Annotated in this window: 67 protein-coding genes (1 of these 67 cut by a window edge); 3 read left to right on the forward strand and 64 right to left on the reverse strand. The window is 45.6% G+C overall.

Annotated elements, in window-relative coordinates; genetic code table 11:
* Window positions 1-29 carry the 3' end of an NAD(P)-dependent oxidoreductase gene (locus tag HEQ50_RS03425; RefSeq protein ID WP_168899133.1) on the forward strand. 919 nt of this gene lie to the left of the window's left edge, so only the last 29 of its 948 coding nucleotides appear in the window; its start codon lies beyond the left edge, outside the window; the stop codon is at window positions 27-29.
* A 121-nt stretch (window positions 30-150) separates the two neighbouring features.
* Here the strand turns inward: HEQ50_RS03425 and HEQ50_RS03430 are convergent, their stop codons facing one another.
* The gene (locus HEQ50_RS03430) at window positions 151-1137 is read right to left on the reverse strand and encodes a type II TA system antitoxin MqsA family protein (RefSeq protein WP_168899134.1); all 987 of its coding nucleotides are present in this window, start codon (window positions 1135-1137) and stop codon (window positions 151-153) included.
* Window positions 1138-1152: 15 nt separating this feature from the next.
* Window positions 1153-1476 (reverse strand): type II toxin-antitoxin system MqsR family toxin, encoded by a 324-nt coding sequence (locus tag HEQ50_RS03435; RefSeq protein WP_168899135.1) that lies wholly within the window; start codon window positions 1474-1476, stop codon window positions 1153-1155.
* Window positions 1477-1933: 457 nt separating this feature from the next.
* Between HEQ50_RS03435 and HEQ50_RS03440 the strand changes: the two genes are divergently transcribed.
* On the forward strand, window positions 1934-3499 hold the full coding sequence (locus HEQ50_RS03440) for a tyrosine-protein phosphatase (RefSeq protein ID WP_168899136.1): 1566 nt from the start codon (window positions 1934-1936) through the stop codon (window positions 3497-3499).
* Between the two features lie 167 nt (window positions 3500-3666).
* Here the strand turns inward: HEQ50_RS03440 and HEQ50_RS03445 are convergent, their stop codons facing one another.
* The 20 genes from HEQ50_RS03445 to HEQ50_RS03540 form a co-directional block, all read right to left on the reverse strand.
* Complete coding sequence (locus HEQ50_RS03445; protein ID WP_168899137.1) at window positions 3667-4713, reverse strand: LCP family protein; 1047 nt, start codon at window positions 4711-4713, stop codon at window positions 3667-3669.
* 80 nt (window positions 4714-4793) lie between these two features.
* A complete protein-coding gene (gene rfbD, locus HEQ50_RS03450; protein ID WP_168899138.1) occupies window positions 4794-5633 on the reverse strand; it encodes a dTDP-4-dehydrorhamnose reductase in 840 nt (279 codons plus the stop codon).
* Between the two features lie 21 nt (window positions 5634-5654).
* Window positions 5655-6683: a dTDP-glucose 4,6-dehydratase gene (gene rfbB / locus HEQ50_RS03455; protein WP_168899139.1), complete on the reverse strand. Its 1029-nt coding sequence runs from the start codon at window positions 6681-6683 to the stop codon at window positions 5655-5657.
* A gap of 11 nt (window positions 6684-6694) precedes the next feature.
* Window positions 6695-7276 (reverse strand): dTDP-4-dehydrorhamnose 3,5-epimerase, encoded by a 582-nt coding sequence (gene rfbC, locus HEQ50_RS03460; protein ID WP_168899140.1) that lies wholly within the window; start codon window positions 7274-7276, stop codon window positions 6695-6697.
* A gap of 2 nt (window positions 7277-7278) precedes the next feature.
* Window positions 7279-8148 (reverse strand): glucose-1-phosphate thymidylyltransferase RfbA, encoded by an 870-nt coding sequence (gene rfbA, locus HEQ50_RS03465; protein ID WP_168899141.1) that lies wholly within the window; start codon window positions 8146-8148, stop codon window positions 7279-7281.
* A 12-nt stretch (window positions 8149-8160) separates the two neighbouring features.
* On the reverse strand, window positions 8161-9699 hold the full coding sequence (locus tag HEQ50_RS03470) for a lipopolysaccharide biosynthesis protein (protein ID WP_168899142.1): 1539 nt from the start codon (window positions 9697-9699) through the stop codon (window positions 8161-8163).
* A 1-nt stretch (window position 9700) separates the two neighbouring features.
* Entirely contained in the window at window positions 9701-10771 is a 1071-nt protein-coding gene (locus HEQ50_RS03475) for a glycosyltransferase family 4 protein (RefSeq protein ID WP_168899143.1), read from the reverse strand.
* A gap of 18 nt (window positions 10772-10789) precedes the next feature.
* Window positions 10790-11734, reverse strand: a complete 945-nt coding sequence (locus HEQ50_RS03480) for a glycosyltransferase family 2 protein (protein ID WP_168899144.1) — start codon at window positions 11732-11734, stop codon at window positions 10790-10792.
* A gap of 368 nt (window positions 11735-12102) precedes the next feature.
* Window positions 12103-13206 (reverse strand): EpsG family protein, encoded by a 1104-nt coding sequence (locus tag HEQ50_RS03485; RefSeq protein WP_168899145.1) that lies wholly within the window; start codon window positions 13204-13206, stop codon window positions 12103-12105.
* Window positions 13207-13351: 145 nt separating this feature from the next.
* A complete protein-coding gene (locus HEQ50_RS03490; protein ID WP_168899146.1) occupies window positions 13352-14266 on the reverse strand; it encodes a glycosyltransferase in 915 nt (304 codons plus the stop codon).
* Between the two features lie 12 nt (window positions 14267-14278).
* Complete coding sequence (locus tag HEQ50_RS03495) at window positions 14279-15322, reverse strand: NAD(P)-dependent oxidoreductase (protein WP_168899147.1); 1044 nt, start codon at window positions 15320-15322, stop codon at window positions 14279-14281.
* A 5-nt stretch (window positions 15323-15327) separates the two neighbouring features.
* Window positions 15328-16056, reverse strand: coding sequence for a 2-C-methyl-D-erythritol 4-phosphate cytidylyltransferase (locus HEQ50_RS03500; protein ID WP_168899148.1), 729 nt, complete (start codon window positions 16054-16056; stop codon window positions 15328-15330).
* Between the two features lie 10 nt (window positions 16057-16066).
* Window positions 16067-16954 carry a LicD family protein gene (locus HEQ50_RS03505; RefSeq protein ID WP_168899149.1) on the reverse strand — a complete coding sequence of 296 codons (888 nt, stop codon included), beginning with the start codon at window positions 16952-16954 and terminating at the stop codon, window positions 16067-16069.
* A gap of 15 nt (window positions 16955-16969) precedes the next feature.
* Entirely contained in the window at window positions 16970-17602 is a 633-nt protein-coding gene (locus HEQ50_RS03510) for a sugar transferase (RefSeq protein WP_168899150.1), read from the reverse strand.
* Window positions 17603-17615: 13 nt separating this feature from the next.
* Entirely contained in the window at window positions 17616-18545 is a 930-nt protein-coding gene (locus HEQ50_RS03515) for an NAD-dependent epimerase/dehydratase family protein (RefSeq protein ID WP_168899151.1), read from the reverse strand.
* 249 nt (window positions 18546-18794) lie between these two features.
* A complete protein-coding gene (locus HEQ50_RS03520; RefSeq protein ID WP_168899152.1) occupies window positions 18795-19577 on the reverse strand; it encodes a tyrosine-protein phosphatase in 783 nt (260 codons plus the stop codon).
* Window positions 19577-20332 carry a CpsD/CapB family tyrosine-protein kinase gene (locus tag HEQ50_RS03525; RefSeq protein ID WP_168899185.1) on the reverse strand — a complete coding sequence of 252 codons (756 nt, stop codon included), beginning with the start codon at window positions 20330-20332 and terminating at the stop codon, window positions 19577-19579. Before HEQ50_RS03525 ends, HEQ50_RS03520 begins: the two co-directional genes overlap by 1 nt.
* 10 nt (window positions 20333-20342) lie before the next feature.
* Window positions 20343-21140: a YveK family protein gene (locus HEQ50_RS03530; RefSeq protein ID WP_168899153.1), complete on the reverse strand. Its 798-nt coding sequence runs from the start codon at window positions 21138-21140 to the stop codon at window positions 20343-20345.
* A 334-nt stretch (window positions 21141-21474) separates the two neighbouring features.
* Window positions 21475-22551 (reverse strand): LCP family protein, encoded by a 1077-nt coding sequence (locus tag HEQ50_RS03535; RefSeq protein WP_232842663.1) that lies wholly within the window; start codon window positions 22549-22551, stop codon window positions 21475-21477.
* A gap of 195 nt (window positions 22552-22746) precedes the next feature.
* Window positions 22747-24159, reverse strand: coding sequence for an amino acid permease (locus HEQ50_RS03540; RefSeq protein WP_168899154.1), 1413 nt, complete (start codon window positions 24157-24159; stop codon window positions 22747-22749).
* 660 nt (window positions 24160-24819) lie between these two features.
* Between HEQ50_RS03540 and asnA the strand changes: the two genes are divergently transcribed.
* Window positions 24820-25827 carry an aspartate--ammonia ligase gene (gene asnA, locus HEQ50_RS03545; protein ID WP_168899155.1) on the forward strand — a complete coding sequence of 336 codons (1008 nt, stop codon included), beginning with the start codon at window positions 24820-24822 and terminating at the stop codon, window positions 25825-25827.
* 95 nt (window positions 25828-25922) lie between these two features.
* On the opposite strand, the gene HEQ50_RS03550 is transcribed toward asnA, so the two are convergent.
* The 42 genes from HEQ50_RS03550 to HEQ50_RS03755 all read right to left on the reverse strand — a co-directional run bounded on the left by HEQ50_RS03550 (window position 25923) and on the right by HEQ50_RS03755 (window position 52266).
* Window positions 25923-26399, reverse strand: a complete 477-nt coding sequence (locus HEQ50_RS03550) for a Cro/Cl family transcriptional regulator (protein ID WP_168899156.1) — start codon at window positions 26397-26399, stop codon at window positions 25923-25925.
* A 177-nt stretch (window positions 26400-26576) separates the two neighbouring features.
* Entirely contained in the window at window positions 26577-27095 is a 519-nt protein-coding gene (locus HEQ50_RS03555) for a type II toxin-antitoxin system antitoxin SocA domain-containing protein (RefSeq protein WP_168899157.1), read from the reverse strand.
* Window positions 27096-27616: 521 nt separating this feature from the next.
* Window positions 27617-28279 carry a TrkA family potassium uptake protein gene (locus tag HEQ50_RS03560; protein ID WP_168899158.1) on the reverse strand — a complete coding sequence of 221 codons (663 nt, stop codon included), beginning with the start codon at window positions 28277-28279 and terminating at the stop codon, window positions 27617-27619.
* A 12-nt stretch (window positions 28280-28291) separates the two neighbouring features.
* The gene (locus HEQ50_RS03565; RefSeq protein ID WP_168899159.1) at window positions 28292-29656 is read right to left on the reverse strand and encodes a TrkH family potassium uptake protein; all 1365 of its coding nucleotides are present in this window, start codon (window positions 29654-29656) and stop codon (window positions 28292-28294) included.
* Window positions 29657-29838: 182 nt separating this feature from the next.
* The gene (locus HEQ50_RS03570) at window positions 29839-30579 is read right to left on the reverse strand and encodes an SDR family NAD(P)-dependent oxidoreductase (protein WP_168899160.1); all 741 of its coding nucleotides are present in this window, start codon (window positions 30577-30579) and stop codon (window positions 29839-29841) included.
* Window positions 30580-30794: 215 nt separating this feature from the next.
* Window positions 30795-31148 (reverse strand): hypothetical protein, encoded by a 354-nt coding sequence (locus HEQ50_RS03575; RefSeq protein WP_168899161.1) that lies wholly within the window; start codon window positions 31146-31148, stop codon window positions 30795-30797.
* A gap of 734 nt (window positions 31149-31882) precedes the next feature.
* A complete protein-coding gene (rpsI, locus tag HEQ50_RS03580; protein WP_020090117.1) occupies window positions 31883-32275 on the reverse strand; it encodes a 30S ribosomal protein S9 in 393 nt (130 codons plus the stop codon).
* A gap of 13 nt (window positions 32276-32288) precedes the next feature.
* On the reverse strand, window positions 32289-32732 hold the full coding sequence (gene rplM / locus HEQ50_RS03585; RefSeq protein WP_168899162.1) for a 50S ribosomal protein L13: 444 nt from the start codon (window positions 32730-32732) through the stop codon (window positions 32289-32291).
* 137 nt (window positions 32733-32869) lie between these two features.
* Entirely contained in the window at window positions 32870-33667 is a 798-nt protein-coding gene (truA, locus tag HEQ50_RS03590; RefSeq protein WP_168899163.1) for a tRNA pseudouridine(38-40) synthase TruA, read from the reverse strand.
* A gap of 8 nt (window positions 33668-33675) precedes the next feature.
* Complete coding sequence (locus tag HEQ50_RS03595) at window positions 33676-34476, reverse strand: energy-coupling factor transporter transmembrane protein EcfT (protein WP_168899164.1); 801 nt, start codon at window positions 34474-34476, stop codon at window positions 33676-33678.
* Window positions 34469-35341, reverse strand: coding sequence for an energy-coupling factor ABC transporter ATP-binding protein (locus HEQ50_RS03600; protein ID WP_168899165.1), 873 nt, complete (start codon window positions 35339-35341; stop codon window positions 34469-34471). The genes HEQ50_RS03595 and HEQ50_RS03600 overlap by 8 nt, the downstream gene beginning before the upstream one ends.
* Window positions 35317-36156, reverse strand: a complete 840-nt coding sequence (locus HEQ50_RS03605; RefSeq protein ID WP_168899166.1) for an energy-coupling factor ABC transporter ATP-binding protein — start codon at window positions 36154-36156, stop codon at window positions 35317-35319. Before HEQ50_RS03605 ends, HEQ50_RS03600 begins: the two co-directional genes overlap by 25 nt.
* Before the next feature lie 299 nt (window positions 36157-36455).
* On the reverse strand, window positions 36456-36839 hold the full coding sequence (gene rplQ, locus HEQ50_RS03610; protein ID WP_168848749.1) for a 50S ribosomal protein L17: 384 nt from the start codon (window positions 36837-36839) through the stop codon (window positions 36456-36458).
* A gap of 30 nt (window positions 36840-36869) precedes the next feature.
* The gene (locus HEQ50_RS03615; protein WP_168899167.1) at window positions 36870-37820 is read right to left on the reverse strand and encodes a DNA-directed RNA polymerase subunit alpha; all 951 of its coding nucleotides are present in this window, start codon (window positions 37818-37820) and stop codon (window positions 36870-36872) included.
* Between the two features lie 87 nt (window positions 37821-37907).
* Window positions 37908-38297, reverse strand: a complete 390-nt coding sequence (gene rpsK, locus HEQ50_RS03620; RefSeq protein ID WP_125574870.1) for a 30S ribosomal protein S11 — start codon at window positions 38295-38297, stop codon at window positions 37908-37910.
* A 17-nt stretch (window positions 38298-38314) separates the two neighbouring features.
* Window positions 38315-38680, reverse strand: a complete 366-nt coding sequence (gene rpsM, locus HEQ50_RS03625) for a 30S ribosomal protein S13 (RefSeq protein ID WP_057734531.1) — start codon at window positions 38678-38680, stop codon at window positions 38315-38317.
* A 26-nt stretch (window positions 38681-38706) separates the two neighbouring features.
* Window positions 38707-38826: a 50S ribosomal protein L36 gene (gene rpmJ, locus HEQ50_RS03630; RefSeq protein ID WP_011668476.1), complete on the reverse strand. Its 120-nt coding sequence runs from the start codon at window positions 38824-38826 to the stop codon at window positions 38707-38709.
* A gap of 29 nt (window positions 38827-38855) precedes the next feature.
* Window positions 38856-39074 (reverse strand): translation initiation factor IF-1, encoded by a 219-nt coding sequence (gene infA / locus HEQ50_RS03635; RefSeq protein ID WP_011668477.1) that lies wholly within the window; start codon window positions 39072-39074, stop codon window positions 38856-38858.
* Window positions 39075-39238: 164 nt separating this feature from the next.
* Window positions 39239-39889, reverse strand: a complete 651-nt coding sequence (locus tag HEQ50_RS03640) for an adenylate kinase (protein WP_305066824.1) — start codon at window positions 39887-39889, stop codon at window positions 39239-39241.
* 93 nt (window positions 39890-39982) lie between these two features.
* The gene (secY, locus tag HEQ50_RS03645) at window positions 39983-41314 is read right to left on the reverse strand and encodes a preprotein translocase subunit SecY (protein WP_168899169.1); all 1332 of its coding nucleotides are present in this window, start codon (window positions 41312-41314) and stop codon (window positions 39983-39985) included.
* Entirely contained in the window at window positions 41314-41748 is a 435-nt protein-coding gene (gene rplO, locus HEQ50_RS03650; protein WP_020090129.1) for a 50S ribosomal protein L15, read from the reverse strand. Before rplO ends, secY begins: the two co-directional genes overlap by 1 nt.
* Window positions 41749-41783: 35 nt before the next feature.
* Window positions 41784-41966: a 50S ribosomal protein L30 gene (gene rpmD, locus HEQ50_RS03655; protein WP_168899170.1), complete on the reverse strand. Its 183-nt coding sequence runs from the start codon at window positions 41964-41966 to the stop codon at window positions 41784-41786.
* A gap of 14 nt (window positions 41967-41980) precedes the next feature.
* Window positions 41981-42484: a 30S ribosomal protein S5 gene (gene rpsE / locus HEQ50_RS03660; RefSeq protein ID WP_020090131.1), complete on the reverse strand. Its 504-nt coding sequence runs from the start codon at window positions 42482-42484 to the stop codon at window positions 41981-41983.
* Between the two features lie 22 nt (window positions 42485-42506).
* Window positions 42507-42872: a 50S ribosomal protein L18 gene (gene rplR / locus HEQ50_RS03665; protein ID WP_334427444.1), complete on the reverse strand. Its 366-nt coding sequence runs from the start codon at window positions 42870-42872 to the stop codon at window positions 42507-42509.
* Window positions 42873-42910: 38 nt separating this feature from the next.
* Window positions 42911-43447, reverse strand: coding sequence for a 50S ribosomal protein L6 (gene rplF, locus HEQ50_RS03670; RefSeq protein ID WP_168899172.1), 537 nt, complete (start codon window positions 43445-43447; stop codon window positions 42911-42913).
* Window positions 43448-43477: 30 nt separating this feature from the next.
* A complete protein-coding gene (gene rpsH, locus HEQ50_RS03675) occupies window positions 43478-43876 on the reverse strand; it encodes a 30S ribosomal protein S8 (protein WP_011668485.1) in 399 nt (132 codons plus the stop codon).
* 33 nt (window positions 43877-43909) lie between these two features.
* Window positions 43910-44095 carry a type Z 30S ribosomal protein S14 gene (locus tag HEQ50_RS03680; RefSeq protein ID WP_081624603.1) on the reverse strand — a complete coding sequence of 62 codons (186 nt, stop codon included), beginning with the start codon at window positions 44093-44095 and terminating at the stop codon, window positions 43910-43912.
* A 19-nt stretch (window positions 44096-44114) separates the two neighbouring features.
* Window positions 44115-44657, reverse strand: coding sequence for a 50S ribosomal protein L5 (gene rplE, locus HEQ50_RS03685; protein ID WP_168899173.1), 543 nt, complete (start codon window positions 44655-44657; stop codon window positions 44115-44117).
* 25 nt (window positions 44658-44682) lie between these two features.
* Window positions 44683-44994, reverse strand: a complete 312-nt coding sequence (gene rplX, locus HEQ50_RS03690; RefSeq protein ID WP_168899174.1) for a 50S ribosomal protein L24 — start codon at window positions 44992-44994, stop codon at window positions 44683-44685.
* Between the two features lie 36 nt (window positions 44995-45030).
* Window positions 45031-45399 carry a 50S ribosomal protein L14 gene (rplN, locus tag HEQ50_RS03695; protein ID WP_168848738.1) on the reverse strand — a complete coding sequence of 123 codons (369 nt, stop codon included), beginning with the start codon at window positions 45397-45399 and terminating at the stop codon, window positions 45031-45033.
* 50 nt (window positions 45400-45449) lie between these two features.
* A complete protein-coding gene (gene rpsQ, locus HEQ50_RS03700) occupies window positions 45450-45716 on the reverse strand; it encodes a 30S ribosomal protein S17 (protein ID WP_168899175.1) in 267 nt (88 codons plus the stop codon).
* A gap of 28 nt (window positions 45717-45744) precedes the next feature.
* Complete coding sequence (gene rpmC, locus HEQ50_RS03705; protein ID WP_020090139.1) at window positions 45745-45939, reverse strand: 50S ribosomal protein L29; 195 nt, start codon at window positions 45937-45939, stop codon at window positions 45745-45747.
* Window positions 45929-46363, reverse strand: coding sequence for a 50S ribosomal protein L16 (gene rplP, locus HEQ50_RS03710; protein ID WP_125688341.1), 435 nt, complete (start codon window positions 46361-46363; stop codon window positions 45929-45931). The genes rpmC and rplP overlap by 11 nt, the downstream gene beginning before the upstream one ends.
* Before the next feature lies 1 nt (window position 46364).
* Complete coding sequence (gene rpsC / locus HEQ50_RS03715) at window positions 46365-47024, reverse strand: 30S ribosomal protein S3 (RefSeq protein ID WP_020090141.1); 660 nt, start codon at window positions 47022-47024, stop codon at window positions 46365-46367.
* A 3-nt stretch (window positions 47025-47027) separates the two neighbouring features.
* Complete coding sequence (gene rplV, locus HEQ50_RS03720) at window positions 47028-47384, reverse strand: 50S ribosomal protein L22 (RefSeq protein WP_057734512.1); 357 nt, start codon at window positions 47382-47384, stop codon at window positions 47028-47030.
* A 16-nt stretch (window positions 47385-47400) separates the two neighbouring features.
* Window positions 47401-47676, reverse strand: a complete 276-nt coding sequence (gene rpsS, locus HEQ50_RS03725; RefSeq protein WP_168899176.1) for a 30S ribosomal protein S19 — start codon at window positions 47674-47676, stop codon at window positions 47401-47403.
* Window positions 47677-47754: 78 nt separating this feature from the next.
* Window positions 47755-48603, reverse strand: coding sequence for a 50S ribosomal protein L2 (gene rplB, locus HEQ50_RS03730; protein ID WP_168899177.1), 849 nt, complete (start codon window positions 48601-48603; stop codon window positions 47755-47757).
* A gap of 26 nt (window positions 48604-48629) precedes the next feature.
* A complete protein-coding gene (gene rplW, locus HEQ50_RS03735; protein ID WP_020090145.1) occupies window positions 48630-48917 on the reverse strand; it encodes a 50S ribosomal protein L23 in 288 nt (95 codons plus the stop codon).
* Complete coding sequence (gene rplD, locus HEQ50_RS03740) at window positions 48917-49540, reverse strand: 50S ribosomal protein L4 (protein ID WP_168899178.1); 624 nt, start codon at window positions 49538-49540, stop codon at window positions 48917-48919. Before rplD ends, rplW begins: the two co-directional genes overlap by 1 nt.
* A gap of 21 nt (window positions 49541-49561) precedes the next feature.
* A complete protein-coding gene (gene rplC, locus HEQ50_RS03745; protein ID WP_020090147.1) occupies window positions 49562-50212 on the reverse strand; it encodes a 50S ribosomal protein L3 in 651 nt (216 codons plus the stop codon).
* A 39-nt stretch (window positions 50213-50251) separates the two neighbouring features.
* Window positions 50252-50560: a 30S ribosomal protein S10 gene (rpsJ, locus tag HEQ50_RS03750; protein WP_003638059.1), complete on the reverse strand. Its 309-nt coding sequence runs from the start codon at window positions 50558-50560 to the stop codon at window positions 50252-50254.
* Between the two features lie 377 nt (window positions 50561-50937).
* Window positions 50938-52266 (reverse strand): MATE family efflux transporter, encoded by a 1329-nt coding sequence (locus HEQ50_RS03755; protein ID WP_168899179.1) that lies wholly within the window; start codon window positions 52264-52266, stop codon window positions 50938-50940.
* Window positions 52267-52500 lie beyond the last annotated feature (234 nt).

Raw genomic sequence — 52500 nt, forward strand, 5'->3', positions numbered from 1 at the left:
ATTTGACGGATGTGGCGTTGGGGTACTAGCTAACTTGTGAACAAGAAAAGATGCACTAGCTGAAAAAAGCTGGTGCATTTTTACTTTTATAGCCCTCTGAAATCTTGGAACGGCGAATATAAAAACGCCCTCGCAGGAACGAGAGCGCTACTAGCCTTCATTTAAAATAGTGAGTGAATTCGCGTAGTCATACGAGATCAGCTCGGCATTCTCATTATCAATCCAAGCCTCTTCCTTGTGAGAAAAAGCAGCGATTGACTTGGCAGTCATATCCTTAAAGTGTTCCAATGTGTCACGCATAACTGCTAACTCTTCTTTTGAGAACAATGTCGCATTAAAGTCTGCGTTGGGCGCATAGTAGCTCCAATCATATTGACCCGCACTAATTTCCTTCTCAACGATAAGGTCAGCGCTCTCCATGGCGCCATACAACAAACTATATTGATCCGGAACAGGGCCGTGAGGGAGCCGCGCATAAGAAACCCCGCTTATTGAAACCGTGTTACGTGCAAAATGGGTAAAGTCCGCGTAAAACAGTAGTTTATTGAGTTTGGTTTTCGTCAGTTCTGGCACATTAATCACAAAGTATAAAACCATATTGGAAAACTTCTTCAAATCGAAAGCACTATATCCCGAAAATTCAGAGTAATTAATGTCCGTAAACAGTGCATTAATACCTTTTTCAATTAATTTCTTCGATTGTTCTACTCCGGAAGTGCCCACGTTTTCTTCAAACGCTGCCTTACCGCGTTCAGTCATTGCTTCCTTAGAGGTATCATACAACGGTTGTGCCACATCGGGATCTGTCTCTAAAGCCAACAGTATCTTGTTATTCGCTACTGAAGGCAATGAACCCGTTTCATAAGTGGCAATGGTCGTCGCGCTCCACCCTAATAGGGTAGCGAAGTCTCTTTGACTTAAACCAAACGAATGACGCACCCTTTTAATGCGTTCAGGAGAAATGATGCCATGATTTCCCCGATATTTATCGAATGCACTTAAGATTGCTTGATTATCAAGCTTTTCATCGAATACTTGTTCACCACTATCTACGTCAAATCGGGCACTCGTCACAACGTCAACCTTTTCTCCACGGATAGTGTAGGTCTCATCTATCGGCTTTACTTCCGTTCTCATTATTATCGCCCCCTATTAGTCGTAAATCGTTTCATGAAAGGAAATGACCTTGGCATGTCCATTCATGAGTTTTAATTTTATGTATAACCGCTTTTCAGTTTCGCCATTTTTGTAGAAAACCCACAAGTATTCACCGGGTCTGTCCCTATCTCGTTCCGGTCCCTTAACGTAGTCACCAGGCGTCAATTTCATGAGTACAATTTTAATTGATTCGGGCGTCAATTCGGTTACCTGAGCGTATGCCACTCTGCGTTGAACAATTTCCCAGTCACCATGACTGAGGGCCTTTTTAAAGTCTTGCAAGAATCGTCGAATTGTCGCTTCACTAGCTGAACCCATGGCTATCCTCCACACTTATGTCTACGCTTATCATATCATTGCTACAAATTTGTAGCAAGAATGACGAATCAACAAAATGTTTAAGTTTGGTTCCACGCAATTAATAAAAGTCGCGCTCCTAACTGGACGGCACTAAATGTAACTTTTAAAATGCCAGACATTCCTGATAAACCATGGTGTACGGGCAATGCTGGAACTAGCGATTCAATCTCAGTAAAGTTCATCTAAGCTGTTATCCATTTTTTAATCGGCAAGATTCTATTTTGCGTGATCACACTGCTCGCTTCTGTATCACTTCCCTAGTGTGCGTGATACCGCCACCAAAAATATACTCATATTACCATCTTTTTGCAGCTTTACAAAATTAATACAGAAAATCTACACCCCCGCTACATTCGCCTGGTAATCTAGTGGATGTGTTAAAAATTACGGACCTAACTAGGAGGAGTCATCACAAATGTATCGATCAACTATTGTCAAATCACTAAGCCTCGCCGGAGTCGTTCTCTCACTGATGAGTGTGGGTGTTTCAAGCGCTAGTGCCGCCGTTAACACCCAAGCACCACTGGCCACCGAAACACGCACCACGGGAAACCGGTCATCCAATAGCCAGACCGATCCAATCGCTGCAGACCCCATCATCCAGTCTCGCCTGACCAAAGACGAAATGGCCGAACAAGTTGCCCTGTACGGCGACGTTAACGATACCCTGGTGAAGTTAGCCGGTACCAAGAACACACGGGACATCGGCGGTTACAAGACCGCTAACGGTCAATGGCAAATCCGTCACAACCGCCTACTGCGTTCCGATAACTTAAACAAGATCAACAACAACGATAAGAAGATTCTATCGGCCGACCACCACGTGACCTCCATCGTTGATTTCCGGACGAACGGACAGATCAGCAGTCTGCCTAACCAGCAAATTGCTGGCGTTGACAACACGAGCATTTCAATTCTGGGCGAAAAGGCCTTCACCGATGGCAGCGCGCTGAGTGAAGAGTTTGCCGGCGACGGCGGCTTCTACGTTCAACAACTGGAATTCGGCCAATCGGCGGTTCAGGGCTACGGCCGCTTCTTGAACATGTTGCTACAAAACAACTACGCCACCCTCTACCACTGTTCATCGGGTAAGGACCGGACCGGGATCGCCACGGTGCTGATCATGTCGATTCTGGGAATGGATGAAAAGACCATCACCAACGACTTCATGCAGTCCTACCAAACGGGCCGAACGGTTAAGGCATCCTGGCTCAAGGAATACTTCCGTGAAATCAAGTCGCGTTACGTGACGATGAACCGCTATATCACCAACGTTATCGGCTTCTCACGGCCCCAACAAGAGAAGCTGCGTTCCATGTACTTAGTCTCAACGGATGGCACCAATACCGCCTATCAAGAAGGCGATCAGGTCAAACCAGATCCTGTTCCAGCACCAACGAAACCAACGACGCCGGGAACATCAACACCAGGAACAACGGCACCAACAAAACCAACTACCGACCCGGCTAAGCCATCTATTCCAGCACCGGGAACAACAGCACCAACGAAGCCAACGACTGACCCAGCTAAGCCGTCTACTCCGGCACCAGGAGCCACGACACCAACCAAGCCAACTAAGCCGGTGCCAGCCCCTGCCCCTAACCCGACGCCACTTAAGCCACTCCCCGTCCAAGCACCAGTAACGGGACAAGCGTCGGATACGGCCACGGCACATAAACCGCATAAGGCAAAGAAGGTTAAGGGTAAGATTACTTCAAGTAAGAAGTTGCGTACCAAGTATACCTACCGTCTGAAGTCAAACAAGCAGCTATTTAAGGACGCCCATCTGCAAAAGTCCCTGGGTCATACCAATAAGAAGCACAAGAAAACCACTTGGAAACTGACTAACGTTGAACGTATCAAGATTAAGGGTAAGACCTACACCTACTACAAAGTTAAGGATCATGCCGGTCATAAGGGCTGGATTCTGAAGTCTAACGTGTTTAAGGTTAAGTTGCATCAGGCGAGTCACCGCGGGTAATCGCAGATCAAATTTATTGCTTTAGCAAAATGGTGTTGATGGAGAAAATCCGTCAACACCACTTTGCGTCCATTCCATCTTCCTATCAAAAAAGCTCAGTTCTAAACGAACTAAGCCCCTCACCACATCATCAACCGTAGTCAACGAAGCAGAATATCTTATAACGATTAATAGCCATACCCGTAGCTGTCACTACTGCTAGAAGTTGAGTTTGTCTGACTAGTAGAACTGCTACTTGACTTACTCGTATCGGTAAATGTCGCGATAGTCCCGGTCTTCTTATAGGACAGTCCTAAACCATTACGAATGAAGTTCGTGACCCGTTGCAATTCAGACTTCTTCATAACTTCCATACTCTGATCGTTAAGTTCCTTACCAGTCCCTTGAAGATGAGTTTCCTTAGTCGTCTTCGTTGCGGAACGATAATTCTTAGCCAACTTGGTCAAATCATCAAAGGTTAAATCAGTCTGGGTTTGTGCTGAAATGGAATCAATGAAGCTTTGGTTGAGCAGCGTTGAAATTGAGCCGCTCTGATGAACCAATGCGGTTAAGACCGAACGTTGACGCGTCTGACGACCGTAGTCACCTTTAGGATCATCATATCTCATTCGAGAATACGCCAAGGCTTTCTTACCATCCATATGGGTTTTTTGACCTTTTTTAAAGGTATAGCCTGAGTACTTGAAAGATAGTGTTGGCGTAATATCGACACCACCGACCTTATCAATGACTTTCTTCATTCCACCCATATTCACCAATGCATAAAAATCAATTGGAACGTTGAGCATTTGTTGAACGGTCTTAATCGTTGTCTTCGACTGTCCCCAGGCATAAGCGGCATTAATCTTGGACGGAGCTTCCTTGGTGTAACTAGGGATACTAACGGCCGTATCACGGGGAACGCTCGTAATTGTTGTTTTATTAGTTGATGGATTTAAGGTAATAATCATCATGCTGTCCGTCCGTCCTCGATAATTTCTACCCAGGGCCCCAGTATCTGTACCTAACAACAAAATTGACACTGGTTTTTTGTCATTCAATTGTTTATTCACATCTCGTTCTTTAGTCAGCCCTGAGGCCTTAAAGGAACTGTTTACTGAATTTTTTACGTTACGGTAACGAGACATACCATATGCTGCGCCACCAACTAGCAGTAACAAAATAATTAAAATTATTGTATTACGTAAAGTGTGCCGCTTTCTTCTACGTTGCATCTTTGTTAACCGTCCTTTCCTACCCCTAAAAGTATAAGCAATCTGTCAATCAAGAATGTATATCCGATGTAATTAAGGATTTACAGGTTTTTTAAGAACTTTTGTAAAGCCTCCTGCCAAGTAATCACATGGAAGTCAGTTGCTTTTACTTTTTCCAAACTCATCACAGAATGTTTAGGCCGGTACGCTTTCTGTGGAAACTGAGAAGAATCTACCGGATGAATCGTAACGTATTGATCCTTTAAAATCTCACTGGCAAATTCAAACCAAGAGCAAGAATTATCATTCGACAATTGATAAAGTCCATATTCAACCTGATTCTCAATGACGTAATTCATAAACTCTGCCAAAGTCTTAGTCCAAGTCGGACGACCTACTTGATCATTTACAACCGATAACTCTTCGTGTGTCTCGGCTAGTTTCAGCATCGTGTAGACAAAGTTTTTCCCATACTCGCCGAACACCCATGAAGTTCGAATAATATAGTACTTACTCATAATTTGCTGAACCGCTTGTTCACCCTGATATTTAGCTAACCCATATTGGTTTTTAGGGTTCGCCAAATCAGCTTCTGTGTACATACCGGAATTGGTCCCATCAAAAACATAATCCGTACTAATATAAACTAAGGTTGCCCCTACTCGTTCTGTAGCATTGGCTAGGTTACGGGTACCGTTAACATTCACAAGCTTATTAACAGTCTTTCCAGGTTCGTCTTCGGCTGCATCAACAGCCGTATAAGCCGCACAATCATAAACTAGCTCTGGCTTTTCGCGTTCGAAGTAACTATCCACTGCTTCAACGTCCGTAATATCTAACTGCGCTGAACCTGCGGCTAGATAAGTGATTCCTTTTGAATCGAGCAAATGTCGTAATTCGGTACCTAATTGACCATTAGCTCCCGTTATTAAAATTTTCATCTAATATATCCTCGCCATTCTTTATTGGCCATTTTCAGCATACTTAGCCTCGACCTCAGCCTTTTCAGCCTTCCACCAATCTTCATGACCTCGGTACCAGTCGATTGTGTGCTGGAGTCCTTTTTCAAAATCAGTGAATTCTGGTTGCCAACCTAACTCAGTCCGCAACTTTGTAGAATCAATCGCATATCTTAAGTCATGGCCTGGCCGGTCCTTGACGTGATCGTAAGCATCTTTTGGTTGACCCATTAACTTCAAGATCAGCTCAAGAACAGTCTTATTGTCTTTTTCACCATCTGCACCAATCAGGTAAGTCTCGCCAATCTTGCCTTTCGTCAAAATAGTCCAGACAGCTCGTGAGTGATCATTCGTATGAATCCAGTCACGAACATTCTTTCCTGAACCATACAGCTTGGGACGAATACCACTTAAAATATTAGTAATTTGTCGTGGAATGAACTTCTCAATGTGTTGGTAAGGACCATAATTGTTGGAACAATTTGAAATTGTCGCTTTAAGGCCAAACGAACGAACCCACGCTCGAACTAACAAATCTGAGCTGGCTTTAGATGAAGAATAAGGGCTACTAGGCCGATAGGGGCTATCCGGCGTAAACTTCTCACCAACGCCCTCTCCATGTCCAGGAAGGTCCTCACGAAGCGGCAAATCCCCATAGACCTCATCAGTTGAAACATGGTGGAATCGCACATCATACTTACGACAAGCCTGAATTAACGTATAAGTTCCCACGATATTCGTTTGAATAAATGGCGAGGGATCAATTAGGGAATTATCGTTATGGCTCTCAGCAGCGTAGTGTACAACCGCATCCGCCTTCTGAACTAATTTGTCGACCAACGATGTATCGCAAATATCACCAACGACTAATTCAACTCTGTCTTCAGGTAAACCCGCTAGGTTAGCTCGGTTCCCGGCATACGTTAGTTTATCCAAAACCGTAACATGCACTTCCGGATGATTCTCAACAACGTAATGAACGAAGTTAGACCCGATAAAACCAGCACCACCGGTAACAATTAAGTTCTTCATGCTAATCCTCCCTAGATTTCGCCGTAAACAAACGGATTATTCTTTTCGAATTCAGTAAATGTTGGTTGGTTCGCATCTTTTTCGGATGTAATCGCTTGGTCAAAATCAATTGGCCATTGAATCCCCAATTCAGGCGTCTTAAACGAGAAGCCACCGTCGGCTTCAGCATCATAGTAATTGTCACATTTGTACAGGAAGTTAACGTTATCTGTCAAAGTCACAAACCCATGAGCAAATCCCTTAGGAACTAGCAATTGACGATGGTTACTTTCAGAAATAATGTAGCCTTCCCATTGCTTGTATGTAGGTGAACCTGCACGAACGTCGACAATCAAATCTAACACTGCACCAGTGACAACCCGGATCAACTTAGTTTGAGCTGCCTTTCCACGTTGAAAGTGAAGGCCACGTAGAACACCCGCATCAGCTGACAAGGACTGGTTGTCTTGAATAAAGTCAAAGTCAATTCCAGCCTTTTTTAAATCGCGATCAGAGTAAGTCTCTGTAAAGAATCCTCGCTTATCACCAAAAACTGCTGGTTCAATAATCTTTACATCTTGCAATTTTGTTGTCGTTACTTTTAATTTTCCCATAACTATTCCCTCCCAATTAGTCTAAGCAAATACTGTCCGTAATCATTTTTCTTCAGTGGCTGGGCCAACTCATAAACCTTATCTGCATCAATATAACCCATCCGGTAAGCGACTTCCTCCAGACAAGCAATCTTCAAGTTTTGACGTTTCTGAACCGTGGCAATGAAACTACTTGCTTCTTGAAGTGAGTCATGAGTACCCGTATCCAACCAAGCAAAACCACGCCCCATAAGTTGCACATCAAGCTCATCTCTCTCAAGATAAACCTTATTAATATCCGTGATCTCCAGCTCACCCCTAGCAGACGGCTGGAGATGTTCAGCAATATCTACAACTTGATTGTCGTAAAAATACATACCAGTAACGGCATAATTACTTGCTGGATGCTTAGGCTTTTCAACAATTGATTTAGCATGCATATTCTCGTCAAAATCAACAACGCCAAAGCGCTCCGGATCGTTTACGTGATAGCCAAAAACCGTCGCCCCTCTCTCCTTCTGACTAGCTTGCTGAAGGAGCTTTGATAAACCACCACCATAATAAATATTGTCTCCCAAAATCAGACAAACAGAATCGTTACCTATGAACTCTTTACCAAGGATGAAAGCTTCCGCTAAACCATTAGGTTCACTTTGAACTTTGTATGAAATATTCAGTCCAAGATTACTACCATCGCCAAACAATCCTTTAAATCTAGGTGTATCAGCCTTAGTTGATATAATAAGTATATCTTGAATCCCAGCGAGCATTATGGTTGACATTGGATAGTAAATCATTGGCTTATCATATATTGGAATTAGCTGTTTTGAAATTGCACGAGTAATCGGATATAACCTCGTTCCTGAGCCTCCAGCTAAAATAATACCTTTCATATATTCTTCCTCCTATTTTAATAACTTTTTTTTGAACTCACTAAACTTAATTAATCCTGGCCAGAAAAAGTTGGTTATAACTATCAGCAGTACAATTCCAACAAATTCACATCCCAATGTTACAGCTATACTCAGGAAAATCTTATCATAATTAATAACACTCACGATATAGGAAACACCGACAAGAGTAACTAACCCAATGATGACATACAATATGTTTAAGAGCATAAATCTTGATAGTTTGTCTCGAAGTCCCCATCTAAACACAATTAGCGGTTCCCACCATAAATTAACCAATACGTTACTCGATATTGTTCCGATAAGAACTGCCGACACTTCCAAATTAGTGGTACACAATAACAAAACCGAAATAAATAAATTCACAATTGATTCAAGAATCGGTTTATATCGTTCATACCAATATAGTCCATACGCATTGGTATAGGTTATTATTGGTTGCCGCAGTCCTTGCAGATAAAAATTAAAAGCAATGAGCAGTAACGGCAATTGTGTGTAAACGTACCTTTCCCCTACCCAATATCGTACAAACGTAGACGAAAACGCTGTAAATCCAATTGCCGCAAAGAAAATCAATAATGCACTTAAAAAATAATATTTATAAAATACTTTAACTTTTCGAGTTTTACTCTTTTCAACTACTGCTAAGTTTCCAATTGAGGAAGCAACTGCAGAAACAGCCTGATTTAAAACATTCGTGAGTCCCGTTATTATCAATGTGTAGTTTGAGTACACCCCAACCGAAGTTAGTCCTACAAAATAAGACAACAAGATGTTATCCGTTCCATTAACCACAATGCCACCAGCTTTTGCAGATAGCATACCCAGCACATTTTTCTTAAAAAAGTTCATTGTTGACTTGTCAATTCTTTCAGACGGATAATCCAAAAGATATGGATAGAGCCTATCAACGACTCTTGAAACTCGCAAATTTGAAATAATCATAAAGATCAATTGAATGATTAAATACAAATAATAGCTTGAGTATAATAATAGGCCCACAATTTGAAGAATTTGTTGAATCAAACTATATCCAACTGTATTCAAAGTATTTAAATACCCTTGCTGATTAGCTATCAATAGTGTTCTTTTATAACTAACCAGATATGATGCAACAGTACTAGATAATGACAACGCAAATGCGATATAGATATTCACAAAATTGGTCGATTGATCGTGTATTAGATGGGGTAAAAATGGCATGACGCATAATCCACCCAAAAAAACTACCAAGGCAATGTACCTGTACCATCGTTTGAAATGTACCATTAAAGCTGCAATTTGGCCATGATTATTACTAGCAAGTGGCTCATATAATGCGAAGGTCACTGCGGAACCAATTCCCAACTCAGCAAAGTTAAGAAAGCTTAATACATTCACAAATAATCCATTTAGTCCTAGAAATTTTTGCCCAAGCACATGTATGAAAAATGTCCGGGCAATAAATTGTGCAACTAATGTTAATATTTGACCCAGACTAGCTATGCTACTATTTAGCACCGCAGCATGTGTTCTAGACAATTTTCTATGCATATTACTCTTCTCCGTTAAACACCTTTTCTAATAAATCAGAAGAATTCTTAATATTAAACTTATGCAAGTCTTCTTCAGCCTTATTAGCTAATTTGACCCTCAAACTATCTTTTTCTAATAACGAAACAATACTGTCCTTAAAATCATCTAAATTATTTGGATCAACTAAAAGTGCATTGCTCTTATCTTTTGCGTAATCCAACACTCCTCCAATCCTGCTAGAAACTAAAGCAGCTCCCGATGCCATCGCTTCCATCCCAGTTAAGCACCACCCCTCCAATAGTGAGGGCAATAAGTATACTTTTGATTTTCCATAAATATCATTTCTAAGTGCTTCTTGAGTTGGCATCTGATAATAGGTGATATAATCCGGCAGGTTATCTGGCTTATCAAATACTCCAAATAACTTTACATGCAAATCAGGAATTTCCTTTTTAACTGCGCTTAAGACTTTCAACCCAAATGCAACATTCTTTTCCGGTAATTTATGAAAAAGCATGGAAACTATGTTCTCCCTTGCCTCAACACCTTGACTGTCGTAAAATACCTTTTCATCTAAAAAGTTAGGCACAAAATATATCTTATCATCTGTATACGTATTCACCACGTCATCCAACCACTTTGAAATTACAATTTTAGTTAGTGGTAGTTTAAACGTATTATTCACACGATTTACGTCATCATATGCCCATGTTTCATAATTTTGAATAAAATAAAACTTGTTTCCATAACTCGCATCCAAATTAGCAACGACTGGGGCCGTTTGCACCGCCGTTGCCACAATCACATCCGCTTTCGGAAAGTCTGATTCAAAAATAACATTAAAATGCAATTCCACTCTTGAATCTAATTTAAACCAATTGAGTTTTGTACTTTGACCATGTGTGATTCTCTTCCTTTCTCGCGAAATCCAAGCCCGCAGATTAGACACTCGTTCCGGGTATAAATTGTTCAGAAAACTTATCGAAACAGAATTTCCTCTTTTAACTAATTCATTTGCATACTGGAACACTACCTTAAATCCGCCAATAGGCTTATTACCATTCTCAGGTAAGACAAAGTTTATCTTCATAACCTTTACAACCCCCATCTAGTAAAATACTACCAAGAAAATCAATATTTTTAATTCCACAAATCGCCAAAAAGATTTATAATCACGCACAATTAGTAGTGCCTTAGAGACGGGATTATTGGTTTTCCAAAAACTAAGAGCAGACGTTAATATCTTTTGATTTTTCCTTGTGACTTCATTAATATCAATAACCGATTTCATGATAGAGAGATCCGTGAAACATCGCTGCATTGCACGTCTTCTATATTTGATATCAGTAACAGGATGGCGTTTTGTTTTTGCTCCAAGTACATTGTCTCCATGCTGACGATAGTTGACAGTTGTATCAGGTAAAAAGCGTAAGTTATCGTAACTAACTGCAATAAGAGCACAGAATGAGTCATGCATCCTTATCTTTTTAAATTGTTTGTCTTTCACTTTAATAGCCATATCACGGAGATCCTTATTAATTGCAAATGCAGCTCCAGTTACTCTTGATTTGAAAGTAAGGAAGGCCAAATCTCTAACTTCATTATATCCCCACCCATTTAACCCCATCATTGTATTCCCGGTATCTTTATTATTTGAATCAACAATATTCAAATCAGAATAGACTCCACATGGCTTTGTTTCATCCGCGCGATTAAACTCATCTAAAAAGCATCGTATCTTACTAGGATGCCAAACATCGTCTTGATCGCAGAAAAAGTAATAATCCGCAACTGTCTTTTTTAAAAGAGTCAAAAAAGACAGTTGTACCCCTAGATTCATTTCATTCTTCTCTTCAAGTACTTTGATATTCTCGTAATTATTAGCATAATCATCTAAGATTTTTCTTGTTTGATCGCTTGAACCATCATCTCTACAATAAATACTTAATGCATATTTACTAGTATCAAGGTCCTGATTAAGAAGACTTTCTATTTGCTCTGCAATAAATTTTTCTCCATTGTAGGTTGACATAATAACTGCGATTTTCTTCAAAAGCTACTCCCTCTTTTAAATCTTAGTCTACTAGAGCCTTGTTTTTAATCTCTTCAATGAATTATCACAATAGATGAAGCTGAAATCCAGCAGCTTATTTAATTACATTGAACGGAACAAAACACCCCTTATTACTGGCAAAAACGCAGACACATTGGTCTGTACCCTACTTGTAAATATTGGGTTTAAAATTTCGTACTACCATTCAAATCAAGCTCAACTTTATTTAGTGATATCGTTCGAAGCTTCCAATCTATATAACCTTCTGTACGATAATTAACCATAAATCGCCTTACTACGATCTGCAGAATGAAACGAATACTTTTACACCATATCTGGAGGCTGGCACTGAAGAATTACAAAACAAATTACCTAACAATTTTCATCAAATATGGTATTGTTCGAATAAAGTCATCACCCCAGATATAATTGTAGGTGAACATACTAACCAAACACGTTAGTATTATTAAACTCGTTAAAATCCATTTATTTTTATACATTCTCTTGTTTTCTGAAAATATTGCAATAGATAATATTACAAATAAAAATCCTGCCCTTTGAATTCTAGAATAATCCACTGCCAGAAAAAGTAAGGGCACACATAGGAACGTCATGGTAGCACCCGTATATAACACGCTTAACTTCTCGTCCATGAAGGAATCAGATAATAATCCACCACGCAATCTAAACGTAGTCAGTAAGCCTAGAAAACTGGTAAATAAAATCAAAAAAAGTTTCCTAATAGTGGTACCGTATGTATATTGTCCTGATATTTTATCAGCTAGATTCCCTCTACTACCAATCAAAATACTCATTTTTGTGAGTATATTAATAAATTTACCTGTTCCCATTATAAGAACCATTAACATTATAAATGCGGTCAACGCAAAGACAGCCACCAAACTATACTTATATGCTTTTGGGGATAAGGTCTTAGAAAGAACTCTTAGTAAGACTATCAATAAAAAAACGTAACCAATCGATTGAAATTCTGCCGCTAATAAAATAAAGAAAACAGAAATCATACAATTTTTAAGATTTAGTCTAATTAAAAAAGATGATCCCAAAATCACTAATGATACCATCATAAAGTTTCTAACCTGCGTAGCATCAATAAAAAAAGCAGTTATTCCATACAAGAAAACGAAGATAGCTACATTTGACGTAAATCGTACGACGCCAATATATAATATAATTGATGCAAGTATACAGAAGAGAACCCTAAAGTCTAAATAACTCCATCCTCTATTAAAAAAAAAGGAACTCAAATAACTGTATCCACGCTCAAAATACAATCCGTTATTAGAATTAGAATAGACCATTTGATACGTGTCATAATCAGATGTAGTAGCAGGGTCTGCTGAGCCTGCTAAATAACCCAATATCAATATACCAAACAGTCCAACTAATTTTGATCGCTTTTCAACTAATTGATACAGCAATTGAAATAATTCAGAAAAGATAAATAACATACTTTCCCCCCTGCTCACAAAATGCCAACCAAAGTGTGTTCATAACGCGCAATGCCATTTATAAGTCAAGTAACGAGCTTCAACTCAAAACATCTGAAGAATACTGTAGAACTCGAATCATACGCCAGATAACCTATTTTTTTAATTACAGGGTTCCAGCTCCTACTCTGTATTTTATCTGCAATGTTTTTCTAAAGCCTGTTGCTTTAAATTTTGGACTAAAAAACAACTCAAGCCTATATAGAAAATTAGACTTATACCCTGCAATTAGATGTAACAATTTCTTATCCCTATCACTTAACTCATCACTATACCCATCCAAGATTTGTTCAGCTCTATGCGAGAATACATTTTTAGGATTCTTTTTGTACCGTTTATATCTCACCCAAAGTGTTGGAGCATTTACACTTTCACTTTTTCCAAACCCCGTAGCCGTACCCGCATGTCTTCTATAAAGGATATGTGATCTTTTATCATACACCACCCCACCCATTAAGTTTCCAAGTGCCATAACATATGCGTCATGGTTAGTTTCCTGTGTGACTCTGTGTTTCCTTAATAAGCTCAACATTTGACTATTGAAAACCATCGTGGCGCCCACTCCATACCCATTAAGAAAACATTCCGGCATTTTTAAAGATGGTTCGAAATCTTGTGAAAACCTATTTCCGATAACTGTTTCATTATCCGTCATTGTTGTTACATTTGAGTGGTAAACCATTGGAATATTTTTTTTCAACATCCCAACCGCTGTCATTAACTTGTCTGCCTTCCAAATATCATCTTGATCTGAAAATGCATAGTACACTTCGGAGCTAAATCTTACTTTTTCCAAAAGTGTCATAAAGCTCTTTCTCCAACCAATATTATGGCCTGATATGACCGTTACATTATCCAACCTACTAAATTTATCTAACACAGCTAGAGTCTTATCATGAGATCCATCATCACGAATTAAAATTTCAACATTAACACCCTTCTGGTCTAAAATACTCCTCATCTGCTGTGAAATATAGAATTCACCATTATAAGATGACATCATTACCACAACTGTTACCATATGTCTTCCTCTCTATGCTTCAACTTCCTTAAAACTCTCTATTGTTCTTGCAATCATTTCTTTTAACCCAAGTGTTGGCTTCCATCCAAGCTTTCGCAACTTATCTGAGCTCAAATGTAAATTCACTTTAGGAGCATATCCCATTGAATTTTTAGGAATATCAATTTCCACCTTGCCATTTCCATACTCATTAGCAATTAACATTGCTAACTGCTTTATAGAAACATTAGTCTCTTCGTTCACAACATTATAAGCATTGCCAGTTACCCCCTCCATCATAACCAACAGCAATGCTTCAATAGTATCTCTCAGATAGCAATAATTTCCTTGTGAACTACCATCTGTATGTAAGACCAACGGGCTACCACTTAAAGAGCTTCTTATAAACTGAGCAAATACTCGACTGTCCTTTACTGAAACACCTGGTCCAAAGGTCTGAGCTAACCTCGCACTAACAACTGAAATCCCACGTTCACTTGAATACGCGTTTCCCAAAAATTCACATGCTCTTTTAGCCTCTGGATAACCATTTCTGATCACTAATGGGTCAACATACCCCAAATCTTTTTCATGCGATAGGCCTTCAACAAACGGCTGACCATAAATTTCCATCGAAGATAAATATACCACTTTTGCTTTCTGAAGTTCCGCGAGTTCCAAAACATTTCGAAAACCTATCAATTGTGTTTCAAAGGCCTCAATTGGATGCTCAATCAACCCCAATGAATCTGTCACTGCAGCCGCATGATAGATAAAATCCACCTTTTCTATCTTGTCTTTAAAAGGTTCTCTAACATCTTGAAAAATAAAACGTACTTTCGAATTTTCACTTAAATCGCCATAAAGTTCGTCTACTTTATTTTTATTTCTCACCAATGCAATAATAGAAACATCTAACTTTAGTTTACTATTAGCCTCTATAAATGTCCGAACTAAGACGTGCCCCACCAATCCTGTAGCTCCAGTAATTAGAATGCACTTACCTCTGAATTTTTCAATTAAATGAAGATCATGACAAATAATATAGTCAATATCTTTTGCTAACATTGTTTGCATTCTCTCTATCCTCCAAATACTTGTTCATTCATCCTGGCATCCATAATTGCCTTAAAAATATAAAAGTCAACTGGTGTCGTCACCTTTATATTGTTTGTTTTACCTAAAACAGTATGCAATTCACAACCATACGTTTGCATCATTGTTGCTGAATCTATAAAACTAAGATTCTCATCATTTTTTGCCTCTAAATATGTACGCCAAAGTTTGTCCAGCCTGTAACTTTGAGGCGCACGTGCCATAAGACAATCGTCTCTATTCAACAGCTTAGAAATTTTACTATTTGTAGAACTAATTGCAATTGTTTCAATAGCCGGCACAACAGTAATAGCAGATCCATAAATTTTAACGTCTTTAATATTACTGTTGATAGTCTCTTGATCCACTAATGGCCTAACCCCATCATGCAACAAAACATACGTATCCTTACCATTCACAACTAGATTCTCTTTGATATATCTTACACCGACAAATTGTGATTCCAGCGCCGAAGAACCACCTGTTAAAATCTTTTTGACTTTTTTCAAACCAAATAAATCAATTTTTTTTCGCAAATATTCTTTCCAACCACTGACACAAACAACAATAATTCCATCTACATTATTGTTCATCTCGAATTGTTCCAATGTATATATAATGATCGGTTTGTTATTTAGCTCTAAAAATTGCTTGGGAAGTGCGCCATTATTCATTCTTCTACCCACCCCACCAGCAAAAACGATGGCATAATTCATTTACTATCACCTATTTCTTTTTATCTAAGTAGTATTTACCCTTGTAAATCATGTATGAGTTATTCGTATCAATAAGTGCTGTGTGATGTTTTGCTTTTCTTTTTTTAGGATCAGGAAGTTCCATATAGTTTCCAAATATCAATTTTAAATAATTATCGTAACCAACTGGAACAGGCATTTTTGTATCTTCAAATTTCTTATCAATGGTTGTCTCAAACCACGAAGATTCAAGTGGTCGATAAATTGCAGAAAGACCGGTCACTAGTTCTACCATTTTCGGTGTTCCTATTTTAGAGTATCTTACCATTCTCTTTTCGCATCCACGCCAAATTTTATACCTTAGCTTATTACTTCTGATTAGTGCTAATGGAAGCCACGTCAAAAAGTGAAGAAGTTTCCCCTGATTCTCTGGCAATCTTTGATTGATAAAAATCGAAAAAACAATTGCATTCAAACGTTGGCATGTTCGCGCAACAAAACCATCTGCCAGATGGTCCATTGGAATGATATCAACCGCGATCCCCTGATTGACATCTTCTTCTTTGGTCCGAAAATTAATAAAAGTGGTTTGATCATCATTAATTGTCATTGCTGCATGTCTATAGTTATGCTCACTGTCTGATCGACATAGACTATATTTTGTGCTTTCAGAATAGTCCCGCCAGTTAGCATACAATTTTTCATAATCTTCTCGGGGCATAAACACATCAACGTCGTCATCCCAGGGAATAAAACCGCCATGTCGTATCGCCCCAATACTACTTCCTCCACCAAGAAAAAACTTTAGATTATTTGCAACACAAATCTTTTTTAAGTATTTTAATATTTCAAGCTCTTTATTTTGTAGAGCCTTCATTTGGCTTGGTGTTGCCCGCTCTAAATTCTCAATTACTACCACTTATTATTCTTCTTCCTATCTCGCACCGTCACCTGTAAACACAACTTTTATAGTCGCCCAAAATACATAAAAATCCATAGAAAAGCCAAAGTGATCAATATAATATCTATCCAATTTAGCCTTTTGGCCTGGATTAATATCATATCCACCATTTACCTGGGCATAACCGCTCAGACCAGGCTTTATTCGCAAACGTTGCTCAAACCCAGGATACTCGTGTGCAAATTCTTCAGTAAACTCTGGTCTTTCTGGACGAGGACCAATTAGACTCATATCTCCCTTAATTACTGATACTAACTGAGGCAATTCGTCAATTCTAACCTTCCTTATGAAACGACCAACCTTAGTAACCCGGGAGTCTTCTTTATCAGCCCATTTTGCTCCCGACTTTTTTTCTGCATTCTGGTACATGGATCTTAACTTCCTAATTCGAATAATTTTACCGCCAAGACCTACTCTATCTTGCGTGTAAAACACACTACCAGGTGTCTCAATTCTAATTGCAACCATTGCGACAAAAACTATCGGTAAAGTCACAATAAATAAAATAATTGCAGCTATTATATCTAGTAACCTTTTAACCGGAATGTAATCACTTTTAATTGCTCTTATACTACCAAAACTAAACGCTTCTGTTCTATGTTCCATGCCAGTTCAACTCCTATAAGAAATTCCAATACCGACGTAATCCTACAGTGATAGGTACCATCGCCTCATATCCCAGATTACTCAATCGTGTGACATCTGCTACTGAGTATTTGATATCACCTTTTCGTGGATCTTTATGCACAACAGTAAGCTTTTTTTCACTCACTTTTTCAAAAATACTAATTACTTCGTTCAAATCTGTACTAATTCCAGTAGCAACGTTATAGACATATCCATTAGTATTCTCAGAACGAATAAGTAGCATCAATGCTGCAACAACATCATCAATATACACAAAATCTCTCGTTTGCTCTCCATCACCAAAAACATTGAACGGGCTTCCCGATGACAAACAGTCCGCAATGATCGATAGGACTCCTGAATATGGTGATTTAGGATTCTGTTTCGGTCCATATACATTAAAAAAGCGTGTGGCAACAGTATTTATGCCATACAGCTTTCCATAATTAATAACGAAACGTTCTGTAGCATACTTATCAATCGCATATGGTGACAATGGATTAATACGACTCATCTCGCCTTTAGGAAGTTGTGGATCATCGCCATAAACAGCAGCCGATGACGTGAATAAAACTTTTTTCGGTTTTAAATTATTTTTCCTGATTACTTCTAGCAAAAAAACATCCGCATCTTGATTAACGCGATGTGTACTATATGGATGAACAACTGTATCAGCTACGCTAGCAACAGCTGCCATCAAAAATATATATTCAAACTGCTCTCTCACTAATAATTTTTCCATAAAGTCAAAGTCAATAATTGATCTTTGAAAAAAATGAACATGTTCAGAACGAGGTAAATTGCTACGCTTTCCCATTGACAAATCATCTACAACATAAACTTCACAATCTTTTTGTACAAGCTTATCTACTAAATTAGAACCAATAAATCCGGCCCCACCTGTTACTAAAATTTTTTCCAATTTTAAAATCACACCTACTTTGCACATCTTTTTTTGAAACTAATAGATTTTACGAACCGTGTAATTCGTATCGAAATAAATATTCAAGTTCCATCCTAACAATATTACCCAATCCCGGAAAACTTGAACAGTGTTAACTTGTAATAATGCACTTACAACCTTGATTCAATATGTAGTGACACCAACGAAATATCGTAGTGCCGATAATTAACTTTTTAAACTAATGTGTAACTCATCACACATACCTTTTTAAAACAACCAGAACTTTCGTTTCTTTTTGATTGTTGAAATTCTGACCATTCGTGATATCGTGACATCATCCCCATTAATAATCGCTTTAGCATTATCGTTAAATGTCTTTGCTTGCTGCTCACCAGCTTGCTCAACCAGTTTATTGAACGCCGCATCCATCAAGAAACGGCGACCCTTAAAGTTATGGGCATCGGAAGCAAACGCAAACCCCAAGTTGGCGTTAATAATCTTAGCCGTTAAACTCTCAACACTCTTCCCAAACACACCGAGGTAAGAGCTATCCGTGAGCTGGGTCAAACAGCCCATTTCAACAAAATCATACAAACGATCTGGGTCCTTTTGGAAGCCATGATTTCGCTCCGGATGGGCAATCACCGGGGTAATCCCTCGGGCTTGCAATTCAAAGATCATGTCTTCCGTATATTCTGGAATCCCACTATGCGGTAATTCCAGCAACAGATACCGACCACCTTCGTCCATAAACAGGATATCGTCTGCCTCAATTGCCTTCAGCAGATCACCGGTCAGATGAACCTCCTGCCCGGGAAATACCGTTAGCGGAATATCAGCCGCCTCTAACGCGCCCTGAAACGCCGCCGTCTTCTTTAGCACATCCGCTTTATGGTTCAGGTACATGCCATCCATGTGGTGTGGCGTCACCAGAATATGGGAAATGCCTTGTTGAACTGCAACTCGGGCCATGGCTAACGACATATCCAAGTCCTTCGACCCGTCGTCGACGCCCGGTAGAATGTGACAATGCAGATCAATTAATCCCATTACTTACCTTCCGTTCCATAATAACCACCGTAGTTCCCGCCATAATAGCTCCCACCGTAGTAGCCTTCAGACTTCTGGGCCGTCACCCGGTTCATGATGGCGCCCAGAATGTTCGCGTGAACAGTTTCCAACAACTGCTTAGCCCGGCGAACCCCATTCTTATCGGCGATCCCTTGCGGAACGACCAGAATGGTCCCATCCACCTGAGCGGCCAGCAGCTGCGAGTCCGTCACGGTATTGACCGGTGGGGCATCGAAGACGATCAAGTCGTATTGGCCCTCTAGTTCCTTAATCAGCGTCTTAATGCGCTCGCTGCCGAGCAATTCCGCCGGGTTAGGTGGAATTGGCCCACTACTGATGACATCTAAGTTGTCAATAATCGTCGGCTGGATAATGTCCGTCAATTGAAGATTGCCGGACAGATAATTCGTCAGGCCCGCGCGATTGCTAACGCTAAAGGACTTGTGAACCGTGGGCCGTCGAAGATCGGCGTCCACTAGAATCACCTTAGTGCCTTGATCGGCCCACGTGACGGCCATGTTGTTACTGACCGTAGACTTTCCTTCGGAGGGTTCCGACGACGTGAATAGGATGGACTTCAGATCCCGCCCAACTGAGGAGAACTGTATGTTCGTCCGCACCGTCTTAAATTGCTCTGCAATCTGTCCGGTAGGATTGGTATAGGTAACTAGCCCCACACCATACTTCAGACTCGTATCGTCTAACTTTTTCTTTCTACGCTTAAACCAAGCCATCTGCATTCACCTACACCCTTCTATGCCGTTGTCGTGGTTCGATGCCATCCCGACCATCCGTCACCAATACATCCGGCTCTGAATGATGGAAATGACCGATTCGCTTCTTAACTTCGGCTTGATCAATTTCACTGATAATTCCCAGACCGGTTAGCCCGAGTTCATCCGTTAGGAAGCTTTCGGTCGTCACAGTTCGATCGGTGACTTCTCTGATAAAAGCCAACACAATGCCCAGTAACAGGCCAGCTACGATTCCAATCAATAGATTCAACGTCTTCTTGGGACTTACGGCATGGTAGCTTGGCATCGCGCGGGATACGATAGACACGTTATTCACGCTCATCATCTTCACAACTTTTTGTTTGAAGACCTTCGCTGTCTCATTGGCAATGGCCGCTGCCGTCTTGGCATCCGTCGCCTTGACCGTTACGGAGAAGACCTGCGAGTTGGTCTCATTACTGATCTTCAGCGCTTTCCTAATGGCGTCCATGGATCCCGGATAACCCGGATAGCCGCTCACCGTTTTGTTAACGGTCGTGAGAACCGTAGGACTGGTAATAATGTCTTTGTATGTACTAATCATCTGGACATCGGCCTGTACCTGTTGGAGTTGGGCCCCCTGATTCGCCTGCGAAAGCTTCCGGTTAACCAGAATTTCCGTTGTCGACTCGTACTTGGGCGTCATCACGAAGAAAGTGGCAAAGACGGCGACTAAGAAGACCACCACCGTTGTGATTCCAATCATTTTGATGTGTTTCCGCAGAATTCCCATGATCTGCATCAAGCTTACTGTTTGTTCTGACTCCATACTTTCCTCCAATGTCGCAGTTTGTTTATTAGACTTACTATGTTTCACGCCAAACGAATAGACCGTTAGAAATAATATCACTACTAGTAGTTAACTTCAAGAACATCTTTTAAGTTAATTTTAAGTTTTGACTAATGTTGGCGATTTTTTACTAAATTTCACTCTCATATTATACCTTAGTCCATTGCCCACAATTAATACATTCTCATTACGTTTTTTCTGTTACATTTTGAGAATTTTTTTGAAATTCGTTCGTTGTTTTTCTACAGTAACAAAAAGGCACTACCGCAATGAATTCTTGCAGATAGTGCCTGGTCTAAACCTTTAATTCACGTTAATAGTTTCCGTTTGGACCGCCGGTATCTTGTCCCGTATTACCGGTGGTGTTAGCGTTATCAGTCGCCGTGGCGCTGGTCGTTGTGGAACCCGTCGCACTCATATCAGCAATGGAACCGGTCTTCTTATACGCCAGTCCCAACCCGTTCCGGATATAATTTGTGACCCGCTGTAGTTCGGATTTCGACGCGACCTCCATACTCTGACTGTTGATGGTTTCGCTGGTCCCCTGCAGGTGGGTGGTCTTGATGTGCTTAGTGGCCGCTAGGTAATTCGTAGCCAGCGCCGTCAAATCATTGAAGGTTAAATCGGTCTGCGTCTGCTTGGTCAATGAACTGATAAATGATTCATTGAGTAGCGTACTTACCGATCCCGACTTCGCCAATAGGGCCATGATAACCTTGCGTTGCCGCGTTTGCCGGCCGTAGTCGCCCTTGGGATCATCGTCCCGCATTCGGGCGTAGGCCAGGGCCTTCTTCCCGTTCATGTGGGTCTTGACGCCCTTCTTGAACGTATAACCGCCGTAGCTAAAGCTCAGGGTCGGTGTCACGGTGACGCCGCCAACCTCGTTAATGATCTTCTCCATGCCGCCCATGTTGATGATGGCGTAGAAGTCAATCGGCACATTTAGCATGCTCTGCACGGTCGTAATCGCCGTCTTCGATTTGCCATAAGCGTAGGCCGCATTGATCTTGGAGACGCCGTAATCCTCGTAGCCGGGAATCGTCACCGCTGTATCGCGGGGAATACTGGTAATCGTGGTCTTATTGGTCTTGGGATTGATGGTCACCACCATCATGCTATCCGTGCGCCCGGAGAACGTCCGGCCCAACGCCCCGGTATCGGTTCCCATCAATAGGATTGAGATCGGCTTCTTCCCTGAAAGCTGTGTGTTGACGTTACGTAACTTCTTCGCGCCAGACGCCTTGTAAGAGGTTTTGACCGTGTCCTTGATACTCTGATACTTATGCATCCCGTACGCCGTTCCCCCCGCTAACAACGCGAGAATCAGCACGATAAAGATATTGCGAATCGGATGCCGTTTCTTCCTTGCTTTGTGTCGTGGTTCCATCATGGTTTGTCTTGACCACCCTTCCAGCCACCCGTGAACTTACCGGATGGTGTTCATTTTTTCTCTGCTTAACTGACTCGTCCATTATAGGGACCTTTTCTTAACACTTCCTGAGTCCATTACATTCTTAATAAAAAACAAAACGTTGCCGTCTCTGCAGCAACGCTTCGATGTTTGGCTTTACATTTTAAGTTCACCCTAAGCCGTCTCGCGCCGCACCCGACTGTGATGGTAGCCGTAGCTGACGTAAACGATCAGGCCCAGCACCACCCAGATGCCAAAGGCTTCCCAGGTAAATGGCTGGAGCTGCGTCATCAGGTAGACGCAGGCCAGGAAGGATGCAATCGGCAGGACCGGATACCACGGCACCTTGAAGGACGTGTCCATATCCTTGAAGCGCTCATCGTGACGTAGGAAGACGATGCCTAAAGACACCATGGCAAATGCCGACAGCGTCCCGATGTTGACCAGCTCGGCGATCTTATCGATTGGAATAAAGGCCGCGAAGACGCTGGCCACGATGCCGAAGATCCAGGTATTGGCCACCGGCACGTGGGTCTTGGGATGGAGCTTCTTGAGCGACGCCGGCAACAGGCCGTCCCGGCTAATGGCGAACAACAACCGTGTGCCCCCGTAGGACATGACGATTAGCACTGTGGTCATCCCCACGATTGCCCCAAAGGAGATCACGCCGGCCGCCCAGTCCTGATGAATCAGGTTAAGGGCAAAGGCCACAGGATCGGCCACGCCTAATTTGGTATAGTGGACGACCCCGACCAACACGGCGGATAGGCCAATGTAAAGCACGGCCGCCACCAACAGCGACGAGATAATCCCGATTGGCATGTTGCGCTTGGGATTCTTGACCTCTTCACTGGCCGTCGACACGGCATCGAACCCGATGTAGGCGTAGAAGGCCACCGCGGCCCCCTTGAAGACGCCGTGGGTCCCAAATGGTAGGAACGGGCGGTAGTTGGCCGGCTTCACGTAAAAGATGGCAATGGCGATGAATAGAAGAATCACTAAAATTTTAACAATGACCATAATGTTATTAATGCGGGCCGACTCCCGAATGCCCTTGGACAGCAGCGCCGCCACCAGCATCGTAATCAGGAGGGCGACGATATCAATGCCCCCACCCTTGACGCCAGCGGTTCCGGCCGCGGCCTGGAAGAACGCCGGTAATTTAATCCCGAAGCCGCCCATGAGGTTCTGGAAGTAAGACGACCAGCTCACGGCCACGGACGACACGGCAAAGAGGTACTCGGAGATTAACGCCCAGCCCAAAATCCAGGCCACGAATTCGCCGAATACGGCGTAGACATAGGTATAGGCACTCCCCGCCAGCGGAATCGTCGACGAAAACTCTGAATAACACAGGGCCGCCATGGCGCAAACAATCACCGCAATGACGTAGGAGAGCATGACGCTCGGCCCGGTATAGTTGGCGGCAATCAGCCCGGGCGTGATAAAGATCCCGGAGCCGACGATCGCCCCAATTCCCATGGTGGTCAGACTGAACGCGGTTAAGGTCTTCTCCAACCCCGTTTTCTTGTACAAGTCGGTCTGCACCTGCTTCTTGATGAATAGTTGTAGTGGCTGTTTGGCCATTGCGACTCCTCCTTCCGCCCATATAATGAGAATTTGATAAGACTAATTATTATAGTCTAATTTTTGTTAGGTAGAATGTCAAGGTGAAATTACCGGTGAAACCGCATTCTGTCGGGATTTCACGCTATTTTTCGCTGACTCGGACCACCACTTTGGCAAATCACGAGATTCACAGAACCCACCAGCCATCGGTGACACGTCCGTTTATCCTGGCTTAAAATTTTTGACCGGGTCCGACGCCAGATTTACCGCGGGTTTCTCCCCGGTCGCACGACTAAATTCTCGTGAAATTCTAATTTTCTTATTTACAAATTTGAAAAAGGTGCTAGGATTAAGCCCATAAGATAAAAAACGGAGGAAAGACGAGTACGGTTAGTCAGCCTGCCAGTGAGTTGGGACCTAGTGCAAACCCAATCAGTGCCTGACTAGTCGGAATAACACTTTCTTAGTTGCTTCCTGAAACGCGTGAGCGCGGTAGGGTTAGCCGTCAACCGGTACGTTACCATCGGTAGAGTATGTTTGTACTCTAATTGAGCTGGCCCATTTCTAGAGTGGGCAACTTGGGTGGTACCGCGAAAGTTTTTTCGTCCCTTGATAACACAAGGGATGGAAAAACTTTTTTTATTTTATCTCAAACCTAAACCCAAAGGAGATCATCTTATGCATTTAATTGTTCCTAAATCATACGATCCAAAATTATCCGTGAAAGACACCCAGGAGGCCATCCGTTTCATTCGTGAAACCTTCCAATCAGAATTCGGTAAGCAGCTCAACCTCTCTCGGCTGACGGCCCCGATGTTTGTGGAGAAGTCTACCGGGTTAAACGATAACTTGAACGGCGTAGAAAAGCCCGTTTCCTTCACCATGGCCGACATGGGCGATTCGACCATTGAAATCGTCCACTCCCTGGCCAAGTGGAAGCGCGTGGCCTTGAAGAAAAACGGCTTTAAGATGCACGAAGGCCTCTACACCAACATGAACGCCATTCGGAAGGACGAGGACCTGGACAACTTCCACTCCGCCTACGTCGACCAATGGGACTGGGAAAAGGTCATCGCTAAGGACGAACGGACCGAAGAAACGTTGAAGGCCACCGTCCGGACCATCTTCAAGGTCATCAAGCACATGGAACATGAGGTCTGGTACAAGTTCCCCCAAGCCGTCCACCACTTGCCCGATGAGATTCACTTCATCACCACGCAGGAACTGGAAGACATGTACCCTGAGATGACGCCCCGTGAACGCGAGAACGCCATCAGTAAGAAACTCGGCTGCGTCTTCCTCATGAAGATTGGTGGCGCCTTAAAGAGTGGCAAGCGCCACGATGGCCGGGCTCCCGACTACGACGACTGGGAATTAAACGGTGACATCATGTTCTGGTACGAACCGTTACAACAGGCCATCGAAATCTCCAGCATGGGTGTGCGGGTCGATGCCGCTTCCATGAAGAAACAACTGAAGATTGCCCATGCCGAAGACCGGCTGAAGCTGCCATACCACCAAATGATTATGAACGAAGAACTCCCCTACACCATTGGTGGCGGGATCGGTCAATCCCGGCTCTGCATGTTACTGTTGGGCAAGGCCCACGTCGGCGAAGTCCAAACGTCCATCTGGCCTAAAGCCATGATCGACCAATGCGAAGCCGCCAACATCCACTTACTCTAACTTTTAAAATCTGAAAGCGCCATTCGTTAGTCGGAGGAGAATTCCTCGGTACTGACGAATGGCGCTTTTTTAGTTTGTCTTCTATAGTAGATTCTCTAATCCATCTTAATTCGAGCAATGACTTTGTCCTTAAAGTAGTCTTCCATGGCCGCCATTTCGATGACGTTCCCCGGCAGCGTTTCCGCCCACGGTTGATCGCACTGGACCCGTTCCATCAACTCCACGGCCGATAAGTCCCCGAAGGTCTGCCAGACGCACTCAAGAATTGCCTGAAACTGTTGAATGCCGGCCAGGTAATCGTGATCCGCTTGATCCTCAGCGGTGAGCCGGCCGACGATACTGGTCTGACCCGCATAGCGCGCCTCGACCGCCGGGATCATCACCCCGTGCTCACCCGCCACCAGCTCATCAGAAAAGGCTCGGATCCCGTAGACCACGACGCAAATGCCCTGGACGTAATACAACAATTGCGACACCTTGCCGCGACTCAATTCATCCGCATCCATGTCCTGCATTTGCTGGCTACTCTTGACCCGGAACCAGTTAACTATTTGATCGATATCGTTGTTCACAACGGACCCTCCTTGGAAAGCCTTCTGGTCAACACCGTCTTCTCTCTATCTAGCACCATCATAACAAGCCAATCAGCGAGACACAACCCTAATCGTGCGCACCCTATGAGTGGTCAGTGACCTAAACAACTCGTGAACAAATGACGGGTAACTGTCCCGCCAAGGCGGCTATTCGCCCTATGAGACGGGGTCCGCGTGAACGGCATCCACTACGGGATCGGCTGCGGTGGTCTCCGGAAAGGCCACCACCTCCGTCTGGAAGTACGCCGTCAAACGGTCTAAGTCAATGGCTTGGCCGACCTTGGTTTCCTGACACGGCGCCTCCTGTAGCATCTGTTGGCGCAACTCGATCGTCGACAGATCGCCAAAGGCTTGCCACACCGCGTGTAGGACGTCGAGGTGCTGGGGGTGACGATCCTCAATCAACCGATCATCGGCCCACGCCTTCTTGCCCAACTTGCCGACAATCCGAATGCGATCGTGATACTTTTGCCGCACCGCCGCAATCACCGGTCCATTCTTCTCAATCAAGATCTCATCCTCAAAAGCCGGTACCCCGTACATCGCGAGATACGTGCCCTGAACGTAATACAACAGGGCCATCGCCTTCCACTGCGTCAGCTCCTCGGCACCGTACATCCCCATCTGTCCCGCACTTTGCACCCGTAACCAATTGACCATCCGTTTAACTTTCACGAGTTCCTCGTCCCCTTTTGTCAGTTAACTTCTAGTGGTCTAACCATACCAAGCCATTTGGTGAAATTCAATGGGAATCGTATCCACCCGCTGAGAGGTTCAGCACAACGACAAATAGAGCACCTATCTGTTCGATGGGTGCTCACTTTTTAGCTTTTGTATGAGTGGTGTGGTTACTGGCGCTGATCGGAGGTGCGCCTCACTATGGGGGTTGGCCCTAGCAAGTTCGCTGTCTCTGCCTGTAGCTACCAGAGAGCCTGGGACGTGTGGTTGAGGCCAACGTTCATTGGCCACCCACTATGTTAGCCGTGAGTGAGTCAAATTTGGTCTCAGCCGTGGGACTTTTCAAGTGCCCTGCTTGAAAAGTGGCGTCTTTGAGACGCGGGTTATCGGCTCAAAGCGAGGGAAAAGACCGGGCTTTGGCTTTTCCCGATCCTGCCCACAGCGATCCAGGCCAAATTTGGCGAACGGTAAGGCGGCCCCTACCGCCATGTCTGTGACCCATTAGGCGGCGGCCAACGCTACTTCTTCAACGCCTCGTCCAGTGCCTCAACGTGCTCGATCGGCCCCACTACCGTCAACACATCGTGGAGCTGGACCATGTCGGTCGGCTGCGGGGAAATATTGATCTTCTGACCGTGCTGAATGGCGATGATCGTTAGGTCAAAGCGTTTACGCAGATTCAGGTCGATCAGATTCTGATTGACGAAGGTTGGGTCGGTGATGACCACCTCGGCCAGCGTGTATTTATCACTCAAGTCAATAAAATTCAAAATATGATTGGAGAGTAGCTTGCGGACGATGCTGTGCCCCATGTCACGTTCGGGGAAGATCACCTGATCGGCCCCCACGCGCTTGAGCACGCGACCGTGGTCGCTGGTTTCGGCCTTGGCAATCACCTTTTCGGCGCCCAGTTCCTTGGCCAACATAGTAGTCAGGATGCTGGCCTCCATGTTATTGCCAATCCCGACAATCACGTAGTCGAAGGTGTCGATGTTTAATTCGCGCAAGACCTCTTCATCCCGCGTATCGGCGACCAACGTCTGAGTGGCGATCTCCGTCATCTCATTGACGGGCGCCTCCTGCACGTCGACGGCGAGCACGTCTTGATGGGTCTCCGCGAGCGTTTCCACCACACTCTGGCCGAACCGCCCGAGACCCAGTACTGCAAAACTCTTCTTCATTGTTCAGACCCCTTAACCAATTAAGATATTTTCTTCCGGATAGCGAATCAGGTTCTTCTTGACCTGGCGCCGTGACAGCGTGTAGAGCGTGGTAAAGATTCCGACCCGGCCGATGAACATCAGCAGCATGATCACAATCTTACCGATCACAGTCAGATGCGGCGTCAAGCCTAAGCTCAAGCCCACGGTGCCAAATGCGGACAGGACTTCAAAGACGATATATTCCAAACCGAAGTTGTGCGGAATCTTTTCCGTCTGCGTCAGGACCAGCGTGGCCAGGGCAATCACGACACTGGCCATGAAGATCAGGAGCAGGGCCCGGCTGACGTTGGCTTGGCTGAAGCGGCGGTGGGCAAACTCGGCGTCCTTCTTACCGCGCAACTGGGCCATGCTTTGGACCATCAGCACGCCAAACGTCGTGGTCTTAATCCCCCCGGCGGTCGATCCGGGCGTCCCCCCGATAAACATCAGAATCATAATCAAAAAGATACTGCCCGGATGGAGCTCATTTGTCGGTAGGGAAATTAGGCCCGCCGTTCGGGGCGTGACGCTGAGAAAGAGCGTGTTCATCGTGCGGTTGAACCACGACGTCCCCTTGGGCAAGAGGCTCAGGTCCCGCTCCGTGACCAGCAGGATGACAAAGCCAATTACGAATAGCGACAGCGTGGTCACCAAGGTCAGTTTGGAGTTTAGCGTCAGGCGTTTACGCTCGTGGAAGAGCAATAGGTCGCGCCAGACCAGAAAGCCCAGGCCCCCCGCCACAATCAGCAGCGTGGTCACCAGTAACATGTAGGAGTCGTCGCGAAAGCCCATCAAACTGTTGCCAAAGACGTCGAAACCGGCGTTACAAAAGGACATGACGGAGTGAAAGAGCGAGATGTACAGGCCCCGGCCCCAGCCGTAACGGGGCACGAAGTCAAAGGCGAACAGCGCCATCCCCGCGAGCTGAAACGCCGCCGACAGAACGATCACGTACTGCATTACACTCTTGGTGTCGTGGAGGTGCTCCAGGTTCAGGGATTCCTTCACCATCAGCTGGGTGGACAGGTTGAGGTGCCGCCGCATCACGTTAAACAGCAATACCGCAAACGTCATGTAGCCCAGCGCCCCGATCTCCGTCATGATCATGATGGCCACCTGCCCAAACGGCGTCCAGGTCTCGGCCGTATTGACCACCGTTAGCCCGGTGATACAGGTCGCCGAGGTCGCCGTAAACAACGCGTTAATAAACGAAACCGGCCGCCCCCAGTTGGTGGCGATCGGTAGGCTCAGCATTAACGTCCCCATGGCGATGATCAGAATGAACCCCATCACCATTTTTTTCGATAAGGTATTTAAAAATAAATCATAAAACTTTGAATGTCGAATTTTATCCATGATTGTCCCTTGCCTCGTATTCCGTATTCCATTCCCTCAGTCTAAGGCAAGCGGTGGGGGAAAACAACACCTAATCACGGCTAAAATTGAAAAACTCATAGCAAAATTTCCGGCCAGCGGATCATGACCAGAACTTTTGCTATGAGCGTTATTTTACTTTTGAATTTTCAGGTTATTGCCGACTATGGCGTCGTTAACCCACCATCAACAACAAATTCTTGGCCGGTGGCATAGCTCGCTTCATCAGAGGCTAAGAAGTTCACCATGTTTGCCAGCTCTGCGGGACGACCAACCCGGCCCATTGGAATAGCCGATTCAGTGGCCTTCAATGATTCTTCGCTGGTTGTATCCAGAATTGGCGTCTTAATCACGCCGGGGTGAACAGAGTTAACGCGAATACCGTACTTGGTGAATTCGAGTGCAGCGCCCTTGCTCATTCCCCGAACGGCCCACTTACTGGAAACGTAACCGCTCAGGTCGGCAAAGCCAGCCATCCCGGCAACCGAGGAAATGTTTATGATTGAACCGTTACCGTTCTTCTTAAGGGAAGGTAACGTGAACTTCATGCCGTAGAAGACACCGTACTGGTTAATCTTGACCACTTTGTCGTAATCGGCGATCGAGACATCCTCGATTGAACTTTGAATTGCGATCCCGGCATTATTGACCAGAATATCAAATGATGCGGAGAAATGTTGTTCGCCTTCACTAACAACCTTAGGCCAAGCGTCCACGTCAGTCACATCTTGTTTGATAAAGTAGGCGTTCTCGCCCAATTGTTCCTGAATCTTTTGACCAGCCGCAACGTTCCGGCCGGTGAAAACGACCTTAGCCCCATTGTTCACGAAATTTTCGACAATCGCCGTTCCAATTCCGCTTGTGCCACCTGTAACTAATGCAGTTTTACCTGATAAATTTGCCATCCGATTACCTCCATAAGTCTTTGATTAACAACAAATGTCGCCAGATTCTTGTTGAGTTTGTAAAGTGAAATAACTAACAAGAACGAGATCATTGTAGCACACTATTGGGAAATCACCTGTAGGAAATAACAATTTAATCCAGATTTGTTCATTACATCGGTGAACAACTAGACCTACGAGCTTAGCGGTGATGTCTTAACCCATAGTTTCTACAACTATGGTTGCCAATCGCCCCTTCGACGACTGCAAATCCCCCACAATTGCGCTGCCGTTTCCTCTACCCCAGTAAATATGATTTTGGCATAAGAATCTAGATAATTGATTGCCTCATCCGATAAATTCTTAGCCATTCCCGCCAGCCGTATTCGCAAAGATAACGCCTTCTCTGGCATGTTCTCCAGATTCTCGACAACCAATATCGTATCCGTCTTCAACAGGAGCTCTACTAAATTTGAAAGTTCATTTATTTCGGCAAAATTCCCGGTAATGCGCCAATTTGACGGTTTATCTAGATTGAGTTGCCTTGTAACTGTCATAATGAATGCCAAATTATCCGCAGCATCCGTCATTGCGACCCGTGAATACTGGTGCCATACTTCCGCTGTAATTGCCTTAAAATATCAAGAATTCAGTCTATCTTCACTGAAGGTGTTGGTCCAAAGACTAGTATTTGGCGATCTCGTTGCAAAAACTCACGGAATATTTTCTTATTCAAGACGCTATAATCAACATCCTTCCTCATCTGATCGTCCTCCAGACATGCAATCAATTCCCTTACTAATAGAAAAGGATATTGACATATGTAAGGGAATCCCGTAATCTAGTACCGTATAATGAATTATATGCTACAAATGAATCGTTATTTCTGTTTTGCAAGGAGGATAAATTAACATATGAAGAAAGACAAAATCAGGCGAATCTTCCCGGAGAAGGGATTGACAATGACGTTGATAGATTATAGGGTGAATTTTAATTTAGAGTTTCCAACAGATGACAGCCGTAACCACGCCCGAACTTTGGGAAGCGCTATCAAAAGTGGGTTCATCTCATATGACCCGAAGCGAAAAATTCTGCGATCAACGCGCTGATCGCAAGTTTTGCTCTGAATACTTTATGGAAGAAATGGTCTGCCCTCAAAAATCGAGGACAGACCATTTCTTAATTTACATCTCAATACGGTCGTCGGTTACTGGGTGCTCACATAACAAAGAGCCGATATTTTAGAACCAATTTAAATTCGTCCCCAAACAAAAAAATCCCCACCAAAATAGCGAGGATCTTTCCAACCGATAATATCGAAATATTAACGCTTTGAGAATTGTGAAGCCTTACGTGCCTTCTTCAGACCTGGCTTCTTCCGTTCCTTCATCCGGGCGTCACGAGTCAAGAGACCCGCACGCTTCAATGGTCCACGGAAATCTGGGTCGACATCGAGCAATGCCCGAGCGATACCATGACGAGTTGCGCCGGCTTGACCGGAGAAACCGCCACCACGAACAGTAACTAATGCATCATAGTTACCGAGCGTTTCCGTAACGTTGAATGGTTGTAAAACCACTTCACGAATACTTGCGAATGGAATGTAATCTTCGATTGCCTTGTTGTTCATAACAATCTTGCCTGAGCCGGGTACTAAACGTACACGTGCAGAGGAGTTTTTACGACGGCCAGTGCCGCGATATTGAACTTGTGCCAATTTGGTTTCCTCCTTAGATTAGGTTAGTAATGTCTAATACTTCTGGCTTTTGTGCTTCGTGTGAGTGGTCTGCACCAGCGTACACGTGAAGCTTCAATGCCATGTGGTGACCTAAGGAGTTCTTAGGGAGCATACCTTGAACAGAAGTTTCGATCAGTTTTTCTGGGTTTTGATCCCGGAAGTTACCAGCAGTCCGTGACTTCAAGCCACCAGCGAAACCAGTGTGGTGGTAGTAAATCTTGTCGGCTGCCTTACGGCCAGTTAAAGCGACTTTTTCAGCGTTGATGACGATTACGTTATCACCAGTGTCCACGTTAGGGGTGAACGTTGGCTTGTTCTTACCACGTAATACAGAAGCAACGACTGAAGCAAGACGACCTAAGCTAACATCAGTTGCGTCGACGATGTACCATTTGCGGTCAACGTCGTTGGGTTTTGCCATATAAGTTGTACGCACGTTAAATTCCTCCATAAATCTGTGTTTGTCTGACACCAAGTAAACTTTCCGGGGCTTATCGTGGGGCAAACAATACCAACAACCATAATACAAAGTTTTCACCATAAAGTCAATGATTGTTTGCCCCTTAACCAAAATTACCGCTGATGTTGCGGCAATTTCGTTGGATGCGCCGGATCTTCGCCTTGGTAATAGACGTGTTTCAAGTATAACCCCGCTGCGGGCACCGTTCTTCTAGCCTGCCGGCGGTCCTTCACCTCGTATAAGCGTAAAATATCATGCACCGGCCGGGTTCCAGCGCCAATCTCGACGAGGACCCCCACCATGATCCGAACCTGATTGTACATGAAGCCATTGCCGTAAAATTCAAAGACCAGTTCATCATTGGCCTGGTCAATGTGACACGTGGCCTCATAGATGGTCCGCACGAAGGTCCGGGTCTGGGCCCCAGAGGCCACGAAACTGGTAAAATCGTGTTCTCCGACCAGATCACCCAGTGCCTGATTAATCTTCCCTAAATCAACGGGAAACTTCCAGTGCCCCGTATAATTGCGTTTAAACGGGTTCCGGAATTCGCCCAGATCCATCCGGTACAAATACCGCTTACCGGAGACATCATAGCGGGCGTGGAAGGTACTGGCGACCTCCTCGACCTTCAGGACCTCCATATCCATCGGTAACATGCTGTTTAAGCCCTTGCGCATGTTCTCGGCGGGAATGATGAAGGGAAAGTCGAAGTGGGCCACCTGCGCCAATGCGTGGACGCCTGCGTCGGTCCGTCCCGAGCCGTAGATCACGATCGCCGGGTCCGGCTGCTTGGCCATCTTATTGACGACCTGGGTCAGGACGCTCTCCACGGTCCGTTTGTGGGGCTGCCGCTGAAAGCCGGCAAAATTGGTCCCATCATACATAAAAGTTACTTTATAACGTTGCATGTTTCCTCCTACCAACGGCGGGTCACTAAGATGGCGGCTAGAACCACCACGAAGATGATCCACGTCACCGTGTCCCGTCGTTGCCATGTTAAAATTCGATACTGACTGCGGTGCTCACTGTCCTGATACCCACGGGCTTCCATCGCCGTCGACAAGTCCTCGGCCCGGTTGAAGGCACTCATGAACAGGGGCACCATCAGTGGAATCAGGGATTTGGCCTGCTTTAACAGGCCCCCCTCGCCGAAGTCCACGCCCCGGGCGCGTTGAGCATTCATGATCTTATTGGCCTCGTCCATCAACGTCGGGACGAAGCGCAAGGCGATCGACAACATCATGGCTAGCGTGTCGACCGGCACCTTGACCCACCGTAAGGGCTTCATCAGCGAGGCCAACCCCGTGGCGATATCCAACGGCTGCGTCGATAGCGTCAGCAGCGTCGACATCATGATGATCAACAGGAACCGGATGAAGATATAGACGGAATTGATCAGCCCAAACTGGGTGATGTTGATAAATGCCCAGTGAAAGTACACGTGTCCTCCGGCCGGACTGAACAGAAGCTGCAGCACCACCGTAAAGACGATCAGCCACAGTAACGGTCGAATCCCTTTGAGAAAGAAGCCCAAGCTGATCTTTGACGCCAGGATGGCCCCCACCGTAAAGGCGATGATCACCAGGTAGCTCACCGGATTGTTGGCCATAAAGACCAGCACGATATAGCAAAAGCTCAACATTAATTTATTTCGTGGGTCCAGATGGTGGACCACCGAATCGAGGGGTAAGTAGCGGCCAAAAATAAAGTTAGACATGGGCGTCCCCTCCTTGTGGCCACCGCGCGGCTAGCTGATCGGCCAGTTGTTCCGCGGTCAGTGGTAGTGGATCCCAGGTTAACCCACGATTGGCTAAACGCTGGGCAAATTGCGCCGCTCGCGGCATATCCAGTTGATTCTCCTGTAACCAGTCGGCGTCACTGAAGATCGCGTGGGGCGTGCCGAATTTAACCAGTTTCCCCGCGCGCATCACCGCGACCTGTTCAGCGTACTGGGCCACGTCTTCCATCTGGTGGGTAACCAGCACAATGCTCAGGCCCTGCTCACGATGGAGCCGTTCAAACAACCCCATCATCTCCTGCCGGCCTTGCGGGTCCAACCCGGCCGTGGGTTCGTCCAGCACCAAGACTTGCGGCCGCATGGCCAAGACGCCCGCGATGGCGACCCGCCGCATTTGCCCACCCGACAGCTCAAACGGGGAGCGTTCGGCATAACTGCTGTCGAGTCCCACCGTCTGGAGCATCGCATCGGCTAACTTGAACGCATCCGTCTCGCCCATGCCGAAGTTACGCGGGCCAAAGGCGATGTCCTGGCGTACGGTTTCCTCGAACAACTGGCTCTCGGGAAACTGAAACACCATGCCCACGTGCTGCCGCAGGGGCTTGAGCGCGGCATTGGTGGTCTTGGGCGTAATCGTAAAGTTGTCCACCGTAATCTGGCCACTCGTCGGCTTTAGCAAGGCGTTGAGCTGTTGAATCAACGTTGATTTGCCGCTGCCGGTATGCCCAATGATGGCGAGGTAGCTGTGGTCGGGCACACTGAAGGACACGTCCGTGACGGCCGACGTGGCCATGGGCGTCCCCGCCTGATACGTATAGCTTACGTGTTCGAAAGTGATTGCCACAGCCACTCCTCCATTTCCGCCGCTGTCTGGTACGTTGCCGGCGGGGTGATCCCCCGTTGACGCAACGCCGTTTTTAATTTTGCGGTAAAGGGTAAGTCCAAGCCCAACTTCACCAGCCGCTCCCCCTGCGCGAAGATTGTGGCGGGATCGGCCTCATCCACCAACCGGCCGTCATCGATTACGAGGATCCGATCGGCGCCGGCCGCCTCGTCGATGTCGTGGGTGATCGAGATCACCGTTAAATGCCGGTCGGTCCGCAGCTGACGAACCAGAGCCAACATGTCTCGGCGGCCTTGCGGATCGAGCATGCTGGTGGCCTCGTCTAGGATCAGCACGTCCGGCGCAATCGCCACGATGCCAGCCAAGGCGACCCGCTGCTTCTGCCCGCCGGATAATGAACTGGGCTCGCGATGCGTGAACGCCGTCATGCCAACCTGTTCAATGGCCGCGGTCACCCGCGGTACCATTTCCTCGCGTGGAATCTGCCGGTTCTCGAGTCCAAAGGCCACGTCGTCCGCCACGGTGGCCCCCACGAACTGGTTATCCGGATTCTGAAAGATCATGCCGATCTTCTCGCGGACCTGCCAGACCGTTTCCGGCGATAATCGAATGCCACCGACCGTCACTTCACCCGTCGTAAATGGCAGTAACCCGTCCAGCGACTTGGCCAGCGTCGACTTGCCACTGCCGTTATGGCCGACAATCGCCAACCACTCGCCGGCGTGTACGTTAAAACTCACGTCGTCTAGTGCCGGACGCGCATCGTCTTCCTGATAACGATAGGTCAAGTGTTTAACTTCAATGATATTTGCCATCCGCGGAAGTCTCCTTTGAAAAAAGTCACCGCTAATTATACCAAAGATTCCACTGGGACCGAAGAGATGTCGGCTGATTTCCAGCAAAAAAATGCGGTGCGCTGGAACGCCCTAAAAAAGGGTATAAAAAAATCACTAACAAACCAGCGGCGCTGAGGCGTTAGCCCCCATTCAAGCTAGACTCGGAAAAATTTCCCCATCATCGTAGCGCTCTATACCACATGGTTCTAGTGATTAATTTAAAACATATTGGTATCACGTTTAAGGTCGTGATCACACCTTGAACACGTTACTAGAAACTAGTCAACGAATTCCAGAACTGCCATAGCAGCACCATCACCGCGACGAGGCATCGTCTTTAAGATACGCGTGTAACCACCGTTACGATCAGCGTACTTCGGTGCTAATTCACTGAATACCTTTTGCAATGCGCTGGTAACGACAACATCATCGCCGTCTTCCTTAACATCGGCAACCACGTTACGGATGAACGCAGCAGCTTGACGCCGAGCATGCAAGTCGCCTTGCTTACCCAAGGTAATCATTTGGTCAGCCGTCTTCCGAACTTCTTTAGCGCGTGCTTCAGTCGTTTCGATGCGGCCGTTTAAAATTAAACTGGTAGTCAAATCGCGTAACAAGGCACGACGTTGAGAACTAGTCCGTTGTAATTTACGGTAACTCATAACCAGAAACCCTCCTTTGAGTGTCTAAAATTAGTCTTCCTTCCGAAGTGACAAACCTAAGTCAGCTAACTTAGCCTTAACTTCTTCAAGGGACTTGCGACCCAAGTTACGAACCTTCATCATGTCTGCTTCAGTCTTATTCGTCAATTCTTGGACCGTGTTGATACCAGCACGCTTCAAGCAGTTGTAAGAACGAACGGATAAGTCGAGCTCTTCGATGGTCATCTCAAGCATCTTTTCCTTATGCGTTTCTTCTTTTTCAACCATGATTTCCGCATTCTTAGCTTCGTCGGTCAAGTCGACAAACATAGCCAGATGTTCGGTTAAGATCTTAGCAGCCAATGCAATGGCTTCGCTTGGATTAATTGAACCGTTTGTCCAAACATCCAGGGTCAATTTATCGTAGTCAGCCCGTTGGCCAACCCGTGCATTCTCTACTTGGTAGTTAACCCGTTCGATTGGGGTGTAAATGGAATCAACAGCTAAAACACCAATTGGCATTTCCGTGTTCTGAGCTTTGTGCTCGTCAGCAGAAACGTAGCCACGGCCCTTATCCGCAGTCATCCGCATATGGAACGTTGCCCCATCGGCAACCGTAGCAATGTACAGATCTGGGTTCAAGACATCAACGTCAGCACCCGCAACAATATCACCGGCAGTGATCTGCGCTGGTCCCTTAACGTTGATCTCCATGGATTCTTCTTGATCGTCAGAACCGTTCAACTTCAAGGCGATCTTCTTAACATTTAAGATGATCTGCGTGACGTCTTCAACGACCCCTTCAACCGTGGAAAATTCATGTAAAACCCCGTCGATTTGAATGCTGGTAACAGCTGCACCAGGTAATGATGAAAGTAAGATCCGCCGTAAGGAGTTCCCCAGCGTTGTCCCGTAACCACGTTCCAACGGCTCAACAACAAACTTACCGTAGTTGCTACTCTCATCAATTTTATGAATGTTAGGCTTTTCAAATTCAATCATTCTTATCGTTTACCCCTTTCAAACCGCGTTGAGCTCCTATAAGTCAATCCCATCATGAAGGTTGCCCTCATTAATGAAACGCTCACGTTAAACCCGACGGCGCTTTGGAGGACGAGTCCCATTATGAGGCACTGGCGTCACGTCACGAATAGCCGTAACTTCGATACCAGCAGCTTGGATGGCCCGGATAGCAGCTTCACGTCCTGAACCAGGACCCTTAACAGCAACTTCCACGGACTTAACACCGTGTTCTTGTGATGCCTTGGCAGCGGCTTCAGCAGCCATTTGTGCAGCAAATGGTGTTGATTTCCGACTACCCTTGAACCCTAAAGCACCAGCAGATGACCAGGCAATCGCGTTTCCTTGAACGTCCGTGATCATGACCAATGTGTTGTTAAACGTAGCATGAATGTGTGCAACACCGGATTCAATGTTCTTTTTGACCCGACGCTTGCGACTAGTTTTTCTAGTAGCCATAAAGTGTTAACCCTCCTTTACTTCTTCTTCCCGGCAATCGAAACGGCTTTACCCTTCCGAGTGCGGGCGTTGTTCTTGGTGTGTTGGCCGCGAACAGGCAGACCGCGACGGTGACGCATCCCACGGTATGAACCGATTTCTTGCAAGTTCTTGATGTTCAGGCTAACTTCACGACGTAAGTCACCTTCGACCTTGTACTTGTCAACTTCGGCACGAACCTTGTCTTCTTGATCAGGCGTCAAATCACGAACCCGAACGTCTTCTGCGACACCAGCATCCGCAACAATCTTATGTGCGGTGTTGATCCCAATACCAAAAATGTAAGTCAAACCGTAAGCGATTTTCTTATCACGTGGTAAATCCACTCCAGCAATACGTGGCATTAAATGTGCACCTCCTATAAATTGAATTACTTACCCTGGCGTTGTTTGTGCTTAGGGTTGGCTGAGCAAATAACCATTACTCGACCCTTACGCTTGATAACCTTGCAGTGTTCGCACATTGGCTTAACTGATGGTCTTACTTTCATGAATATCCCTCCTACATCTGTCCAGGCGGTTACTTGAAACGATAAGTAATCCGGCCTTTAGACAAGTCATACGGTGACATTTCAACAGTTACTCGATCACCAGGCAGAATTCGGATGTAGTGCATCCGAATCTTACCGGAGACGTGAGCGAGAATCTCATGACCGTTTTCTAATTCGACCCGAAACATTGCGTTAGGTAATGTTTCGGTAACTTTACCTTCGACTTCGATGACATCGCTTTTCGCCACGAAAGTACCTCCCTTTTAATTGCGTGTAAAATACACGTAAAAGCAGCAGGAGCAAGGATGTTGCTCCCACCTAGCACCTGTGAATTGCGACAGCGCGCCATTTACAGGCTAAACCTGAATAAGTCTACCATAATTCCCACAACTTAGCAAGAACTTAGTAAAATCTACAGGTTCTTCAAGATCTTTTCAATGTCGACGTAGACATCATCGATAGCCCGGTCACCATCTACCGTGAAGAGCAAGCCCTTCTTGGTGTAGTAATCAACGAGTGGCGTGTTGGCCTTAAGGTTAACCGCCAGACGATTCTTCACCGTTTCCGGCTTGTCGTCTTCACGTTGATAGAAATCATGGCCGCCACAGACATCACAAGTGCCCTCAACCTTAGGATTGTGGTAAAGCTTGTGATAGGTGGCCCCACACGTCCGGCAGATGTACCGACCGGAAAGGCGTTCAACCAACACATCGGGTTCCACGTGAATGTTGATCACGGCGTTGATGGTCCGATCCAGTTCAGGACCAAAGCTATCTAAAGCTTCGGCTTGATCAAGGGACCGCGGAAAACCATCCAACATGAACCCAACCTTGGTATCATCTTGAGCTAAGCGATCCCGAACGATGCCATTGGTGACTTCATCCGGTACCAGTTCACCCTTGTCGATGAACTTCTTAGCGGCCAAGCCCATTTCGGTTTCGTTCTTCATCGCTTCACGGAAGATGTCTCCCGTTGAAATGTGCGGCAAATGGAACTCATCGATAATCTTTTGGGCTTGGGTTCCCTTACCGGCGCCCGGTAGGCCCATGAGGATTAAATTCATTGCTGTCATGTTCGTTCTCCTTATTTCAAAATTATTAGCCTGAAATACACAAGCAGGTGTGCCAATTAGATCAACACACCCGCTGGAAACTCATTAAGCTGGTTCTGGACCTTGAGGATCATGTGGTGATCCTTGAATAAAGCCGACGTATTCGCGCTTCATCATCAATCCGTCAACCTGACGCATGGTTTCGATGGCCACACCAACGACGATTAAGAGGCTGGTCCCACCTAAACCAATAGACTCATCTAAGTCCCAAAGATTTTGGGCTAACAACGGAATTAAGGAAATGAATCCAAGGAAGAGTGACCCAACAGTGCTGAGTCGCATCAACAAACTGGAAACGTATGACTGCGTTTCGTGACCAGGCCAAACACCAGGAATGTAGCTCCCCTGCTTTTGCAGGTTCTCAGACAACTTTTCTGGGTTGACTTGAACGAACGCATAGAAGAACGTGAACACAATGATCAGAACGGTGTACAGAATGGCACCATCAACGGTTTGCATGTTGAAAAGGTTCGTCATGGTTTGATACCAAGCATCTTGTGAATGCGTATTTTGGAACGCCATCAGAATGGTCTGAGGCGTCGCAATAAACGAACTTGCGAAGATAACCGGGATAACACCCGCAACGTTAACCTTTAATGGAAGATAACTGCTATCTGGTGAACCAGATACCCGCCGCGTATACTGCATCGGTACCCGCCGTTCGGCCTGTTGAACCCACGTCGTAAACGTGATAATCAACAATACCAGAACCACGAGGCCCAAGACGAAGAGTACGCTCTTCCACATGTCGCCGGTCGCGATGTCAACGAAGTAATCTTTGTAGAGTTTGTAGACAGCGGTTGGCGTCCGGGCAATGATCCCCGCGAAGATGATCATTGAAATCCCGTTACCTAAACCACGATCGGTGATCATATCACCCATCCAAGTCGTCAACATGGTCCCACCGGTCAGGATTAACCCGATCGACAGGTACGTGGTCACACTCGGATTTTGCACCAGTTTCATTGAGCTTAACGCACTGAAACCAGCGGTGATCCCGATCGACTGAACGAATGCCAAGGCAATCGCTAAGTAACGTGTCGCTTGGTTTAACTTCCGCCGTCCAACGTCCCCTTGCTTACTCCATTCAACGAAGCGCGGAACGATGTCCATCTGTAGCAATTGAATAACGATTTGTGCAGTGATGTATGGTGAAACCCCCATCGCAAAGATGGAATAGTTCGTTAACCCACCACCACTGAAGGTATCTAAAATACTAACCAACCCAGAAGACGCAACGCTTTGAAGTGCCTTTGCGTTAATGCCGGGGACAGTAATATAGGTACCCAACCGAAAGACAATCAAAACCAGAAGAGTAAAGAGAATCTTTTTACGAATATCTTTAATCTTAAACGCGTTTTTTAAGCTTGAGAGCATTAAATCACCTCAGTCTTACCACCAGCAGCTTCGATAGCTTCGGCAGCTGACTTGGAGAACTTAGCGGCTTTAACCGTTAACTTCTTCGTTACTTCGCCGTTACCCAAAATCTTGATACCGGCTTTTTCGTTCTTCACGATACCGGCTTCGACTAAGGCAGCTGGTGTAACTTCAGCACCATCATCAAAGACGTTCAAAGCAGATAAGTTTACGACAGCAAATTCCTTGCGGTTAATGTTGGTAAACCCACGCTTTGGAATCCGACGGTACAGTGGCATTTGGCCACCTTCAAAACCCAAACGAGTCTTGCTACGAGCCTTTTGACCCTTTTGGCCACGACCAGCAGTCTTACCGTTACCAGATGAATCACCACGGCCAACCCGGTTACGAACCTTCCGTGAGCCTTCAGCAGGTTTTAGTTCATTCAACTTCATGCTATTGCGCACCTCCTTATAAAATGAAATTAGTTCTACTTAACTTCTTCAACTTTAATTAAATGTGCGATTTGGAAAAGCGCACCGCGAGTGGCTTCGTTGTCCGGTTGTAATACCGTGCTGTTCACACGGTTCAAACCAAGAGCTTCCACAATCTTCCGCTGTTTAGGGAGGCGGTGAGCAACACTATGAATTAAAGTAACTTTTAATTGAGCCATTTTAATACCCCTCCTTATTCAGCTAAGTGTTGAAGAGAGACACCACGGAGAGCGGCAACTTCTTCAGCACGCTTTAACTCAGCAAGGCCAGCAAAAGTGGCACGAACTGCGTTAACAGGTGTGTTAGAGCCAAGACGCTTAGAAGTAACGTCAGCAACACCGGCTAATTCCATGACGGAACGAACGGCACCACCGGCAGTAACTCCAGAACCTTCAGCAGCGGGCTTGAGTAAGATCTTACCCCCACCATAAAGACCAAGTGCTTCGTGAGGAATGGTCGTTCCCACGATTGGAACTTCGATCAAGTTCTTACGAGCGGCTTCAACAGCCTTACGGATAGCTTCTGGGACTTCTTGTGCTTTACCAGTACCAAAGCCAACGTGACCGTTCTTATCGCCGACAATTACAAGTGCTGAGAACCGAAGACGACGGCCACCTTTAACAACTTTGGTGATCCGGTTGATAGCAACAACGTTATCTTCAAGTTCTAACTTGTCGGGATCAATAAATTTTGCCATGTGTGGTTATTCCTCCTTACTGTTAAAATTCCAGCCCGTTTTCACGAGCAGCTTCTGCCAATGCTTGGACACGGCCATGGTACAAGTACCCGCCACGATCAAACACGACGTTGCTAATCTTCTTTTCGACAGCGCGCTTAGCAACTAAAACACCGACAGCCTTAGCTTGGTCAGTCTTGTTGTCGCCGTTAACTTCGCTATCTAACGTTGAGGCACTAACAAGCGTGACACCCGCTACGTCATCAATGACTTGAGCGTAGATGTTTTTGTTAGAGCGGAAAACGTTTAAGCGTGGGCGTTCTGCAGTTCCAGAAATTTTGTTCCGGACACGCGTATGACGCTTTTGACGTGTCTTGTTCTTATCTGGTTTTGTAATCAAAATAGTCACCTCTTTGTAGAATTATCAGCAATTAAGCTGCGTTACTGTTACTTACCAGTCTTACCTTCACGAATCCGAACGTATTCGTTTTCGTAACGGATACCCTTACCCTTGTAAGGTTCTGGTGAACGAACGGCACGAACTTCGGCGGCAAAGTCACCGACTTCTTGCTTGCTGATACCAGAAATGTTGATGGTCGTGTTATCAGGAACCTTAACTTCCAAGGTTTCTGGAATAGCCATTTCAACAGGGTTGGAGTAACCAACACTCAAGATCAAGGTCTTGCCCTTGGCTTGAACACGGTAACCAACACCGACCAGCTTCAAGGTCTTAGCGAAACCATTAACAACACCTTGAACCATGTTGTTTAAGTTAGCACGCTGCGTACCGTGAAGAGCACGGGTCTTGTTGTTGTTGTCTGGACGGTCGAAATCAACCGCACCGTCACTAATTTTCATGGTGATGATGTCAGAGAAAGTCCGGGTTAAAGAACCTTTAGGACCCTTGACAGTAACTTGATCACCATCGCGTTTAACATCGACGCCTGCTGGGACATCGACAGTTTTATAACCAATACGACTCACTGTAAGGCACCTCCTATCTTCTTAAAAGTTTTACCAAACGTAGGCGAGAACTTCGCCACCGATTTTTTTAGCACGCGCTTCTTTATCAGTAACTACCCCTTCAGAGGTGGAGATAATAGCGATACCTAAACCGTTCAGAACCTTTGGCACAGCGTCGGCCTTAACGTATGAACGTAAGCCGGGCTTAGAAATACGCTTCAAACCACTGATGACACGTTGGTTATCCTTACCGTACTTCAGAAATACACGGATGATACCTTGCTTGTCGTCATCGATGTATTCAACATTACGGATGAAACCTTCGCGCTTCAGGATTTCAGCGATGTCGCGTTTAATTTTAGATGCAGGTACTTCGAGTGATTCGTGACGCACCATGTTGGCGTTACGGATCCGCGTCAAGAAGTCTGCAATAGGATCAGTCATGGACATTAACGTTTACCCTCCCTTTGTTTAAAATTCGTTTTACCAGCTAGCCTTCTTCATACCAGGAATTTGACCCTTGTGGGCAAGTTCGCGTAGGCAGATACGGCAAAGGTGGAACTTTTGATAAACAGAGTGTGGACGTCCACAACGTTCGCAACGAGTATATTCTTGAGTAGAGAACTTCGCAGGACGCTTGTTCTTAGCAATTTGTGATTTCTTAGCCAATTTGTGTGAACCTCCTTAATTAGTGTGCAAACGGCATACCGAATTGAGTCAATAATTCGCGTGACTCTTCATCAGTGTTAGCCGTCGTAACGATAACGATGTCCAAACCACGAACACGGTTAACGTTATCAAAGTTAATTTCTGGGAAAATCAATTGTTCCTTGATCCCCAAAGTGTAGTTCCCACGGCCATCAAAGGCACGAGCACTAACACCATGGAAGTCACGAACACGTGGCAATGACACGTTGATTAATTTGTCCAGGAATTCGTACATCCGGTCACCGCGGAGGGTAACCTTAGCACCGATTGACATGCCTTCACGAAGACGGAAGGTTGCGATTGACTTCTTGGCCTTAGTAACCAATGGCTTTTGACCAGAAATCAATCCAAGTTCTTCAACGGCTTCGTCGAGGTTCTTAGCGTTGGAAACAGCATCACCAACACCCATGTTCAATACGATCTTTTCGATCTTCGGCGTTTGCATAACAGAACTGTAGCTAAATTTTTCCACCAATGATGGGGTAATTTCATTAACGTACTTTTCTTTTAAACGAGCTGACATGAAATTATGTTCCTCCTTTCAATGATTATTTGTCGATGGTTTCGCCGGACTTCTTAGCGAACCGGACTTTGTGACCATCTTCAACACGAACGCCAAGCCGGGTTGGTTCGTTGTTCGAAGGATCAATAAGCATAACGTTGGATGCGTGAATTGGTGCTTCAATATCAATAATTCCGCCTTGGGGATTAGTTTGAGAAGCTTTTTGGTGCTTCTTAATCATATTGACGCCTTTAACGATCACGCGGTTCTTGGCATTGAAGACTTTGGAAATCGTACCTTCCTTGCCTTTGTCCTTGCCAGCGATCACGCGGACCTTGTCACCAGTTTTAATAAGCATTCCTGTGGGCACCTCCTTGTTTAACGCGATTCTTAATTACAGTACTTCGGGTGCTAATGAGATAATCTTCATGAAGTCGTTGTCACGTAATTCACGTGCAACTGGTCCAAAGATCCGAGTCCCTTGTGGGCTCTTGTCGTCTTTAATCAGCACAGCAGCATTTTCATCAAAACCGATGTAAGAACCATCATTACGACGTACACGAGACTTCGTACGAACGATAACAGCCTTGACAACATCACCCTTTTTGACAACGCCACCTGGTGTTGCTTGTTTGACAGTAGCAACGATGACATCACCGATTCCGGCGTAGCGACGTTTTGAGCCACCCAGAACCTTGATAGTCAGGATTTCCCGGGCGCCGGAGTTATCGGCAACCTTTAAGCGACTTTCTTGTTGGATCACAGCTAGTGTCCTCCCTTCAGATCTAGTTCAGAATACGATAAAAACGACACCTAAATGATTACTGCTTTTTCAACAATGTCGACTAAGCGGAACCGCTTGGTAGCAGATAATGGACGAGTTTCCATGATTTCAACAATGTCGCCAGTTTGGGCTTCATTCTTTTCGTCATGTGCCTTGTACTTCTTGGAGTACTTGACACGCTTACCATATCTTGCATCCGTCTTCGTCGTTTCTACAACGACAGTGATCGTCTTGTCCATCTTGTCAGACACGACACGACCACGGTAAACCTTGCGGTTATTACGTGCATCACTCATGTATTAGTGACCTCCTTCTTATCGTATTCTACTTGTTCAGTTCTTGTTGACGAAGAGCGGTCTTAATCCGCGCAATGTTCTTGCGAACCTGCTTCAACCGTGCGGTGTTTTCCAATTGACCAGTAGCTAATTGGAAACGCAAGTTGAATAATTCGTCCTTGTAGCTCTTTTCTTTATCGAGCATTTCAGCAGTGGTTAATTCATTGATTTCTTTAGTCTTCATTAGATTCGCCACCTACTTCCTCTCGAGTTAAGACCTTAGTACGAACGGGAAGCTTCATGGCTGCAAGCCGTAATGCTTCACGGGCCGTTTCTTCAGAAACGCCACCGACTTCAAACATTACCTTGCCACGCTTGACTGGGGCTACCCAGCCATCAGGCGTACCTTTACCATTACCCATCCGGACCCCAACACCTTTACTGGTGTAGGATTTGTGAGGGAAAATCTTGATCCAAACTTTCCCACCACGCTTCATATAACGTGTAATTGCAACACGGGCTGCTTCGATTTGACGGTTGGTAATCCACTTGGAATCCAACGCTTGCAAACCGTAATCACCGAAAGCCACGCTCTTGCCACCCTTGGATTCGCCACGAAGCTTACCACGGTGGACACGACGGAACTTTACTCGCTTAGGTACCAGCATGCTATTTCCCTCCTTGTCCGTTAGATTGTTTCTTTTCAGGTAAAATTTCACCACGGTAGATCCAGGTCTTAACACCCAGAGAACCATAAGTGGTGTGCGCTTCTACCCAAGCGTAGTCGATATCAGCACGTAACGTGTGCAGAGGAACCGTACCTTCAGCATAGCTTTCGACACGGGACATGTCAGCACCGTTCAAACGGCCTGATACTTGCGTCTTGATACCCTTGGCACCAGAACGCATGGTCCGTTGCATGGTTCCACGCATAGCGCGACGGAATGCAACCCGACCTTCCAATTGACGGGCGATGTTTTCGCCGACCAATTTGGCATCCAGATCTGGCTTCTTGATTTCCACGATGTTGATGTGGACACGCTTGCCAGTCAAGTCGTTCAATTCCTTACGGAGATTTTCGACTTCTGAACCACCCTTACCAATAACCATTCCTGGCTTGGCGGTGTGAATTGAGATGTTGACGCGGTTTGCAGCCCGTTCAATCTCAACAGTTGATACAGATGCGTCAACCAGACGCTTTTCGATAAATTTACGGATTTGAAGGTCTTCCTTCAGGTAAGCAGCGAAATCCTTTTCAGCATACCACTTTGCTTCCCAGTCGCGAATGATACCGACCCGTAATCCAGTTGGATTTACTTTTTGACCCACGCGTTATCCCTCCTTCTTTTCAGATACAACAACCGTAATGTGACTCGTACGTTTGTTGATTGGTGAAGCAGAGCCCTTGGCACGAGGACGGAACCGCTTAAGGGTTGCGCCTTCGTTCACATAGGCTTCGCTAACAACTAAGTCTTGACGATCTAAGTCAAAATTATTTTCTGCGTTAGCAATTGCTGAGTTCAAAACCTTTTCCACAACCGGTGAAGCTCCACGCGGTGTGAACTTTAAGATTGCGATCGCTTCTGCGACGCTCTTGCCCCGGATAAGATCGATGACAAGGCGGACTTTGCGAGCAGCAATCCGAACCGTCTTAGCAGTCGCTTGCGCTGATGTAACTTGTTCAGCCATTAGTTAATCCTCCTTATCAACGAGTTGTTTTATCGTCGCCACCATGACCACGGAAAGTCCGGGTTGGTACGAATTCGCCAAGCTTGTGGCCTACCATATCTTCTTGAATGTAAACTGGGACATGCTTCCGTCCATCATATACAGCAATGGTAAAACCAATAAAGCTAGGGAAAATAGTAGACCGGCGGGACCAGGTCTTAATGACAGATTTCTTGTCTTGATCCTTCTGCGCATCAATCTTCTTTAATAAGTGCGCATCGGCGAAAGGTCCTTTTTTCAAACTACGACCCATTATGAAACCTCCTCTACTTGTGGCGCATCGCTTAGTGCGATGATCACCAGGTCTCTTGACATCCGGATAACCGGATTATTACATCTTGGAACCTTTACGACGACGTACGATGAACTTGTTGCTCTTGTTCTTCTTAGAACGCGTCTTCTTACCAACGGTCTTCTTACCCCATGGAGAAAGAGGAGATGGTAAACCAACAGGTGCCTTACCTTCACCACCACCATGTGGGTGATCGTTAGGGTTCATAACTGAACCACGAACGTGAGGACGTTGACCAGCCCAACGAGTCCGGCCGGCTTTACCAACGTTAACCAGTTCATGTTCTTCGTTACCTACGGCACCGATGGTTGCACGGTTAACCTTCAGAACCATCCGAACTTCACCGGATGATAACCGAACTAACACGTACTTGTCATCGTTAGCTTTACCTAACAATTGTGCTGAAGTCCCAGCAGAACGGACCAATTGGCCACCCTTGCCTGGCTTCAATTCGATGTTGTGAATAACAGTACCGAATGGAATGTTAGCTAATGGTAAAGCGTTACCCGTCTTGATATCAGCTTCTGGACCAGATTGAACCTTGTCGCCAACCTTTAAGCCCTTAGGCGCAATAATGTAAGACTTAACACCGTCAGCGTAAACTAACAGTGCGATGTTAGCCGTCCGGTTAGGATCGTATTCGATAGCCTTAACCGTTGCTGGAACATCATCCTTAATACGCTTGAAGTCGATGATCCGGTATTGACGCTTGTTACCACCGCCACGATGACGGACAGTCATCTTACCAGCGTTGTTCCGGCCGGCAGTGTGACTTTGTGAATCAAGCAATGACTTTTCAGGAGTCGTCTTAGTGATGACGTCTTTGTAAACCAAGCTCGTCATATTACGACGACCATTGCTTGTTGGTTTGTATTTCTTAATCGCCACGTTATTTCCCTCCTATATCTGAGATTTTATTCTTCGTTGAATAACTTGATTTCTTTTGAGTCGGCAGATAAGCTGACAATGGCCTTACGACGCTTCTTAGTGTAGCCTTCGTAACGTCCTTGACGCTTCTTCTTACCCTTTAAGTTCATGATGTTGACCTTAACAACCTTAACGTCAAAGATGTCTTCAATGGCATGCTTGACTTGAGTCTTAGTTGCTCGTACATCAACGTCGAACGTGTAACGCTTGTCGTCCATCGTTGCCATTGAGGCTTCAGTAACAACTGGGCGTAAAATAATGTCACGTGCTTCCATTATGCGAGCACCTCCTCTACTTGAGAAAGAGCTGGTTGCGTGATCACTAACTTATCAGCATCAGCAATGTCGAGGACATTCAAGCTCTTGGCAGGAATAACCTTAACGTTGGCTAAGTTGCGGGCTGCTAAAGCAGCAGTAACGTTGTCATCTTCAAGGACAACCAACGTCTTAGTCGTGACATTCAAACCAGCAAGCACTGAAGCAAATTCTTTCGTCTTAGGTGCATCGAATGCTAAGCCGTCAACAACGACGAAGCTATCATCGAGAACCTTTTGAGAAAGAACGGACTTTAATGCTAAACGGCTAACCTTCTTAGGAAGGCGGTAACTGTAAGAGCGAGGGGTAGGGCCAAAGACCACACCACCACCAACCCATTGTGGTGAACGGATGGAACCTTGACGTGCCCGACCAGTACCCTTTTGACGCCATGGCTTCTTACCCCCACCACGAACGGCACTCCGGTTTTTAACGGCGTGAGTTCCTTGGCGAAGTGATGCCCGTTGCATCAGGATTGTGTCGAATACGACGTTTTCGTTAGGTTCAACACCGAAGATATCGGCATTCAAAGTAACGTCGCCGTTTTGGCTACCATCTTGTTTGTATAATGCTACGCTTGTCATTTAATTATCCTCCCTTCCTAATTAGTTTTCTGAATGCTTAGGACGTGGTGGGCGAACAGCACTCTTAACAGTAACGAGTGACTTGTTGGCACCAGGCACATTGCCCTTAATCAACAGAACGTTGTTATCAACGTCAGCCTTAACGATCACGAGGTTTTGGATAGTAACTTGCTTGTTACCCATCCGACCTGGAAGCTTCATGCCAGGGAAAACCCGGTTGATGATAGCACCCAGAGAACCTGGACGACGGTGGTAACGAGAACCATGGGCCATAGGGCCACGGCTTTGACCATCTTTATGAATGTTACCTTGGTATCCATGACCTTTAGTGACACCTGTGACATCAACGATGTCTCCTGCTTGGAAGGTATCAACTTTAACTTCGTCTGCTACCTTGTAATCTCCCAGCTCAACATCTCTGAATTCACGAATGAAGCGCTTAGGAGTCGTGTTTGCTTTTGCTACATGACCTTGTTCGGGCTTGTTGCTGAGTACTTCACGCTTGTCTTGGTAACCAAGTTGAATGGCATCGTAACCGTCGTTTTCCATCGTCTTAACTTGCAACACTACGTTTGGGGTTGCTTCGACAACAGTAACGGGGATTAATTCGCCAGCATCAGTGAAGACTTGCGTCATCCCGACCTTTTTCCCTAAGATTCCTTTTGTGGTCATGAGTACACCTCCGATTATATTGTATTTATTTTGAAAAAATTATAACTTGATTTCGATGTCCACACCACTAGGCAAGTCGAGCTTCATTAATGAGTCAACTGTCTTTGGCGTTGGGTTAACGATATCGATCAAACGCTTGTGCGTCCGCATTTCGAATTGTTCACGTGAGTCCTTAAACTTATGTGGTGAACGTAAAACGGTGTAGATCGTCCGTTCAGTTGGTAATGGAATTGGACCAGAAATAGTGGCACCAGTTCTCTTAGCCGTTTCAACGATCTTGTCCGCTGATTGGTCGAGGATACGATGTTCGTACGCCTTCAACCGAATCCGAATTTTTTGTTTTGCCATTGTGTTCCCTCCTTCGTCTATTTTAAAAATAAGACTAACTCCGTGGAAATTCCCGCCACACCCTCATGGCAAAGCGGCCGGGTGTGTCGCAATCTCCCACATCATCGCTTAAACTTTTGAGCCTACCCCGGGGTGTCAAAAACACCGCCAGAATTTCAGCACTTGACTATCATACTAAATAAAACGCCGGCTGGCAAGGGTTTTCACACAATTAATCGAATTTTCTTGTGAAATCGCTGACCAACTTGACCTCGGTCAACCCATTATAAATGAAATGATCAAGGCGGTGGCCCACAACGGGTCGCCGAGTCAGTCCCATCGACAATCGCCCGACTACCTTACGCGCCCAGCGATTGAGCTGACCTAATCGACCCTAATTAATCCAGCTTCTTCCTATTAAACAGCAGCTTAGCCAATAGCCAACCAATCAGACAGGTAATCACATCGGATGCCGGTTGCGCCCAAATCACGCCATGATACCCCAGCAAGTGTGACCCGAGCACAATCATCAGGTAGAAAACCACACCCTGCCGAGCAATTGACATGATGAAGGCCCCACTCGCCTTCCCCGTACTCTGGAAGACGGTCGTGTAGACCAACACGGCCCCCACAAACGGCGTCGTCACCAGAAAGACCCGGAGCATGTATGTCCCGGCAGTGATGACGGCTTGATTATGTAGGAATAAACCAATAATCTGTGGGGCAAAGATCATCAGAATCACGGCTAGAATCAGCGCATAGCCCACTTCCACCAACAGATCGAAGTGCAGGATCTTCTTGAATCGTGCCATGTTCTTCGCGCCAAAGGTATAGCCAATCAGTGGCTGGGCGCCAAAGGCAAAGCCCACCATGACCAGCATGATAATCATGTACACCTTCAGGACAATGCCCATGGCGGCCACCCGAGTCGGTCCATAGTCCACCAGGTAGCGGTTCAACACGGCCGTCCCAAAAGCCTGCATCAGGTTGGTGATCGAGCCGGGAATCCCGATGAACAGGACCTGACGAATCAACTGGCGATCAATTCGGCTGATCTTCGGGTCAATTGAGATGACCTGACAGTAGCGTTTGGTCAGATACACCAGCAGAATCGCCGAAATCGTGTAACCAATCACGGTGGCTAACGCGGCCCCCGCGGCGCCCATGCCTAACGGAAAGATTAACAACGGGTCTAGGATGATGGTAATCACCGTTCCCACCATCGTCCCGACCATCGACTGGGTGGCGAATCCTTCCGTCCGAATCAGGTTACCGGGCACAATCGACACAATGATCGGCATGGCACCAATCGCCATAATCCGGTAGAACTGTGACGCGTAGGTGTAGGTTGCCGGGGTCGCCCCCAACAAGTGCAAAATCGGCCGGGTAAAGGCCAACAGCAGTACCGTCGTCACGAGGCCCAGCACCACTGCCCCATACAGGCAAAAGCTGCTGACGCGGCTCCCAGTCGCGTAGGCCTTCTCTCCCAGCAAGCGTGAGATCAGAGAACTCCCACCCAGGCCGAAGATGTCCCCAATCGCAATCAGGAAAGAGAACAACGGCGTACACAGCGCCACCCCCGCGACCAGGTTGGTATTCTGCGTTTGCGAAACGAAAAACGTATCGGCCAGATTGTAAATCATGCTGGCCACCATGCTCAAGACGACGGGCAACGCCAGCTTAAAATACGCTCGCGGAATCGGTGCCCGCTCAAACAGTTCCTCCATAACTCACTCTCCAATACCAATGTAGACACAGGGATCATTATAACGCAAAATGCCACGCACTGTCAGGTTGGGTTATTTCGGTGGTATGCGGTCAACTTGCCAACGACCCAGGTCACCAACGAAACGCTCGCGTTCCGTAAGCACCGAGTAACTGACCGTATTGAATTGTAAATTAAAAAGAGATGGCCCGTCCTCGGTTTTTGAGGGCGGGCCATCTCTTCCATGCTTTAAGCG

The sequence above is a fragment of the Lactobacillus sp. HBUAS51381 genome (assembly GCF_012641095.1).
Lineage (GTDB): Bacteria > Bacillota > Bacilli > Lactobacillales > Lactobacillaceae > Levilactobacillus.

Excerpts from the sequence above, each read along its gene's own strand:
- HEQ50_RS03430 (WP_168899134.1), bottom strand. The coding sequence starts at position 1,137 with ATGAGAACGGAAGTAAAGCCGATAGATGAGACCTACACTATCCGTGGA.
- HEQ50_RS03435 (WP_168899135.1), bottom strand. The coding sequence starts at position 1,476 with ATGGGTTCAGCTAGTGAAGCGACAATTCGACGATTCTTGCAAGACTTT.
- HEQ50_RS03440 (WP_168899136.1), top strand. The coding sequence starts at position 1,934 with ATGTATCGATCAACTATTGTCAAATCACTAAGCCTCGCCGGAGTCGTT.
- HEQ50_RS03445 (WP_168899137.1), bottom strand. The coding sequence starts at position 4,713 with ATGCAACGTAGAAGAAAGCGGCACACTTTACGTAATACAATAATTTTA.
- rfbD (WP_168899138.1), bottom strand. The coding sequence starts at position 5,633 with ATGAAAATTTTAATAACGGGAGCTAATGGTCAATTAGGTACCGAATTA.
- rfbB (WP_168899139.1), bottom strand. The coding sequence starts at position 6,683 with ATGAAGAACTTAATTGTTACCGGTGGTGCTGGTTTTATCGGGTCTAAC.
- rfbC (WP_168899140.1), bottom strand. The coding sequence starts at position 7,276 with ATGGGAAAATTAAAAGTAACGACAACAAAATTGCAAGATGTAAAGATT.
- rfbA (WP_168899141.1), bottom strand. The coding sequence starts at position 8,148 with ATGAAAGGTATTATTTTAGCTGGAGGCTCAGGAACGAGGTTATATCCG.
- HEQ50_RS03470 (WP_168899142.1), bottom strand. The coding sequence starts at position 9,699 with ATGCATAGAAAATTGTCTAGAACACATGCTGCGGTGCTAAATAGTAGC.
- HEQ50_RS03475 (WP_168899143.1), bottom strand. The coding sequence starts at position 10,771 with ATGAAGATAAACTTTGTCTTACCTGAGAATGGTAATAAGCCTATTGGC.
- HEQ50_RS03485 (WP_168899145.1), bottom strand. The coding sequence starts at position 13,206 with ATGTTATTTATCTTTTCTGAATTATTTCAATTGCTGTATCAATTAGTT.
- HEQ50_RS03490 (WP_168899146.1), bottom strand. The coding sequence starts at position 14,266 with ATGGTAACAGTTGTGGTAATGATGTCATCTTATAATGGTGAATTCTAT.
- HEQ50_RS03495 (WP_168899147.1), bottom strand. The coding sequence starts at position 15,322 with ATGCAAACAATGTTAGCAAAAGATATTGACTATATTATTTGTCATGAT.
- HEQ50_RS03500 (WP_168899148.1), bottom strand. The coding sequence starts at position 16,056 with ATGAATTATGCCATCGTTTTTGCTGGTGGGGTGGGTAGAAGAATGAAT.
- HEQ50_RS03510 (WP_168899150.1), bottom strand. The coding sequence starts at position 17,602 with ATGGAACATAGAACAGAAGCGTTTAGTTTTGGTAGTATAAGAGCAATT.
- HEQ50_RS03520 (WP_168899152.1), bottom strand. The coding sequence starts at position 19,577 with ATGGGATTAATTGATCTGCATTGTCACATTCTACCGGGCGTCGACGAC.
- HEQ50_RS03525 (WP_168899185.1), bottom strand. The coding sequence starts at position 20,332 with ATGGCTTGGTTTAAGCGTAGAAAGAAAAAGTTAGACGATACGAGTCTG.
- HEQ50_RS03530 (WP_168899153.1), bottom strand. The coding sequence starts at position 21,140 with ATGGAGTCAGAACAAACAGTAAGCTTGATGCAGATCATGGGAATTCTG.
- HEQ50_RS03535 (WP_232842663.1), bottom strand. The coding sequence starts at position 22,551 with ATGATGGAACCACGACACAAAGCAAGGAAGAAACGGCATCCGATTCGC.
- HEQ50_RS03540 (WP_168899154.1), bottom strand. The coding sequence starts at position 24,159 with ATGGCCAAACAGCCACTACAACTATTCATCAAGAAGCAGGTGCAGACC.
- asnA (WP_168899155.1), top strand. The coding sequence starts at position 24,820 with ATGCATTTAATTGTTCCTAAATCATACGATCCAAAATTATCCGTGAAA.
- HEQ50_RS03560 (WP_168899158.1), bottom strand. The coding sequence starts at position 28,279 with ATGAAGAAGAGTTTTGCAGTACTGGGTCTCGGGCGGTTCGGCCAGAGT.
- HEQ50_RS03565 (WP_168899159.1), bottom strand. The coding sequence starts at position 29,656 with ATGGATAAAATTCGACATTCAAAGTTTTATGATTTATTTTTAAATACC.
- HEQ50_RS03570 (WP_168899160.1), bottom strand. The coding sequence starts at position 30,579 with ATGGCAAATTTATCAGGTAAAACTGCATTAGTTACAGGTGGCACAAGC.
- HEQ50_RS03575 (WP_168899161.1), bottom strand. The coding sequence starts at position 31,148 with ATGACGGATGCTGCGGATAATTTGGCATTCATTATGACAGTTACAAGG.
- truA (WP_168899163.1), bottom strand. The coding sequence starts at position 33,667 with ATGCAACGTTATAAAGTAACTTTTATGTATGATGGGACCAATTTTGCC.
- HEQ50_RS03595 (WP_168899164.1), bottom strand. The coding sequence starts at position 34,476 with ATGTCTAACTTTATTTTTGGCCGCTACTTACCCCTCGATTCGGTGGTC.
- HEQ50_RS03605 (WP_168899166.1), bottom strand. The coding sequence starts at position 36,156 with ATGGCAAATATCATTGAAGTTAAACACTTGACCTATCGTTATCAGGAA.
- rplQ (WP_168848749.1), bottom strand. The coding sequence starts at position 36,839 with ATGAGTTACCGTAAATTACAACGGACTAGTTCTCAACGTCGTGCCTTG.
- HEQ50_RS03615 (WP_168899167.1), bottom strand. The coding sequence starts at position 37,820 with ATGATTGAATTTGAAAAGCCTAACATTCATAAAATTGATGAGAGTAGC.
- rpsK (WP_125574870.1), bottom strand. The coding sequence starts at position 38,297 with ATGGCTACTAGAAAAACTAGTCGCAAGCGTCGGGTCAAAAAGAACATT.
- rpsM (WP_057734531.1), bottom strand. The coding sequence starts at position 38,680 with ATGCCACGTATTGCTGGAGTGGATTTACCACGTGATAAGAAAATCGCT.
- rpmJ (WP_011668476.1), bottom strand. The coding sequence starts at position 38,826 with ATGAAAGTAAGACCATCAGTTAAGCCAATGTGCGAACACTGCAAGGTT.
- HEQ50_RS03640 (WP_305066824.1), bottom strand. The coding sequence starts at position 39,889 with ATGAATTTAATCCTCATGGGCCTACCGGGCGCCGGTAAGGGAACCCAA.
- secY (WP_168899169.1), bottom strand. The coding sequence starts at position 41,314 with ATGCTCTCAAGCTTAAAAAACGCGTTTAAGATTAAAGATATTCGTAAA.
- rplO (WP_020090129.1), bottom strand. The coding sequence starts at position 41,748 with ATGAAGTTGAATGAACTAAAACCTGCTGAAGGCTCACGGAAGGTTCGT.
- rpmD (WP_168899170.1), bottom strand. The coding sequence starts at position 41,966 with ATGGCTCAATTAAAAGTTACTTTAATTCATAGTGTTGCTCACCGCCTC.
- rpsE (WP_020090131.1), bottom strand. The coding sequence starts at position 42,484 with ATGGCAAAATTTATTGATCCCGACAAGTTAGAACTTGAAGATAACGTT.
- rpsH (WP_011668485.1), bottom strand. The coding sequence starts at position 43,876 with ATGTCCATGACTGATCCTATTGCAGACTTCTTGACGCGGATCCGTAAC.
- rplE (WP_168899173.1), bottom strand. The coding sequence starts at position 44,657 with ATGTCAGCTCGTTTAAAAGAAAAGTACGTTAATGAAATTACCCCATCA.
- rplX (WP_168899174.1), bottom strand. The coding sequence starts at position 44,994 with ATGCTTATTAAAACTGGTGACAAGGTCCGCGTGATCGCTGGCAAGGAC.
- rpsQ (WP_168899175.1), bottom strand. The coding sequence starts at position 45,716 with ATGAGTGATGCACGTAATAACCGCAAGGTTTACCGTGGTCGTGTCGTG.
- rpmC (WP_020090139.1), bottom strand. The coding sequence starts at position 45,939 with ATGAAGACTAAAGAAATCAATGAATTAACCACTGCTGAAATGCTCGAT.
- rplP (WP_125688341.1), bottom strand. The coding sequence starts at position 46,363 with ATGCTGGTACCTAAGCGAGTAAAGTTCCGTCGTGTCCACCGTGGTAAG.
- rplV (WP_057734512.1), bottom strand. The coding sequence starts at position 47,384 with ATGGCTGAACAAGTTACATCAGCGCAAGCGACTGCTAAGACGGTTCGG.
- rpsS (WP_168899176.1), bottom strand. The coding sequence starts at position 47,676 with ATGGGTCGTAGTTTGAAAAAAGGACCTTTCGCCGATGCGCACTTATTA.
- rplW (WP_020090145.1), bottom strand. The coding sequence starts at position 48,917 with ATGGAAGCACGTGACATTATTTTACGCCCAGTTGTTACTGAAGCCTCA.
- rplD (WP_168899178.1), bottom strand. The coding sequence starts at position 49,540 with ATGACAAGCGTAGCATTATACAAACAAGATGGTAGCCAAAACGGCGAC.
- rplC (WP_020090147.1), bottom strand. The coding sequence starts at position 50,212 with ATGACCACAAAAGGAATCTTAGGGAAAAAGGTCGGGATGACGCAAGTC.
- rpsJ (WP_003638059.1), bottom strand. The coding sequence starts at position 50,560 with ATGGCAAAACAAAAAATTCGGATTCGGTTGAAGGCGTACGAACATCGT.
- HEQ50_RS03755 (WP_168899179.1), bottom strand. The coding sequence starts at position 52,266 with ATGGAGGAACTGTTTGAGCGGGCACCGATTCCGCGAGCGTATTTTAAG.